General features: G+C 46.1%; 52 protein-coding genes (2 of these 52 only partly in view). 21 read left to right on the top strand and 31 right to left on the bottom strand.

Annotation, left to right across the window (positions count from 1 at the left end):
- The 8 genes from ribD to EAE30_RS08320 all read right to left on the bottom strand — a co-directional run.
- A protein-coding gene (gene ribD / locus EAE30_RS08355) for a bifunctional diaminohydroxyphosphoribosylaminopyrimidine deaminase/5-amino-6-(5-phosphoribosylamino)uracil reductase RibD (protein WP_123015513.1) crosses the window boundary here: on the bottom strand, positions 1 to 662 show its 5' portion. 451 nt of this gene lie to the left of the window's left edge; the window shows 662 of its 1,113 coding nt (coding positions 1–662); the start codon lies at positions 660 to 662; its stop codon lies beyond the left edge, outside the window.
- A gap of 10 nt (positions 663 to 672) precedes the next feature.
- Positions 673 to 1,122 (bottom strand): transcriptional regulator NrdR, encoded by a 450-nt coding sequence (nrdR, locus tag EAE30_RS08350; RefSeq protein ID WP_077311339.1) that lies wholly within the window; start codon positions 1,120 to 1,122, stop codon positions 673 to 675.
- 103 nt (positions 1,123 to 1,225) lie between these two features.
- Positions 1,226 to 2,476, bottom strand: coding sequence for a glutamate-5-semialdehyde dehydrogenase (locus EAE30_RS08345; protein WP_123017306.1), 1,251 nt, complete (start codon positions 2,474 to 2,476; stop codon positions 1,226 to 1,228).
- A 12-nt stretch (positions 2,477 to 2,488) separates the two neighbouring features.
- Positions 2,489 to 3,622, bottom strand: a complete 1,134-nt coding sequence (gene proB, locus EAE30_RS08340; protein ID WP_123015512.1) for a glutamate 5-kinase — start codon at positions 3,620 to 3,622, stop codon at positions 2,489 to 2,491.
- A 137-nt stretch (positions 3,623 to 3,759) separates the two neighbouring features.
- Complete coding sequence (crl, locus tag EAE30_RS08335) at positions 3,760 to 4,131, bottom strand: sigma factor-binding protein Crl (protein WP_123015511.1); 372 nt, start codon at positions 4,129 to 4,131, stop codon at positions 3,760 to 3,762.
- Positions 4,132 to 4,224: 93 nt separating this feature from the next.
- Entirely contained in the window at positions 4,225 to 5,472 is a 1,248-nt protein-coding gene (gene frsA / locus EAE30_RS08330) for an esterase FrsA (protein ID WP_123015510.1), read from the bottom strand.
- A gap of 201 nt (positions 5,473 to 5,673) precedes the next feature.
- Entirely contained in the window at positions 5,674 to 6,138 is a 465-nt protein-coding gene (gene gpt / locus EAE30_RS08325) for a xanthine phosphoribosyltransferase (RefSeq protein WP_123015509.1), read from the bottom strand.
- A gap of 36 nt (positions 6,139 to 6,174) precedes the next feature.
- Complete coding sequence (locus EAE30_RS08320) at positions 6,175 to 7,464, bottom strand: NCS2 family permease (protein WP_123015508.1); 1,290 nt, start codon at positions 7,462 to 7,464, stop codon at positions 6,175 to 6,177.
- Positions 7,465 to 8,318: 854 nt separating this feature from the next.
- Between EAE30_RS08320 and EAE30_RS08315 the strand changes: the two genes are divergently transcribed.
- The 4 genes from EAE30_RS08315 to EAE30_RS08300 all read left to right on the top strand — a co-directional run bounded on the left by EAE30_RS08315 (position 8,319) and on the right by EAE30_RS08300 (position 12,412).
- On the top strand, positions 8,319 to 9,791 hold the full coding sequence (locus tag EAE30_RS08315; protein ID WP_123015507.1) for an aminoacyl-histidine dipeptidase: 1,473 nt from the start codon (positions 8,319 to 8,321) through the stop codon (positions 9,789 to 9,791).
- A gap of 236 nt (positions 9,792 to 10,027) precedes the next feature.
- The gene (locus EAE30_RS08310) at positions 10,028 to 10,468 is read left to right on the top strand and encodes an ATP-dependent zinc protease family protein (RefSeq protein ID WP_123015506.1); all 441 of its coding nucleotides are present in this window, start codon (positions 10,028 to 10,030) and stop codon (positions 10,466 to 10,468) included.
- Positions 10,465 to 11,364 (top strand): 30S ribosomal protein S6--L-glutamate ligase, encoded by a 900-nt coding sequence (gene rimK / locus EAE30_RS08305; RefSeq protein ID WP_123015505.1) that lies wholly within the window; start codon positions 10,465 to 10,467, stop codon positions 11,362 to 11,364. The genes EAE30_RS08310 and rimK overlap by 4 nt, the downstream gene beginning before the upstream one ends.
- Entirely contained in the window at positions 11,354 to 12,412 is a 1,059-nt protein-coding gene (locus EAE30_RS08300) for a succinylglutamate desuccinylase/aspartoacylase family protein (protein ID WP_123015504.1), read from the top strand. The genes rimK and EAE30_RS08300 overlap by 11 nt, the downstream gene beginning before the upstream one ends.
- A gap of 59 nt (positions 12,413 to 12,471) precedes the next feature.
- Here the strand turns inward: EAE30_RS08300 and EAE30_RS08295 are convergent, their stop codons facing one another.
- The 12 genes from EAE30_RS08295 to EAE30_RS08235 form a co-directional block, all read right to left on the bottom strand.
- The gene (locus tag EAE30_RS08295; RefSeq protein ID WP_123015503.1) at positions 12,472 to 13,827 is read right to left on the bottom strand and encodes a sodium-dependent transporter; all 1,356 of its coding nucleotides are present in this window, start codon (positions 13,825 to 13,827) and stop codon (positions 12,472 to 12,474) included.
- Positions 13,828 to 13,990: 163 nt separating this feature from the next.
- Positions 13,991 to 14,734: a DUF2884 family protein gene (locus tag EAE30_RS08290; protein ID WP_123015502.1), complete on the bottom strand. Its 744-nt coding sequence runs from the start codon at positions 14,732 to 14,734 to the stop codon at positions 13,991 to 13,993.
- Between the two features lie 52 nt (positions 14,735 to 14,786).
- Positions 14,787 to 15,860 (bottom strand): DNA polymerase IV, encoded by a 1,074-nt coding sequence (dinB, locus tag EAE30_RS08285; RefSeq protein ID WP_123015501.1) that lies wholly within the window; start codon positions 15,858 to 15,860, stop codon positions 14,787 to 14,789.
- A gap of 407 nt (positions 15,861 to 16,267) precedes the next feature.
- A complete protein-coding gene (gene nqrM / locus EAE30_RS08280; protein ID WP_123015500.1) occupies positions 16,268 to 16,501 on the bottom strand; it encodes a (Na+)-NQR maturation NqrM in 234 nt (77 codons plus the stop codon).
- Positions 16,502 to 16,521: 20 nt separating this feature from the next.
- Complete coding sequence (locus tag EAE30_RS08275; RefSeq protein ID WP_123015499.1) at positions 16,522 to 17,526, bottom strand: FAD:protein FMN transferase; 1,005 nt, start codon at positions 17,524 to 17,526, stop codon at positions 16,522 to 16,524.
- Between the two features lie 138 nt (positions 17,527 to 17,664).
- Positions 17,665 to 18,891, bottom strand: coding sequence for an NADH:ubiquinone reductase (Na(+)-transporting) subunit F (gene nqrF, locus EAE30_RS08270; protein ID WP_123015498.1), 1,227 nt, complete (start codon positions 18,889 to 18,891; stop codon positions 17,665 to 17,667).
- A 33-nt stretch (positions 18,892 to 18,924) separates the two neighbouring features.
- Positions 18,925 to 19,521, bottom strand: a complete 597-nt coding sequence (gene nqrE, locus EAE30_RS08265) for an NADH:ubiquinone reductase (Na(+)-transporting) subunit E (protein ID WP_123015497.1) — start codon at positions 19,519 to 19,521, stop codon at positions 18,925 to 18,927.
- 7 nt (positions 19,522 to 19,528) lie between these two features.
- Positions 19,529 to 20,161 (bottom strand): NADH:ubiquinone reductase (Na(+)-transporting) subunit D, encoded by a 633-nt coding sequence (locus EAE30_RS08260; protein WP_123015496.1) that lies wholly within the window; start codon positions 20,159 to 20,161, stop codon positions 19,529 to 19,531.
- Complete coding sequence (locus EAE30_RS08255) at positions 20,161 to 20,949, bottom strand: Na(+)-translocating NADH-quinone reductase subunit C (protein ID WP_123015495.1); 789 nt, start codon at positions 20,947 to 20,949, stop codon at positions 20,161 to 20,163. The genes EAE30_RS08260 and EAE30_RS08255 overlap by 1 nt, the downstream gene beginning before the upstream one ends.
- A complete protein-coding gene (locus tag EAE30_RS08250) occupies positions 20,936 to 22,183 on the bottom strand; it encodes an NADH:ubiquinone reductase (Na(+)-transporting) subunit B (RefSeq protein WP_123015494.1) in 1,248 nt (415 codons plus the stop codon). Before EAE30_RS08250 ends, EAE30_RS08255 begins: the two co-directional genes overlap by 14 nt.
- 4 nt (positions 22,184 to 22,187) lie before the next feature.
- A complete protein-coding gene (locus EAE30_RS08245) occupies positions 22,188 to 23,528 on the bottom strand; it encodes a Na(+)-translocating NADH-quinone reductase subunit A (protein ID WP_123015493.1) in 1,341 nt (446 codons plus the stop codon).
- Between the two features lie 487 nt (positions 23,529 to 24,015).
- Complete coding sequence (locus EAE30_RS08235; protein ID WP_123015491.1) at positions 24,016 to 24,327, bottom strand: BolA family protein; 312 nt, start codon at positions 24,325 to 24,327, stop codon at positions 24,016 to 24,018.
- 139 nt (positions 24,328 to 24,466) lie between these two features.
- Here EAE30_RS08235 and EAE30_RS08230 point away from each other — a divergent pair, with 139 nt between their 5' ends.
- Genes EAE30_RS08230 through EAE30_RS08215 form a run of 4 tightly spaced genes read left to right on the top strand, consistent with a single transcriptional unit; the run spans position 24,467 to position 28,145 of the window.
- Positions 24,467 to 25,597, top strand: coding sequence for a methyltransferase (locus EAE30_RS08230; protein ID WP_123015490.1), 1,131 nt, complete (start codon positions 24,467 to 24,469; stop codon positions 25,595 to 25,597).
- A gap of 35 nt (positions 25,598 to 25,632) precedes the next feature.
- Positions 25,633 to 26,205: a YajG family lipoprotein gene (locus tag EAE30_RS08225; protein WP_123015489.1), complete on the top strand. Its 573-nt coding sequence runs from the start codon at positions 25,633 to 25,635 to the stop codon at positions 26,203 to 26,205.
- A complete protein-coding gene (locus tag EAE30_RS08220; RefSeq protein WP_123015488.1) occupies positions 26,198 to 26,743 on the top strand; it encodes a peptidylprolyl isomerase in 546 nt (181 codons plus the stop codon). Before EAE30_RS08225 ends, EAE30_RS08220 begins: the two co-directional genes overlap by 8 nt.
- Positions 26,744 to 26,789: 46 nt before the next feature.
- Positions 26,790 to 28,145 carry an AmpG family muropeptide MFS transporter gene (locus tag EAE30_RS08215; protein WP_123015487.1) on the top strand — a complete coding sequence of 452 codons (1,356 nt, stop codon included), beginning with the start codon at positions 26,790 to 26,792 and terminating at the stop codon, positions 28,143 to 28,145.
- A 66-nt stretch (positions 28,146 to 28,211) separates the two neighbouring features.
- On the opposite strand, the gene EAE30_RS08210 is transcribed toward EAE30_RS08215, so the two are convergent.
- Both EAE30_RS08210 and EAE30_RS08205 read right to left on the bottom strand, forming a co-directional pair.
- A complete protein-coding gene (locus EAE30_RS08210) occupies positions 28,212 to 29,663 on the bottom strand; it encodes an MDR family MFS transporter (RefSeq protein WP_241967747.1) in 1,452 nt (483 codons plus the stop codon).
- A 159-nt stretch (positions 29,664 to 29,822) separates the two neighbouring features.
- The gene (locus EAE30_RS08205; RefSeq protein WP_123015486.1) at positions 29,823 to 30,395 is read right to left on the bottom strand and encodes an LON peptidase substrate-binding domain-containing protein; all 573 of its coding nucleotides are present in this window, start codon (positions 30,393 to 30,395) and stop codon (positions 29,823 to 29,825) included.
- Positions 30,396 to 30,722: 327 nt separating this feature from the next.
- Between EAE30_RS08205 and EAE30_RS08200 the strand changes: the two genes are divergently transcribed.
- The 5 genes from EAE30_RS08200 to EAE30_RS08180 all read left to right on the top strand — a co-directional run bounded on the left by EAE30_RS08200 (position 30,723) and on the right by EAE30_RS08180 (position 35,054).
- Positions 30,723 to 31,523: a nucleoside-specific channel-forming Tsx family protein gene (locus EAE30_RS08200; protein ID WP_123015485.1), complete on the top strand. Its 801-nt coding sequence runs from the start codon at positions 30,723 to 30,725 to the stop codon at positions 31,521 to 31,523.
- A 123-nt stretch (positions 31,524 to 31,646) separates the two neighbouring features.
- Positions 31,647 to 32,552: a 2-dehydropantoate 2-reductase gene (gene panE / locus EAE30_RS08195; protein WP_123015484.1), complete on the top strand. Its 906-nt coding sequence runs from the start codon at positions 31,647 to 31,649 to the stop codon at positions 32,550 to 32,552.
- The gene (locus EAE30_RS08190) at positions 32,549 to 33,151 is read left to right on the top strand and encodes a DJ-1 family glyoxalase III (RefSeq protein ID WP_123015483.1); all 603 of its coding nucleotides are present in this window, start codon (positions 32,549 to 32,551) and stop codon (positions 33,149 to 33,151) included. Before panE ends, EAE30_RS08190 begins: the two co-directional genes overlap by 4 nt.
- Before the next feature lie 4 nt (positions 33,152 to 33,155).
- On the top strand, positions 33,156 to 34,370 hold the full coding sequence (locus tag EAE30_RS08185) for an aminotransferase class V-fold PLP-dependent enzyme (RefSeq protein WP_123017304.1): 1,215 nt from the start codon (positions 33,156 to 33,158) through the stop codon (positions 34,368 to 34,370).
- Positions 34,371 to 34,499: 129 nt separating this feature from the next.
- The gene (locus EAE30_RS08180) at positions 34,500 to 35,054 is read left to right on the top strand and encodes a hypothetical protein (protein ID WP_123015482.1); all 555 of its coding nucleotides are present in this window, start codon (positions 34,500 to 34,502) and stop codon (positions 35,052 to 35,054) included.
- A 41-nt stretch (positions 35,055 to 35,095) separates the two neighbouring features.
- On the opposite strand, the gene csdE is transcribed toward EAE30_RS08180, so the two are convergent.
- The 4 genes from csdE to EAE30_RS08160 all read right to left on the bottom strand — a co-directional run bounded on the left by csdE (position 35,096) and on the right by EAE30_RS08160 (position 38,001).
- Entirely contained in the window at positions 35,096 to 35,530 is a 435-nt protein-coding gene (gene csdE / locus EAE30_RS08175) for a cysteine desulfurase sulfur acceptor subunit CsdE (RefSeq protein ID WP_123015481.1), read from the bottom strand.
- A 50-nt stretch (positions 35,531 to 35,580) separates the two neighbouring features.
- On the bottom strand, positions 35,581 to 36,393 hold the full coding sequence (gene tcdA, locus EAE30_RS08170; RefSeq protein ID WP_123015480.1) for a tRNA cyclic N6-threonylcarbamoyladenosine(37) synthase TcdA: 813 nt from the start codon (positions 36,391 to 36,393) through the stop codon (positions 35,581 to 35,583).
- Between the two features lie 80 nt (positions 36,394 to 36,473).
- Entirely contained in the window at positions 36,474 to 37,574 is a 1,101-nt protein-coding gene (mltA, locus tag EAE30_RS08165) for a murein transglycosylase A (protein ID WP_123015479.1), read from the bottom strand.
- 73 nt (positions 37,575 to 37,647) lie between these two features.
- Positions 37,648 to 38,001 carry a DUF2850 domain-containing protein gene (locus EAE30_RS08160; RefSeq protein ID WP_123015478.1) on the bottom strand — a complete coding sequence of 118 codons (354 nt, stop codon included), beginning with the start codon at positions 37,999 to 38,001 and terminating at the stop codon, positions 37,648 to 37,650.
- Positions 38,002 to 38,228: 227 nt separating this feature from the next.
- On the opposite strand from EAE30_RS08160, the gene argA reads away from it, so the two are divergent.
- Together argA and EAE30_RS08150 are read left to right on the top strand one after the other, a co-directional pair.
- Positions 38,229 to 39,566, top strand: coding sequence for an amino-acid N-acetyltransferase (gene argA, locus EAE30_RS08155; protein WP_123015477.1), 1,338 nt, complete (start codon positions 38,229 to 38,231; stop codon positions 39,564 to 39,566).
- Between the two features lie 256 nt (positions 39,567 to 39,822).
- Positions 39,823 to 40,014: a hypothetical protein gene (locus tag EAE30_RS08150; RefSeq protein ID WP_123015476.1), complete on the top strand. Its 192-nt coding sequence runs from the start codon at positions 39,823 to 39,825 to the stop codon at positions 40,012 to 40,014.
- An 11-nt stretch (positions 40,015 to 40,025) separates the two neighbouring features.
- On the opposite strand, the gene recD is transcribed toward EAE30_RS08150, so the two are convergent.
- The 3 genes from recD to recC all read right to left on the bottom strand — a co-directional run bounded on the left by recD (position 40,026) and on the right by recC (position 49,427).
- Positions 40,026 to 42,119 (bottom strand): exodeoxyribonuclease V subunit alpha, encoded by a 2,094-nt coding sequence (gene recD / locus EAE30_RS08145; RefSeq protein ID WP_123015475.1) that lies wholly within the window; start codon positions 42,117 to 42,119, stop codon positions 40,026 to 40,028.
- The gene (recB, locus tag EAE30_RS08140; RefSeq protein WP_123015474.1) at positions 42,116 to 45,736 is read right to left on the bottom strand and encodes an exodeoxyribonuclease V subunit beta; all 3,621 of its coding nucleotides are present in this window, start codon (positions 45,734 to 45,736) and stop codon (positions 42,116 to 42,118) included. Before recB ends, recD begins: the two co-directional genes overlap by 4 nt.
- Positions 45,737 to 45,977: 241 nt before the next feature.
- Positions 45,978 to 49,427, bottom strand: coding sequence for an exodeoxyribonuclease V subunit gamma (gene recC / locus EAE30_RS08135; protein WP_123015473.1), 3,450 nt, complete (start codon positions 49,425 to 49,427; stop codon positions 45,978 to 45,980).
- Positions 49,428 to 49,620: 193 nt separating this feature from the next.
- On the opposite strand from recC, the gene EAE30_RS08130 reads away from it, so the two are divergent.
- From EAE30_RS08130 to EAE30_RS08105, 6 genes are all read left to right on the top strand, one after another.
- The gene (locus tag EAE30_RS08130) at positions 49,621 to 50,541 is read left to right on the top strand and encodes a LysR substrate-binding domain-containing protein (protein ID WP_123015472.1); all 921 of its coding nucleotides are present in this window, start codon (positions 49,621 to 49,623) and stop codon (positions 50,539 to 50,541) included.
- Positions 50,542 to 50,599: 58 nt separating this feature from the next.
- On the top strand, positions 50,600 to 50,902 hold the full coding sequence (locus EAE30_RS08125; protein WP_123015471.1) for a YebG family protein: 303 nt from the start codon (positions 50,600 to 50,602) through the stop codon (positions 50,900 to 50,902).
- A 242-nt stretch (positions 50,903 to 51,144) separates the two neighbouring features.
- The gene (gene dapD, locus EAE30_RS08120) at positions 51,145 to 52,176 is read left to right on the top strand and encodes a 2,3,4,5-tetrahydropyridine-2,6-dicarboxylate N-succinyltransferase (protein WP_123015470.1); all 1,032 of its coding nucleotides are present in this window, start codon (positions 51,145 to 51,147) and stop codon (positions 52,174 to 52,176) included.
- Positions 52,177 to 52,440: 264 nt separating this feature from the next.
- Positions 52,441 to 53,379, top strand: a complete 939-nt coding sequence (locus tag EAE30_RS08115) for a zinc transporter ZntB (RefSeq protein WP_123015469.1) — start codon at positions 52,441 to 52,443, stop codon at positions 53,377 to 53,379.
- A gap of 18 nt (positions 53,380 to 53,397) precedes the next feature.
- Complete coding sequence (locus EAE30_RS08110) at positions 53,398 to 53,946, top strand: gamma-glutamylcyclotransferase family protein (protein WP_123015468.1); 549 nt, start codon at positions 53,398 to 53,400, stop codon at positions 53,944 to 53,946.
- Positions 53,947 to 54,074: 128 nt separating this feature from the next.
- Positions 54,075 to 55,406 carry an IS4 family transposase gene (locus EAE30_RS08105; RefSeq protein WP_123014367.1) on the top strand — a complete coding sequence of 444 codons (1,332 nt, stop codon included), beginning with the start codon at positions 54,075 to 54,077 and terminating at the stop codon, positions 55,404 to 55,406.
- A gap of 38 nt (positions 55,407 to 55,444) precedes the next feature.
- Here EAE30_RS08105 and galM read toward each other — a convergent pair whose 3' ends face one another.
- Together galM and fusA are read right to left on the bottom strand one after the other, a co-directional pair.
- Positions 55,445 to 56,503 (bottom strand): galactose-1-epimerase, encoded by a 1,059-nt coding sequence (gene galM / locus EAE30_RS08100; RefSeq protein WP_123015467.1) that lies wholly within the window; start codon positions 56,501 to 56,503, stop codon positions 55,445 to 55,447.
- A gap of 254 nt (positions 56,504 to 56,757) precedes the next feature.
- Positions 56,758 to 57,671, bottom strand: the 3' portion of a protein-coding gene (fusA, locus tag EAE30_RS08095; RefSeq protein WP_123015466.1) for an elongation factor G. It continues 1,171 nt past the right edge of the window; only the last 914 of its 2,085 coding nucleotides appear in the window; its start codon lies off the right edge, out of view — the gene reads right to left on this strand; its stop codon occupies positions 56,758 to 56,760.

The following is a 57,671-nucleotide window of genomic DNA, read 5'->3' as shown; positions in this document are numbered from 1 at the left end:
TGTACATAGTCGGGCAGATCATGCCAGCGTACATTCAAAGAGGCATTATCCGCGATCACGGTTTGACTGGTGGATAAAATAGCACTGGCTTGCGCGCGATAGTGCTGAACATCCTGCCGCGCTTGTGGTGACGTAATCCATTGGCTCGCGCCATTGGCTAATGCGGTTTGCCCATCAAGACTGGCGGCGAGTTTGAGTTGCACAAATGGGCGTCCGGTCTCCATACGTTTTAGAAAAGCCGGATTGAGTGCACGTGCTTCCTCCTCGAGCAGACCGACAGTAACGTCGATACCCGCTTGCTCAAGCATCGCAATACCACGACCAGCCACTTGCGGATTGGGATCTTTCATGGCACACACCACTCGGCTGACCCCAGCCTTAATCAAACCTTCCGCACATGGCGGTGTCCGACCGTAATGAGAACAGGGTTCTAGGGTGACATAGGCGGTTGCGCCTTTGGCCTGCTCGCCCGCCATACGCATGGCGTGGACTTCAGCGTGGGGCTCGCCGGCTTTGGCGTGATACCCTTCACCAACTACGCGCGCGTCACGCGCGATCACGCACCCAACATTGGGATTAGGAGAAGTGGTATACATGCCGCGCTTTGCCAAGGCAATCGCGCGCGACATCATTTGAAAATCGTCTGAGGTAAACACTGACATAAGCTAAGAATTAATCTTCCAACTTGGCGATTTCTTCACCAAATTCACGAACATCCTCAAAGCTACGATATACCGACGCGAAACGAATATACGCGACTTTATCCAGTTCTTTGAGTTGTTCCATTACTAAATTACCGATTAATTTACTCGGTACCTCACGTTCGCCAGTCGCACGTAATTTCGATTTTATGGTACTGATCGCCAATTCAATCGCATCCGCACTCACTGGTCTTTTTTCTAAGGCCCGCTGAAAACCACCGACCATTTTTTCTTCATTAAAAGGTTCGCGATTGCCATTGGTTTTGATTACGCGCGGCATGACTAATTCTGCCGTTTCAAACGTAGTAAACCGCTCATGGCACGCCAAACATTGACGGCGACGGCGCACTTGATGACCGTCAGCCACTAATCGAGAATCGATAACTTTTGTATCAATCGCAGCACAAAAAGGACAATGCATATCACCTCCATATCACACGGTTTCAGTTTAACGGAATTTGTCAATGGAAGAAAAGAAAAAGGGGCTAAATCGCCCCTTTTTGCTACTAGTGTGCACAAAAAGCCTAGTTCCGTACGAGATAATCCGCTTTGCCGACCCATTTATAGCTGGTCAACTCTTCGAGTCCCATTGGGCCACGAGCATGCAGTTTCTGAGTAGAGACCGCCACTTCGGCTCCGAGACCAAATTGAGCACCATCGGTAAAGCGCGTCGACGCATTCACATATACGGCGGCAGACCCGGCAGAATTAATAAACGCTTCCGCATTATCTAGGCTATTGGTCATAATGGCGTCCGAATGGCTAGCGTTATGAACACGCATATGCTCAATCGCTTCCTGTACATTGGCTACGACTTTCACGCCTAACACATAATCCAACCACTCCGTATCGAAATCGCCTTCTTGAGCCGCTCGAATTTTCGGCGCATTTTGCAGTAAAGGTAACGCAGAGCGGTCTGCAACAAACGTCACTCGCTCACCGAGGGTGGCCAATAGCATTGGGCAAAACGCCTCCGCCACGGATTCATGAATTAATAATGTATCTAATGAATTACACGCTGAAGGACGCTGTGTTTTGGCATTATCAACCACGGCAAGCGAACGCGTGAGATCCGCAGTAGCATCGATAAACATATGACTGATACCGAAGCCCCCAATAATCACGGGGATGGAACTGTTTTCTTTGCACATTTTGTGCAGGCCTGCCCCACCACGTGGAATGATCATATCCACATAGTCATCCATTGTAAGCAACTGTGACACCAGTTCGCGATCCGGTTGTTCAATATATTGCACAGAAGCGGCTGGTAGCTCCGCTTTTTCTAAAGCGCTTTGAATCACCTTGACCAACTCCATATTGGAAGCAAACGTTTCTTTACCACCACGTAAAATACTGGCATTGCCCGTTTTTAAGCATAAGGCAGCGATGTCGATGGTCACATTGGGGCGCGCTTCATAAATCACACCAATCACCCCTAGAGGCACGCGGCGGCGAGCCAAAGACATACCATTACCGAGCACTTTACTGTCCACTTCACTGCCCACCGGATCGTTGAGCACAATCACCTGACGAACATCGTTCGCGATTGCCGTCAGGCGCTCAGGTGTCAGCAGCAGGCGGTCAAGCATCGCCTCACTTAAGCCGGCCGGTTGGCCTGCGATAATGTCTCGCTTATTCGCCGCCAAAATCGTGTCAGCATTGGCTTCTAACTCATCAGCAATCAGCGCCAAAGCGCGATTTTTCTGCTCGGTTGAGGTGACCGCTAATTGAAAAGCCGCATCTTTCGCCGCTTTCCCCATATTCATTAAATCCACACTCATCTCCCCTTACTCCTGAATCACGACCATGTTATCGCGGTGAATGACTTCAGAACCATGGTCATAACCTAAGGTCTCAAATATTTTGGTACTGTGCTCACCGGCGATTTTCGTCAGATCAGCACTGGAATACGCCACGATACCACGAGCAATCTCTTGATGTTGCTCATTTTGAATGCGCACCACCCCGCCCCGAGCAAAATCGCCTTCAACCTTGATGACACCTTTGGCCAGTAAGCTACTACCCTTATGCTCCACGGCATCAACAGCGCCCGCATCAATCATCACGGTGCCACAAGGCGCGGGCCCTGCGAGAATCCATGTTTTGCGCGTTTCTAACGACGCTTCAACAGGCAAAAAACGGGTTCCTTGCGGTGTATCACTCAACGATTCAACAATCACATTCGGAGCTCGACCGGCAGCGATAATGACTTCTATGCCAGAGCGGCGAGCAATGTCCGCCGCTTGGAGTTTGGTGGCCATTCCGCCCGTTCCTAACGCTGTGCCGCTATCGCCAGCAATCCGGCGCAGGGTATCATCGATGGTTTTGACTTCTTTAATTAATTCGGCCGTCGGATCTTTGCGCGGATCCGCGGTAAATAAGCCTTTCTGGTCAGTCAGAAGCAATAGCTTATCCGCATCACACAAAATCCCTACCAAAGCAGAAAGATTGTCATTATCGCCGACTTTTATTTCGTTCGTCGCCACGGCGTCATTTTCATTCACAATTGGCACAATGTCATGATCCACTAAAGCATGAATCATGTCGCGAGCATTAAGGAAGCGCTCTCGATCTTCGAGATCCGCTCGGGTCAATAGCATTTGACCAATCTTTATCCCGTAAATGGCAAATAAGCGCGCCCATGCTTCGATGAGTTGACTTTGTCCGACAGCCGCCAGTAATTGTTTACTCGACATTGCGTTGGGTAACGCAGGAAAACCAAGATGCTCGCGACCAGCCGCGATCGCGCCAGAAGAAACAACGACAACCGCATGTCCTTGCTTTTTTAATTCCGCACATTGCCTAACAAGCTCGACCATGTGGGCGCGATCGAGAGATAACGTCCCGCCGGTCAACACACTGGTACCGAGCTTGACTACTATCGTCTGTCTGTTTGTGATGTTCGTTTGCTTCGTCGTCATGATTTTATTGCTATTAGTGAGAACATTCCTGAGGAGATGTTTTAGCAATCCAAGCGAGAATAAACAAGAAAAAAGGCGCCTAAAGCGCCTTTTTATTGATGAAAAGTCAGTGAATGAATAAGAGTCGGCGAGAAGGCTCACTCAACATAGGACATCGTTTGTCCAAAGCGCTCTTCCAGCTTAGCGACTAATTTCACTTTAAAGTCTTCTTGGGTACGCACAATCTCACTCATTGCTTGTTCTGGTGGCTCTTCTTCAACCCAGTCGCCATCGACATTGAATTTACCGACATGATAAGAGGCTGTGAACCCCGCTTCGCTGAAATTAAACTCCATCCACCAGCCCCAAAATTCTCGTTTTTCAGGCGCTTTGCTATCGTCGACACAGACGGCTAAACAGTCAAACCAATAATAATTATCACGACACCATTCTTCTCGCAAATAAGGTCCAATGGTCTTAAATGCAGCAAGTAGACGATAATGAGTAGGGCGCTTAGTTACCTCAGACATAGATATCTCCGTTTCAATAGTTAATTACTATTGATAAAACAATTAGTTGCTTAGAATGCTACCCATTACTTTTAAAGAATTCATTAGAAAATGTCATCTATAAAGTTCGTCTTCCAACCATTTCATCGCCATTTCGAGGGATTGCTCATAGCCTTGAGAAATAGTTTTACTTTTTATTTGCTTAGCGCTGCCTCCTAGACTAAAGAGCGCTAAAAGTCGATTATCTGACAGGGGTGAGACAACGTCGCCTTCCAGCCCTAGCGCCAAAATAGGCACCTTAGTACGGCGACTCGACAAAAAGCCTTGTACTTTTAACGACCAAGCCATCATTTGTCCTGACATGCTATTGATATCAATGGCTTTTTTATCAATACGTGACGCAAGAATATCCAGATACATTTTCGGCATTTTCGTCAGTTTTTCTCGAGTCACAAACACATCGTGAATCGGCGCGCCCAAGGTCACACACGCTTTAATACGCTCGGGTTCAAGAAAACTCAAGCGAGCCATCGCGTTACCTCCGAATCGGAATCCGACAAGCCCAACTCGCCGATGATCAACCCAAGGCAAATCCGCCAGTTGACTGAGTACCTCTTGATGCAAGATCGAGGTATTTTCTGTGACATTCCAAGAAGCACTGTGGCCAATTCCCGGCATATCAACGGTGAGCATGGCGATATCACGCTTAGCAAGATAATCTCGAAATAGGCGCCACATATCCGTCTGTAAACTATCCAGCCCGGCACTAACAATGACAACCGGTTTTGGAGAGTCGGTGTTGGCTAAATGCAAATGTCCGATAATTTTTTTATTTTGGAAAGGAAACTCGAGACGCTTAATCGTATGGCTAGAATGGTTGGCGGCCATGTCATAGGCTGTATTGGCTAAATTTTCCGATTGCTTGGCTAAATTGTCCATTTTTAAGTGGGGGTAACCCGCAATGCTATAGCATAACGCGGCGTTAAAGTACGCTTCTGCGGCGCTATCGCCTTGTTTATCTTTGGCCGCTTGCTGGTGACGCATGGCCATACGATTCCACTCAAACGCCCAGTTTCCAGAATGATAGCCCATGACCGTATCCAGCCATTGCTCTTCACTACGCGAGTGAGGAGAGGCCGCGATACGCGCCAAGACTTCCTGTTGCTCCAAGACATTGATGCCCTGCCAAGCCCATTGCAAACACGGAATCGTTCGATACCATGCCAACCCTTCTTGCTGTCGCTTATGCTCAAGCAAGTCTCGACTGCTCGGTAAGTAACTCGTCAGTGTTGAGGTTTCTTTGGCTTGCTGGTGTTTATTAAACAACGTTTCAGACAGGTTTTTACTTTTCTCTTCCGACATTGCGGTTGTCTCTTCTCAGTCATGGTATCGCGAGGCTTGATGACTAGAGTATCGCGTTATCAGAGAGTCTGTCTATGCACATAGATCAAGATGAGAGCAACTCTGACTTAAATTCTCCCCCCTATCGATGAACGCGATATCGTAGCCAAAAAAAATGGCCCGACGCGGGCCATTTCTATTGAAACTGGAGTTTCAAAACACTTATTTTTGCTTGCGATTGATAGGTTCAACAAACGACAACGATAGATCCCATGGCTGTTCAATCCACGTATCTTGTGGAATATCAACAACGTATTCATCCACCAAATCTTTACCCGCAGGTTTCGCACAGACAGTCACAAATTTCGCTTTAGGGTACATTTCGCGAATTTTACGTGCGGTATCACCACTGTCGACTAAATCGTCCACAATCAGGAAACCTTCTCCATCATGCTCTGGGGCTTTGAGAACATTCATATCACGTTGGTGATCGTGGTCGTAGCTTGAAATACAAATCGTATCAACATAGCGTATACCCAATTCACGAGCGAGAATAGCAGCAGGCACTAAACCACCACGGCTGACACCAAGAATGCCTTTCCACTGCTCTGCAGGCATTTGCTTTTCAGATAACTGGCGGCAGTATGACTGCATGTTGTCCCAAGTGATAACGAATTTTTTGCTCATTTGTTTAAACCTAAAATTATAAATGTAATATATCGCTTACCCAGCAATAAATTTAATCGTGAAAATGACCGCCATTAGCCAAACACTGGCTGAGACATCGTGTCTTTTTCCACTCAACAATTTAATGACTGCATACGCGATGAAACCAAAAGAAATCCCTTCTGCAATCGAATAAGTCAACGGCATCATGATACAAGTGATCGCAGCCGGAGCTGATTCAGTTATATCATTCCAATCAATATGCGCAAGGCCGGATAACATCAATACCGCAACATACAATAACGCACCAGAGGTTGCATAGGCAGGAATCATTCCAGCTAATGGCGAGAAGAATAAAGCAAGTAAGAAGAAAATACCAACGACAACGGCGGTTAAACCTGTCCGACCTCCTGCTGCGACCCCTGATGTACTTTCAACATAAGACGTTGTATTCGATGTCCCCAGCAACGCCCCGATAGAGGTTGCGGTAGAATCGGCTAATAATGCACGATTTAAGCGTGGTAACTTTCCGTCTTCTTTGATCAGCCCAGCTTTGCTAGCAACGCCAACTAAGGTTCCCGCCGTATCAAAAAGATCGACAAATAGGAAAGCAAAAACAACCGAAATCATACCGACTTGGAATACGCCGCTAAAATCAAGTTGCATGAACGTCGGAGCGACCGATGGCGGCATATCCATCACGCCATGCCATTGAACATCCCCAAAGAGAATACCAAGCAGCGTAACGGCTAAAATTGAAATCATCACCGCACCTTTGACATTACGATGCACTAACGCCACTGTTAGGACAAAACCAATCGCAGCAAAGAAACATTTCTGTGACGTCATATCACCCAGACCAATAAGGGTTCCTGGGTTACCCACGATGATCCCTGCGCTTTGCAATGCAATAAATGCTAAGAAAAGGCCGATACCCGCTGCAATCCCAGTTCTCAAGGACATTGGAATGGAATTGATGATCCACTCACGGATACGAAACAAACTCAATAGAATGAACAGCACACCAGAACAGAAAACCGCGGCTAGCGCTACTTCCCAAGTATACCCCATCCCATTAACGACAGAAAACGTAAAAAAGGCGTTCAAGCCCATTCCTGGCGCCTGAGCAATAGGATAGTTCGCGTAAATACCCATAATAAAGCAACCAATCGCCGCCGCAACACACGTGGCGACAAAGACAGCGCCTTGGTCCATACCGGTTTGCGCCAGCAACGATGGGTTAACAAAAATGATATAGGCCATTGTAAGGAATGTGGTCATTCCTGCAATGATTTCGGTACGAACGGTCGTTCCATGTTCGCGTAACTTAAATAAGCGTTCCAGCATTGTCGATCCTATAAATGGTAAATTAGTAAACGGTTGCGTAATCGATTGGGCGCGATTATAAAGTTATAAAATGACAAATTCCAGATGGAATTGATGGCATATCACAGTTTATAAAGAAAAAATGAAAAAACGTTGTTTTTTTCTTCAGTAAAATCAAATCATTGAATAGTAATTAAGCGTTGTGAAATTTAATCGTTCTTATGTGTAGATGACATCTCAAACACGACCGAGTGCTTGGAACCGAAATTTAGGTAAAAAAAAACCACCTAAAAAAGGTGGCTGAGAATCTTTGATCGCCTAAACAGACTGGCGATAGCATAATTCCAATATAAGGGGTGAACATCACTGTTCGAGTTACAAAGTTAATGTTGCCCGTGTGGGGTGAACACTGACAACGATCACTCATAGAAAACGATTACGATGCATCCTGATCATCACTCAGGACTCTTCGTACACGTCCAATACAATAAAAAGTTTTATCTCATGAATGTGTGGCTCTATCGAGCTGGTTACAAATATACCACCAAGAAAATTTATTACAACAATTTAAGTGACTAAAATCACATTTTTTTAATTAAAACGAAAAAATCGACCTATATACGTAATAAAATTACATTTACAGCTCTTTTTTATGATTGAGATCGCAAATTTTTAATCATTTAGATGCATATTGATGATTTTTGTTTGTCCACATTTACCATTCATAACCCAACAGAGAAGCGCTACTCCCCAGAACTTGAGAGTGGTATGCTATGACCCATCATTATTCATTACCTCTGATCACATTCGACATCGGCCGCTCAACACCGCCAATTGCCATGATCAGATGAATACACCATTATAGGAGTTGCTCTGTGTCTGAATTCCATTCTGAAATAAGCCAGTTATCCCCTGCCCCTGTTTGGCAGTTTTTCGACAAAATCTGTTCGATTCCACATCCATCTAAGCATGAAGAGCAACTCGCTCAATACATTATTGAATGGGCGACTCAAGAAGGGCTTACCGTACGCCGAGATACTATCGGTAACGTGTTTATTAAAAAGCCAGCCACGCCAGGCATGGAGAATAAAAAGAAAGTCGTTCTGCAAGCGCATTTAGATATGGTGCCGCAAAAGAATGAAGATACCGAACACGACTTTACTCGAGATCCGATTCAGCCATACATTGATGGTGAATGGGTTACCGCCAAAGGCACCACGTTAGGTTCAGACAATGGGATTGGTATGGCGTCCTGTTTAGCGGTTCTAGCCGCGAGCGATATTAAACATGGTCCGATTGAAGTGTTGCTCACCATTGACGAAGAAGCGGGCATGACGGGCGCTTTTGGCCTACAAGAAGGCTGGCTTGAAGGCGACATTTTATTAAATACAGACTCTGAACAGGAAGGCGAAGTCTACATGGGCTGCGCGGGTGGTGTCGATGCCACGCTCACCTTCCCAATTGTTCGTGACGCACTGCCAGCGGATTTCGTGACACGTCAATTGACACTTAAAGGATTGAAAGGTGGCCATTCTGGCGCGGATATCCATACAGGCAGAGCGAATGCCAATAAACTGCTTGCGCGTTTCCTTGCCGATTATACCGCCGACCTTGATTACCGCTTGATCGAATTCCGTGGTGGTAGCCTGCGCAATGCAATCCCTCGCGAGTCGTTTGCCGTTATCGCCGTCCCAGCCAAGCAAGCAGACGCATTAGATAACGCCTATCGCGCCTTTGGCGAAGTCGTTGCCACAGAATTACAAAAAATTGAAACGACCATCACGCTCTTAAACGATGCGCATGAAACAGACCAAGCCGCTTTTTCTGTTGAATCTCAACGCGCGTTCGTTGCAGGATTAAATGCGTGTCCAAACGGTGTGGTTCGCATGAGCGATGAGATTGCAGGTGTCGTAGAAACCTCGCTTAACGTGGGGGTCATTACCACTGACCATGACCATGCCACCGTATTATGCTTGGTTCGCTCTCTGATTGATTCAGGTCGTCAACAAGTTGAAGGCACTCTGACATCGTTAGCTCACTTAGCCAATGCCGACGTCACGTTTGCTGGTGCCTATCCTGGCTGGAAACCGGACGCGGATTCAGAAATCATGCATATTTTCCGTGATATGTACGAAGGCATCTATGGACACAAGCCAAACATCATGGTCATTCATGCCGGATTGGAATGCGGCCTATTTAAGAAACCTTACCCAGAGATGGATATGATTTCATTTGGGCCGACCATTAAGTTCCCTCATTCTCCAGATGAAAAAGTTAAAATCGACACTGTCGGTTTGTTCTGGCAGCAAATGATTACACTACTTGAAAATATTCCTAACAAAGCTTAATGAGTCACAAGCCAGGCATCACGCCTGGCTTGTTGTTTATCATGTCATCACATTGCTATTTTTGCGATTATTTAACACTCACCCACAATAATTAACACGTTTTCTCACTATGATGATTAATACTGGTTATCAACACGACTGAAATTTTTCATTGGTCATACGATTCCGCGCTTTGCTAGAGTGCGCCCTCTTTGCGCTATTTGCATTCTTAGTCATTATCGAGATTACATAACGTTATGAATTCAAAAACAATCGCCGGTTGGCGTGAATATGTTGCCCTACCTCAACTGGGGATTAATCGGATAAAAGCCAAAATGGATACCGGCGCACGCACGTCGAGCCTCCATGCATTACATATCACTCCGTACACTTATAACGGGGAACAACGGGTGACTTTTTTTCTTTTCCCTGATCAACACGATGACACAATTCGTATTGAGTGTAATGCCGCGGTAGTTGAGCAACGCTCCATTCGCAATTCTGGGGGCGAAGAAGAGATACGCTATGTCATTATGACTGAGTTACAACTAGGCGAGCATGTATTTCCAACGGAAGTGACGTTAGCCGATCGAACCAATATGGGATTTCGTATGCTCATTGGACGTACCGCGATGACAAACTTGCTTGTGGATCCGAAACAATCTTTTCAACTATCTCTCAAGGAAATGAGCGTATGAAAATTGGAATACTGTCACGCAACGCCAACCTCTATTCCACCCAACGACTCATTGAAGCGAGTCAAGCACGTGGACACGAAGTCAAAGTGATTGATGCGCTGCGCTGTTATATGAACATTAACTCCAAACAGCCGCAAATTCACTGTAAAGGCGAAGAGTTGAATGATTTTGATGCCATCATTCCGCGTATCGGAGCTTCCGTCACCTTTTACGGCACGGCAGTACTGCGCCAATTTGAAACGATGAATGTCTATACGTTAAATGAATCGATTGCCATCAGTCGCTCACGCGACAAGCTACGTTCAATGCAACTGTTATCGCATCGGGGTTTAGGGATGCCAATTACAGGCTTTGCCAATAAACCCGACGATGTCAAAGATCTGTTGGCGATGGTCGGCGGCGCTCCGGTTGTGATCAAACTTCTCGAGGGTACTCAAGGGATTGGGGTCGTACTCGCGGAAACACGCAAAGCGGCGGAAAGTGTTATTGAAGCGTTCATGGGACTCAAAGCCAATATCATGGTGCAAGAGTACATCCAAGAATCCGCTGGCGCGGATATCCGTTGCTTTGTATTAGGAGACACCGTGATTGCAGCAATGAAGCGACAAGGAGCTGAAGGTGAGTTTCGCTCTAACTTACATCGCGGCGGTTCTGCTTCCTTAATTGAGATTACCGAAGAAGAGGCTCAGACAGCGATTGCCGCCGCCAAGGTAATGGGGTTAAAAGTCGCTGGAGTCGATTTGTTACGTTCAGCACGTGGCCCACTGATCATGGAAGTGAATTCTTCCCCTGGGTTAGAAGGCATCGAAAAATCAACTGGCAAAGACATTGCAGGTATGATCATCGACTTCATTGAAAAAGAAAAACAGTCTTCAGGACTCCACTATGGCGAATAAAACACAGCATACCAAGCCCGCTTTTCATATTTTAGGGCAATCCATTCCCGCGGGAACGCGAGTGATTACTGAATTAGAAGTGGCAAAATTGTATACCAATACGCCACTGTCGATTCCGATTGAGATTTTACATGGCGCCTCACCGGGGCCAGTCATGCTGGTCAATGCCGCCATTCATGGTGATGAGCTCAATGGTGTGGAAATTGTGCGGCAATTGGTCGAAAGTATCGATCCAATGAAACTCAAAGGAACACTGATTGCGGTTCCAGTGGTGAACGTATTTGGTTTTATCCATAAATCGCGTTATCTCCCAGATAGACGCGATTTAAATCGCAGCTTTCCCGGCAGTGAAAAAGGGTCGCTAGCCTCACGTATGGCCTACACCTTTTTCACTGAAATTGCCAAATCATGCCAATATATTATTGATTTACATACCGGGGCCCAACACCGGACCAACCTACCACAAATCCGTGCGGATCTCAGTGATGAGGAAACTTTGCGTATTGCTGGGGCGTTTGGCACGCCAGTGACCATTGATTCACCGCTACGCGATGGCTCTTTGCGTAGCGAAGCAGGAAAGCTGGGCGTGAGTGTTTTAACCTATGAGGCAGGAGAAGCCTTACGTTTTGATCCCATTGCGATTCAAGCGGGCTTACAAGGCATTAAACGCACAATGCAAGCGGTAGGCATGCTAAGAAAAAGCCGCAAAGCCTTTCCATCGACATTCATCTCCACCTCCACCAATTGGGTTCGTGCCGATACGGATGGCATTGTTCGCTCACTGGTGTCATTAGGCGATAAAGTCGAAAAAGATCAGATTCTTGCGTACATAAACTCACCACTAGGCGCTACGAAGTCGGACTTAAAAGCGGCCAAAGGCGGCATTGTGATCGGTCAGCAAACCTTACCGCTGGTCAACGAAGGCGATGCACTCTTCAATTTGGCGTATTTTGATCATGATGATCATGAAGTCGAACAACTGGTGGAAGAATTTATCGAAGACATTAGCGACATGGAGTTAGAAGGGCCAAAAACCGGTGAACTTTAAGGAAGTGACGAAACAACGGCAAGTCGTCGGTTGACTTGCCGTTGTGTTAATGTGAGCCGTTAGGTAAACGAAGCCCAGATGATTGCAGTGACAGTGACGGGACACACCAAACGAACATACCAAGGCCAAATACGCCCAAACAAACTGGTACGGAAGGTCGCAAATCCAGATGATAACTCTTTGAATTTCTGGTTACGATTCCAAACCCAACCACCAAACAAGCAAAACAGCAACGCGGCAAACGGCTGTAAATACTGAGTCGCGACCATGGCAACCAATCCGAACAAGCTCGCGAAATGATAAACAATCACCATACTAAATAGAGCGATGATCCCACCAAGGACCCAACTGGTTGGTGTTCGGCGAGTATTAAAGCGTTCCCCTACTAAAGCCACTGGGCACTCCAACATCGAAATGGATGAGGTCAAAGCCGCGATCGTTAATAAAAGGAAAAATACAATCGCGAACAGTTGCCCTAACAGGCCAAGACTATCAAACATCATCGGCAATACGGTAAACACCAATGTATCAGAACTCAGCAAGGCACCATCCGCAGAATAGATTTGTACACCGTGTTTCATGGCGACAAACATCGCAGGCATCACCACCAACCCAGCGACAAACGCTACCGCAGTGTCCACCAATGTGACATTCATAGCCATTTTCGGCAGGTTTTCTTTTTTACTAAGGTAAGAGCCGTAGATCAGCATAGAGCAACCACCAATGGTCAGAGAAAAGAACCCCTGTCCCATCGCCGCCAAAATCAGTTTCTTATCCCACACCTTATCAAAATCTGGGATCAAGTAATGCTGCAGTCCTTGCATCGCGCCATCTTGCATCATGATGTACACAAACAAGACGCCAAATAGAATAAACAATGCTGGCATTAAGCGTGTCGACCACTTTTCAATGCCATCTTTCACTCCGCCTTGAACAATCAAAATGGTCAGTACATAAAAGACCAAAGTGCCGAAGGCATTACGCTCAACACTGAATCCTTTCAACCAGACGGTTGCGGTTTGTAATCCTAGGATATCGGTCATGGCGCCGAGAAGATAACAAATCAACCATCCGCCGACGATACTATAAAATGCCAACACCGTACTAGGCACGCTGAGCCCTAACCAACCAACACTGGCGCCGATGCGCTTGCCTAGAGGATTGCTAGTTAGTGAACGCATACTATCCACTGGGTTTGCTTGACCGTACCGGCCTATCGACATCTCAACGACGAGCATAGGATAAGCAACGACCAAAATGAGGACCAAGTACACCACTAAAAAAGCACCGCCGCCATTACTGGCAGCCTGAGTTGGAAACCCCCAAATGTTTCCCAGCCCTACCGCCGCCCCGGCAGCTGATAGAATAAAACCTAGGCGAGAACCAAACGTCTCTCGAGATGATGCTGTTGTCATACGTACCCACTAATACCACTAAACTAGTTGGCTAGTACATTAATGTAAAAAAACGCAAAAGGCAAATAAGGCTTACTGATTTTATTGAAAATACCGTCTGTATGAATAAAAAACCCTCAGCAAGCGCTGAGGGTTGATCTGTAACGAAGCGTATTACGACTGTTTAGATCGTAAACACCTGATATTTTTTCAATTCAGGAATCTTCTCATGCAGCTCATTTTCTTGCTGCACAATGTCATCTAGGCTATCGCACACCGCCTGGCTGTCTTTCTTAATTTTCTGTTTATGCGTTTTAAGTTGTTCAGTCACTTGTTGTTTTAAATTACCCATGGTTTCACTTAGCTTAGTAAGATTCAACCCGCCATTTTGCTTCATGTTTTCAGTAATACTATTAAACGAACTGGTAAGAAACTCGCTAGTAAACACGGCTTTCATTTGTTCAAACTCATCCGCCCACTGCTTCTTCATCTCTTCATAGGTATTGGCCGGTAATACAAATTCGCCATTTTTGTAATAACGTTGTTCCATTTTTGCCGCATAAGATTGAATGCTTTGCTTGACGTCATCAAACGCATGCGGTGTATTTAAGCTCGCAGACACGTTATCAAGTACATCATCAGCAATAGCCAGACCGTCATTAATGACTTGTTTCATTTTGGGAATACTGTCATTAATGCTGGTACGGAATTTCTCTACCATCGATTGCTGCTGTGAGTTAAGCGGTAAAGACTGACCATCGATGCGCACATGATTATTTTTATCTAACTGAGCGACACTGCCATCTTGACGATGGATCTCTACTTTTTCGCCATCAAGATGGACTTCATTATTCACGTCTACATGGCATTGACTGGCCCATACGGGTAATGCACTGAGTAAAACGATGAACGCGATGAGTGATTTCATAGTTTATTCCATTCACTGGTGGGGGTAACGGCTGCTGCGAGCAACAGTGTATCTAAAAGAAACTCAACTGTTCAACGGGCAATTGTGGTTTGAGCATCACGGAAAGCCCTAATAAACGAATTTCGCGACCATTTTGACGCTTTAATACTTCCCTTAGTAACTCACGAAAATCATCCAATTCCAGCTCTTGATGCAGATGTTCAATCGTCGTTAGTTGAAAGTCGGCAAATTTTACTTTAATGCCTTGCTTAATAATGGCGCGTTTGGTACTTGCTTTGGTTAACCGCTGGTCAAGTTCTGGAAATAACTTATTTTCAATCACCGACCAGCACTGTTCATACGTCATAATATTTTGACTGAACGTGCGTTCGACCCCGACGGATTTTCTTTCTCGCTCTACCACGACTTCCCGTGGGTCAATACCATGACTTTTCTGCCAGAGCGAAGCGCCCTGACGCCCAAAACGAATCAACAAATCACGATAATCGGTTTTTTTTATATCTTCACACAGATAAAATCCAGCGCGATGTAATTTTTCTAAACTGACTTTACCCACGCCAGGAATGGTTTCTAAGGGAAGTTTATCGACGACCTTTTGGACATCTTCTGGTGGAACCACAAACTGGCCATTGGGTTTTCGCATATCAGAAGCCACTTTGGCGAGAAATTTGATGGGAGCGACGCCAGCGGACGCCGTTAATTGTAGTTCGTTCCAGATATCTCGACGAATCGCCTCAGCTATTAATGTAGCACTGCCTTGGCAAGCGGTCGAATGGGTGACATCGAGATAGGCTTCATCCAGAGACAACGGCTCTATGATGGATGTATAGCGCTGAAATATAGCGCGAATTTGTTGCGATATTGCCTTATACACATCCATACGCCCGGGCACCAAAATTACGTGCGGGCACAGTGTCAACGCTTGTGCTGTTGGCATCGCCGAACGGAGGCCATATTGACGCGCTTCGTAATTACATGTACTCAGCACACCACGTTGTCGTCGGTTTCCCCCAACCGCTAAAGGTTTGCCCCGATAATTTGGATTGTCACGCATTTCCACTGCCGCGTAAAAGCAATCCATATCGATATGAATAATTTTTCGAATTGGTTGTTCATTTACGACCATGATAGAAACCATATCATCTGTATATAAAAACAGTATACATGAGTTTGCGTTCTACATCGATACTCTGATCATTGTACACAACCTTTCTCGCATGTATTGTCGAAGCACCCCTGCGTGCCTAGATTTAAATACATCACATCGATGGGAACAATATGAATAAAACCCTACGAGTACTTGTAAGGCTGTCGACCTGTGCTCCACGACTTAACCATTCAACTGGGGCCATTGGGGACGATGTGACTGGAGTAGGCATTGGAGTGATAAGAAAAAGTGCTGAGCATATAGAGGCCTTAGCCACTTAAGTTGACCATCGCCTGTATCACGCTAAAAACAACGGGCGGAACCCAATCATCTTCGCTGAAGATGAGTCAGTTCCGCCCGTCCATCTTTATGGTTGAGCTACATCACTATAAAATACGATCATTTTCCCATTTAGCGATGTTTTCCATCCGTTTTGCCTCTTTCGCTTCACGTTTCTTACGCGCGTCACAAGGCTCAGGGCAATTACAGACTTTATCGATACCAACCGCACCGAGTCCACCACAACTACCACGAACCACTTTCTTTTGAAAAATGACACCAACAGCCATGGCAGCAATCACGCAGATAAAAACGCCAAATGTAATCAAAAAGGTATTCATAAAACTCCCCTCACATCCTATTAATTTAAATACGGTTGGAATGCGGTTGAGGTGACCGTCTTAAATCCATCATTGGTTTTCACTATCATTAATACGGGCAACTGCTGCTCTTCTGCCACAGCAAGTCCTTGTGTTTCGCCCAAGACCATTAGACCGGTTGCCAGTCCATCCGCCGTCATACAGGATGGATGGATCACGGTGACAGACACCACGTTATGGGTGATGGGTCGTCCTGTTTGTGGATCGATGATATGTGAGTACCGAACCCCATCTTGCTCGAAATAATTGCGATAATCGCCCGAGGTAGCAATCGCCATATTTTTAGGATGAACGATTTTCTCAATGGTACGTTCCTGATCAATGGGCTTCTCTATCGCGATTCGCCAAGGCACACCGTTACGATTATGACCTTTGAGGCGAACTTCTCCCCCGACTTCAATCATATAATTATCTATTTGATTTTCATCAAGATACTCGGCAATTTTGTCGACACCCCAGCCCTTCGCAATCGTCGATAAATCGACGTAAAGAGAGGGTTGATCTTTTTTTAATGCATCCCCTTCAACAGATAGATGCTCAATCCCCACTTTACTGCGTTGTGCGGCGAGTGCTTGTGACGAAGGTGTCACATTAGGACGCCCTTCTGGGCCAAATCCCCATAAATTCACTAAGGGGCCGACGGTAACATCCAGCTTCCCCAATGTCACTTTATTCAGGCGAATCGCTTCACGCACTACCGTTGCTGTTTCTGGCGAGACAGGAAAGGGCTCGGTCCCTACATAATGGTTAAATTGATTCAATTCCGAATCATGCTGATAAGTCGACATTTGCTGATTAACTTGCTGTAAAATGGCATCGACCTGAGCTTGCAGCAGGTCAGCCGACGGGGTCTTGTCATCTACAAGATACTTAATATGGTAAGAGGCCCCCATCGTTGGGCCACCAAACTGGGCTTGCTGCACTTGTTCAGTACACCCCAACAGACTCAATAGGCATGCAATAAAAAATAGCCATCGACTCGTCATGCTTCGTTCCTCACCGACAAATCTGTTATAAGAAAAAGCCACTCTTTCTTATAAAGACTTCACTGTATCATTTAAAACAACAATGGCTGACCCCTTAAGAGCCAGCCATATAACATTATAAATCAGAATATTAGCGAATTAGCCGCCAAAGTCATCCAATAGAATGTTTTCATCTTCAACACCAAGATCATGAAGCATTTTAATGACTGATGCGTTCATAATTGGTGGACCACACATGTAGTACTCACAATCTTCAGGTGCTTCGTGATCACGTAGATAATTTTCATAAGCAACGTTGTGAATAAAGCCTGTATAGCCATCCCAGTTATCTTCTGGTAATGGATCGGACAAGGCGACATGCCATGAAAAGTTATCATGCTCTTCTTGCAGCTTGTCAAAATCTTCTACATAGAACATTTCACGAACTGAACGAGCACCGTACCAGAATGTAATCTTACGCTTAGTGTTAAGACGTTTTAGTTGGTCAAAGATGTGTGAGCGCATTGGAGCCATACCAGCACCACCACCGATGAAGACCATTTCTGCGTCAGTATCTTTGGCAAAGAATTCACCAAATGGACCAGAAATAGTGACTTTATCACCTTCTTTCAATGACCAAATGTAGGATGACATTTGACCTGGTGGTACATCAGGGTTACGTGGTGGTGGCGCAGCCACACGCACGTTTAGCATGATGATACCAAACTCTTCTGGGTAGTTCGCCATTGAGTAAGCACGAATAATCGGCTCATCCACCTTAGACTCATAACGGAACAAATCAAATTGATCCCAGTCTGGGCGATACTCTTCAGGCACATCAAAGTCTGCATATTTGATGTGGTGAGCAGGCGCTTCAATCTGAATATAACCACCAGCACGGAATGGAACGGATTCACCATCAGGAATTTTCAGTTTCAACTCTTTGATGAAGGTCGCTTTGTTATCATTCGAGATAACTTCACATTCCCACTTTTTCACACCAAAGATTTCTTCTGGTAATTCCAATTCCATGTCGTTTTTGACAGCTAACTGACAAGATAAACGAACACCTTCACGAGCTTCACCTTTACTGATGTGATCAAGCTCAGTTGGTAGAATGTCACCACCACCGGATTTCACTTTTACACGGCACTGACCACATGAGCCACCGCCACCACAAGCAGAAGAAACGAATACACCAGCACCAGCTAGCGCACCCAGTAGCTTACCGCCGGGTTGAGTAACGATCGCTTTTTCAGGATCGTCGTTGATAGATATTGTAATGTCACCTGTTGGTACTAACTTAGATTTAGCGAATAAAATCACTAGAACCAAGGCCAGTACGATCAGAGTAAACATCACGACACCAAGAAGAATAACGTCCATTGACTATTCCTTAATTGTTGCGGTTTACCCGACTTACAGTTGAATACCAGAGAAAGACATAAAGCCAATCGCCATCAAACCTGCTGTGATAAAGGTAATACCCAAACCACGTAGGCCAGGAGGCACATCTGAATACTTCATTTTCTCACGGATACCTGCAAGAGCGACGATTGCTAACATCCAACCCAAACCCGAGCCGAAACCATACACAATCGATTCACCAAAGTTGTAATCACGCTGTACCATGAAAGATACACCACCAAAGATGGCACAGTTAACTGTGATCAATGGTAGGAAGATACCAAGCGCGTTGTACAATGGTGGGAAAAAACGGTCCAGAATCATCTCTAGAATCTGTACCAAGGCCGCAATAACACCGATAAAGGTAATGAAGTTAAGGAAACTTAAGTCAATCCCTTCACCCAGTGCACCAGGTTTCAATAACAGATTATAAACTAGGTTGTTTACTGGCACAGAAATGGTTAAAACCACGGTGACCGCAATACCTAGACCGATAGATGTCTTAACTTTCTTCGATACGGCAAGAAATGTACACATACCAAGGAAGAAAGACAATGCCATGTTTTCGATAAAGATCGATCTTACAAGTAGGCTAATATAATGTTCCATGACGACCTTACTCCTTCGCTTCTACTTGTTCAGGTTTCACTGTACGGATGACCCAAATCAGCAAGCCGATGATGAAAAACGCAGAAGGCGCTAGCAGCATTAAGCCATTCGCTTGATACCAACCACCATCTTTCACTAAGGGTAACACTTCCATACCGAATAGCTTACCTGAGCCGAGAAGTTCACGGAAGAAACCGACGGTCACCAATACGAAACCGTATCCTAGGCCGTTCGCCAAACCGTCAATGAATGATGGAATTGGAGAAGATTTCATTGCAAAGGCTTCCGCACGACCCATTACGATACAGTTAGTAATGATCAAACCAACGAATACTGACAGCTGTTTCGAGATGTCGTATAGGTAAGCTCGCAATACTTGGTCAACCACGATAACCAAAGAGGCAATGATCGCCATTTGTACGATGATACGTACGCTGCTTGGAATATGGTTACGAATCAGCGAGACAAAAAAGTTAGAAAATGCAGTAACAAACATTACCGCAAGTGTCATAACAAACGCCGTCTGTAGCTGGGTCGTTACCGCTAAGGCTGAACAGACACCAAGAACCTGAAGGGCGATTGGGTTGTTATCCAATACCGGTTCAAAAAGGCTCTGTTTAAGAGATTTTGCACTAGACATTAGTTCTTCAGACCTCCGTCACGAACTTTTGCTAGGAATGGCCCGTAGCCCATATCACCTAACCAAAAATTAAATTGGCGCTGAACCCCGTTACTGGTCAATGTCGCTCCCGAAATGGCATCGACACCGTGCTTAGATCCTGCTGGCGCACCACCTTTCACGATACGAATCGCTGGATTGTGGTTTTCGTCATACAGTTTCTTACCGACGAATTGTGCTCGCCATTTAGGGTTCTCTACTTCGCCACCTAATCCAGGAGTTTCACCCTGTTCATAGTAAATCAGTCCGTCAATAGTGTTACCGTCAGTTTCAACAGCCACGAATGCGTACATCATCGACCATAGGCCATTACCATGGATAGGTAGGATAAGACGAGACAACTCATTGTTTTTCTTAACCAAGTACACCAAGCCATAGTCAGCACGAGTGATAATTTTCGCTGGATCTTTATCTTTAGGTAATCGAATCGACCGTTTCGGGCTTGAAGCAGCAGCACGCTGATTGTAATCAGCGGCGGCGACACCTTTGTCCGTTTTATCGACCAGTTTACCTGTTTTAAAATCTAGCAGTTTAGTCACGATATGTTGTTTATACAGCTCACGAACGCTGCCTGTACTCATATCAATACCAGATACTTGCAAGATTTTACTTTGTTTATCTAATGCTGCGTTTAGGTCTTGTTTATCACGTAAACCTACTGCCGCTACCGATACGATAATTGAGCACACTAAGCTCAACGCGATAACAACAAACAGCGTCTTTTTAATGCTATCGTTATTGTTTGCCATAGCGCGCTAGTCTCCGCTTAATGTTACTTTCCACAACAAAATGGTCGAACAGAGGGGCAAAGAGGTTAGAGAACAAAATCGCTAACATCATGCCTTCTGGATATGCTGGGTTAACTACACGAATTAACACACACATCGCACCGATTAATGCACCATACACCCACTTACCTTTGTTAGTAAATGAAGCAGATACAGGGTCGGTCGCCATAAAGAACATACCGAATGCAAAACCACCAAGAACTAAGTGCCAGTAGAAAGGCATAGCAAACATTGGGTTGGTATCAGAACCAATCGCATTAAATAGTGATGAAATCGCAATCATACCGATAAGCACACCAGCAATAATACGCCATGATGCAATACCCATATAAACGATCACTGCCGCACCAATCAACAGCGCAAGCGTGGAGGTTTCACCAATAGAACCTGGGATATTACCAAGGAAAGCGTCCATCCAAGAAATGGTGTGACCGGTTGCGGTGTTCATCAAAGAACCACCACCATTTTGAGACCATTGGCTCAATGCTGTGGCGCCTGAGAAACCATCCGCTGCCGTCCAAACTACGTCACCCGATAATTGCGCTGGGTAAGCAAAGAATAGGAATGCACGACCAGCCAATGCTGGGTTTAGGAAGTTACGACCTGTACCACCAAAGATTTCTTTGGCAATAACCACACCAAAGGTAATACCTAATGCCGCTTGCCAAAGAGGCAATGTTGGTGGAACGATCAACGCAAACAAGATAGAGGTCACGAAGAAACCTTCGTTCACTTCATGCTTACGCACCATGCAGAATAAGACTTCCCAAAAACCACCAACGATGAAGACTGTGGCATAAATTGGTAAGAAATAAGTGGCACCAAGTAGCATTTTGCTACCCCAGCCAGCATCAGTCCCCATTGTTCCACCCAACATTTGAGTGAACCAATAGTGCCAATCGCCATTGATGATTGCGGTGAATTGATCACCTGAATACATATGATTTAATGCAGCAATCGCTTGTCCACCGACATTGTACATGCCAAAGAACATTGCCGGAAATACTGCTAACCAAACCATGATCATGATACGTTTTAAATCAATACTATCACGAACGTGCGAGCTTTTTTTTGTCACCAAGCCAGGAGTATAAAAGACTGTTGCTGCTGCTTCATACAGAGCAAACCATCGTTCATGCTTACCGCCTGGTTCGAAATTCGGCTCGATATCTTCAAGAAACTTTTTAAGGCCCATGAAATTACCCTTCTTTCTCAATCTTATCCAGGCACTCACGAAGTAACTCACCGTACTCGTATTTACCAGGACAAACAAAGGTACACAGCGCTAGATCTTCTTCATCAAGTTCTAATGCACCCATGCGTTGAGCACTGTCTGAATCACCTGCACATAGATCACGAAGCAACAACGTTGGTTCGATATCTAATGGCATCACTTTTTCGTAGTTACCAATTGGCACCATTGAACGTTCACTTCCGCATGTCGAAGTGGTCATGTTAAACAGTTGACCTTTAAACAAGTGGCTCAAGTACGCACGTGTCACAGAAAAACGGTTTTTACCAGGCATCGCCCAGCCCAAAAACTCTTTCTCACGACCTTCACGTAAAACGGAAACTTGCAAATGGTAACGGCCGAGATACGCATGTGGGCCAGATGCAATCGTCCCCGACAGCACTGAACCAGAGATAACGCGCACTTCGCCTTTCATGATCTCGTTCTCAACGATAGTATCGATGCTCGCGCCCATAACGGTACGAACTAAACGAGGTTTATTCACAACAGGACCCGCTAGCGAAATCACACGATCTGTATGAAGTTCACCGGTCAGGAACATTTTACCGAACGCGATCACGTCTTGATAGTTGATGCTCCATGCGACGTTGTTTCCATTAACTGGATACAGATGATGCATGTGTGTACCAGGAAGACCTGCAGGATGAGGCCCCGCAAATACCTGTTCTTCAACTTTAGAGTGAGATGAGCGAGGCAGTTTATCGGCTGCTTTACAAACGAAAACTTTACCATCGGTCAACGCTGCTAGGACATCAAGCCCCGCAACAAACGCTTCTGGTTGCTCATTGATAATAACACTAGGATCGGCAGCCAATGGACGCGTGTCCATTGCCGTCACAAAGATCGCATTTGTATTAGAATCGACTGCTGGAACCTTGCTGAACGGTCGAGTACGCAACGCTGTCCAAAGACCAGAATCAATCAGCTGGGTTCTCACCGCATCACGGTCAAGACCAGCAATTTGATTGGCTTCAAACTTATCGAAGGTCACCTGTTCATCACCTGCTACTTCAATCACAACCGATTGAAGTACACGCTTTTCACCACGGTTTATTTCGATAACTTTACCGCCAGCTGGTGCAGTAAATTTTACACCTGGGTTCTTCTTATCCACAAAAAGAACTTGAGCTTTTTTTACTACATCACCTTCACGAACATGCATTGTTGGACGCATGCCAACGTACTCTTCGCCAAGCAAGGCGACTTTCTTGATGGTTTTACCATCACTAATCACCTGGGATGGAACGCCTGAAATAGGGAGATCCAAACCCTTTTTTATTGTAATCATACGCACTTGCACTACTTTTTTATCGGGAAAAAGATTCTTTAAATTGCGCAAATTCGAGGCACAACACTGCGCCGATTTGCCAAAATCGTCAGATTAGACAGAAACGATGCGTTGCCCTCTAGACACGATATTTACTGTGTCCGCTTCGGTTTACCGAGGTCAACCAAAGTCGCAACATCCTTTTAACAACCTCGTCAAAGTTTGAGAGGAGATCGATCAGAGAAACTAGTTTAACATTTTTTAGGAAGCTGATGCTATTAAGAATATTACCAATCCCCCTAATTTTTATCAGGAATGCCAAGTCGGCACACTGAAACCCGTTCATCGAACTTTGCGCGCCCTTGCGAGGTATCCCTAATAGAAAATGAGCTATGTCAATTAGGTCACGCGTCTCCACACCAAACGGCCGTTGGGTTGTTTTAATACTGTAACAGTATTGGTCAAAATACGGTTTTTCGCTGCATTTTCTCGCGATTATTTCGAGAGATTAATGCCCGCCCCCCATACAAGATGGGCTATCCGGTCGAACACTTTCACGCTCTAACCACTCTTGCTGAGTATAAGTATGAATGGCCAATGCATGAATGTGATTCGCGAGTTCATCCGCCAGAACTTGATTCACTTGACGATGGCGAGCCAACAGGCGTTGTCCGGCAAATGCATCAGTGACAACGGTGACCTTAAAGTGACTTTCAGATCCTGGCGCGACATTATGCATGTGGCTTTCATTCTCTACCGCTAAATGCATTGGCGCAAATGCTTGGCTCAATTTCTGCTCAATAGTTTCATGAATTGTCATAGATTCTGCTCAATAATTATCCACAAATGGAAAGATACGGCTAGTCTACCGCGTTGCCACTGAGAAAAAAAAGGTTTTAGTTTCTTCTACTCTTTGCTTTTGCGACAATATCCCTCTTAACTGATAACCGTAATGCATTATGAACACTGAGCTCACGATACTAGACCGTCAACTCACCCTACATCGCTTTCCCGCGAATAAAAACGAGACACTGCAAGCATGGGATGCGGGAGATGAGTATCTCATACATCATCTTGAAGAGATGGCACTGGCTGATAACCAACATATTCTCGTGCTCAACGATCATTTCGGAGCCCTCAGCTGTTGGTTCTCCACTCGTCATCGCATTACCGTGATGAGTGATTCCTTCATTGCGCACCAAGGCATTTTGAATAACCTTAAACACAATCATTGCCCAGAGGTGACATGCCTCACTACCATGGATGCTATACCTGATGATGTGAATATCGTGATAATGCAGATCCCTCGCAATAATCGTCATTTGGTGTGGCAACTGTCGCAACTTCGCCAGCAAATACCGAGTCATTGTCAGGTCATTGCCGTCAATAAAGCGCGAGACATACACACCTCAACCTTGGCATTGTTTGAGCGTTACCTCGGTCAGACTCACACATCCTTGGCGTGGAAAAAACATCGTTTGGTATTTAGCCAACCGGATGCTGCCCCCGTTTGCGTCGCGAGTGAGATTGAATGGTCGGTCGATGGAGAAGCAATCCAGTTGCATAACCTTCCCAATGTCTATTCAGGTGAAAGTCTGGATCAGGGGGCTCGCTTCATGTTGCAGCATTTACCACGAGATCCAAAAATACAGAATATTATCGATTTAGGCTGTGGTAACGGTGTACTTTCTGTCAAGCTGGGTCAGTTAAATCCCGAGGCGACGTTAACATGTATTGATGAAAGCTATATGGCGGTTGCATCGGCACAAAAAAATTTACAGGTGAATTTAGGTAATGACAGGCAAACTCATTGCTTGGCCAATAACTGTCTTGACGGCTTTGATGGCGCGAACACAGACTTAGTTGTGTGCAATCCACCTTTTCACCAACAACAAGCGATCACCGATCATATTGCTTGGCAGATGTTTTGTGATGCTAAGCATGTCCTGTGCAAAACAGGAAAATTAATGGTTATTGGAAACCGTCACCTAAGGTACGATGTAAAATTAGCCAGACTTTTCGGCAAGTCACATGTTAAGACTGTCGCCGGCAATAAAAAATTTGTTATTTTAGAAGCAACGAAGAGTTAACGACTCTGCCGCTTAAATAAAGGAAGGAATTAACCATGAGAAAACTGGTTCTTGCGGCGTCTATCGCCCTACTGTCAGCATGTTCGACGCCCCAACAACAAGTCAATTTTGTCCCGAAACCGACGACGAGCCAATCGCCAGTGACACAAAACGCGTCATTTACCTTGACCAGTAAAGACGTACGCTCCGCTCAATACATTGCTTTAGTCGACAGCGGCCGCAATCAAATCGAACCGATCCATGCTCGTCAAAATGTGCGTATTGCGATTGAAAACGCCGTCAAAGACCAATTTCAGTCACAAGGCTTTAATGTCACCGTTAACAGTAAAAACTCGGTAAACGTCGAAATTGAAAATGCCCTAGTAAAAGTTAAGCATTCCATTTTAGACAATGAAATGACCGCGAAAGTCGTCATTGAAGTCACGGCGCAATCGCCAACTGGCCGCTTGGTGAAAACCTTCACTGGTACCGCCAATCGTACCGCCGCACTCAGTGCATCAGTCCAAGATGTACAAATGGTGTTTAATGATGTGGTCAATAATGTCTTGAAAGAAATGGCGAACGATACTGAACTTCGTCAATACATGAAGGAACGTTTCCATGGCTAAACCTTGGTTACTGTTACTGGCTTTGCTCAGCGCTCCAGTATTGGCCGCCCCTCAAGTGACGTTTACCACGTCACTTGGACCATTTACCGTTGAACTCAATCCACAGCAAGCGCCTATCACAGTGAACAATTTTTTACGCTATGTAAAAGATGGCAGTTATGTGGGAAGCCAATTTCACCGAGTGATTCCCGGCTTCATGGCACAAGGCGGTGGCTTTGATGCGGATCTCAAACGCCTCAATACGTATCGTCCCATTAAAAATGAAGCGGGTAACGGGTTAACCAACGATAAAGCAACGATCGCTATGGCAAGAACCCAATCACCCAATTCAGCCACACGTCAGTTTTTCATTAACTTAGCGGATAATGATTTTCTCAACTATAGCCGCAACTCCGCAGGCTATGCCGTGTTCGGTCACGTCACGTCAGGCTTTGATGTTGTCGAGTCAATGGCTAAGCAACCCACTCACAGCGTGGGGTTTATGAAAAACGTACCGACCACTCCTATCGTGATCAAAAAAGTCACCTATACGCCGTAACTGTAGAGCTCCAGCATCGCTGGAGCTCTCTGTATAAGGACATGCTATGCCGTTAACACCCTACCCAACTCTCCGACAAACACTGCAAAGCTATATGGATCGCCGTCTCTTTTGGGTATTTCTCCTCGGCTGCTCAAGCGGCTTCCCGTGGGTATTGATTGGTTCTGCGATGTCAGGATGGCTGACTGATGCAGGATTAACCTTAGCGCAAATTGGTTACTTCGGCAGTGTGTTTGCCGTCTATGCCATTAACTTTTTATGGGCACCGCTCGTTGACCGAGTGAAAGTCCCGCTATTTTGTCATGTCTTGGGTCAACGTCGTGGCTGGATTCTCTTTTGTCAAACCGTCATCCTCATCGGTACGTTATATCTCGCAGGCGTACATCCCAATCAGCAATTATTACTGACCTCAATGATTGCCCTACTCATCGCAACCGCTTCCGCTACTCAAGATATCGCAATTGATGCATTTCGTATCGACTCTTTTCCAAAGTCGGAAGAATCAAAACTGCCACAAGCCTCAGCGATGTCGGTGATTGGTTGGTGGACTGGCTACTCTCTACCCGGCTATTTAGCCTTCGCCAACGCAGATACCCAAGGCTGGAATATGGTGTTTTATGGTATGGCGGCGGTGGTTGGCGTACTGATGGTAATGACGCTCTTGGTCAAAGAGCCTCACACTCAGCGTGAGGATCTGCAAAATCAAGCCGAAGAACGTTATGAAAAAGTCGTCCATAACCGAGTGGTCTCATGGATAAGCGTGACAGTGATCGAACCCTTTGCTGACTTTTTCCGTCGCAATGGCTTCAAGGTCTCCATGACCATCCTGCTTTTTGTCTTTTTGTTTAAAATTGGTGAAGCCTTTTTAGGGCGTATGTCGATCGCGTTTTATAAAGACATTGGATTTACCAATGAACAAATAGGCTACTATTCCAAATTAATTGGCTGGGGCGCCACTATGCTGTTCACGTTTTTAGGCAGTATGGTGAACGTGCGCTTTGGCATTGTACGCGGTTTGATGGTTGGGGGAATTGCCATGTCGGCAAGTAATTTGATGTTTGCATGGATAGCGCAAGTGGGTCCCAATGAGCACCTGTTTCTGGCGGCCATTATTACCGATAACTTTACGACGGCCTTCTCAACCGTGGCCTTTGTGTCGTTCTTAACGGTCTTGACTGGGCAAGCGTTTTCCGCGACTCAGTATGCTCTATTAGCGTCATTGGGTAACTTCAGTCGAACCACGCTATCCTCAATCAGTGGGCAGTTTGCTGAGTACCTCAATAACTGGTCCTTGTTCTTTATCTTTACCGCTCTCATGGTCGTTCCTAGTCTTATCATGCTGTATTGTTTAAGACACTACTTTGATGATCTATTGTCTAAGGCGCAAGACCGCGACAACTGACACTCGCTTCAGCTCCCCCCCACTTCGTCATAAAGCCAGCCTATAACAGGCTGGCTTTTTTTAACATCAACGCTTATTAGGGGGCGTGTCATCAAACGCATAGTCATCTAAGTGAATTCGCGGCACACACAACGCATTGATGGCGCACACAACCGCAAGAAGCGCGGCCGCTTTGAATCCCCACTGAAACGCACCGACCACCACATCATGGGGTGCATTGACCAATACATTAATCGAACTACTGACACCAAACCCGGGAATCAACGAATAGATTAAAGTCCCAAACATCGCCGTACCGACTGATGCCCCGAGTGAACGTGAGAGTCCGCCCATCGCGGTGATGCGACCAAGGTGACTCTTGCCTGCAATCGTCTGAATCGTTAACTGAGTCGATGGCATGACGGTGCCTAACCCACAACCACATAAAAAGGCTAAGCCACTGACCAAATTCGCAGTGGGCACAAGTCCCCCTAATAACAACAAATTCACGGCGGTGAAACTCATACCGACCACTGGAATGTATTTGGGGACGCCATAATAACTAATAAGTTTCCCCGTGGTATACGCGCCACAAATCACCCCCGCAGACAAGGGAATCATATGCACACCAGCTTGCGCTGCGTTCAAACCTAACGCGACCTGCAAAAAAATGGGGAGGAAAAACGCCAATAAAAATAAACATCCGGCAAACATAAACGCCGACATGAGGGGGCGATGAATTTCTTTTTTGACTAATAGATGCAGCGGTAAGAAAGAATCTTGGGTGCGTTTTTGCTGCCAGACAAAAACAACAAAGGTGAATATAAAAATCCCGAGTAAGGCGATACTGGTCAACGAGTCCCACGCAAAGTAATGCCCACCGGAAGACAGCCAATAAATAATCACGGCGGTTAAAATAGGAAAAAGCATTAATCCGTATAAATCAATACGGCGTCTGGTGGCGGGTTGCACCGTGGTTTGCAAACGACTTAAGCGATAGACTCCCAGCGCGATCAGGGGCAAGTTAAACCAAAATAACCATTGCCAACTCAAATAAGTCACCACAACGCCGCCCAACACCGGACCACTAATGCTCGATAAAGCAAAAAATGCAGAAAAATAGCCCTGAAAACGCGCTCTCTGTCGAGGAGGGACCACCTCACCAATTAAGGCTTGCGATAAACTCATCAAGCCGCCACTTCCCACGCCTTGCAATATTCGCCCTATCACTAATTGCAACATGCTATTTGAGAGTGCACAAAACACGGAACCAAAAGCAAAGATGCCGAGCGCTAACACCAGCATATTGCGCCGTCCAAATTGATCGCCTAACCAGCCATAAATGGGGATCGTGGCCGCCCCAGTGAGCATGTAGCCAATGACAATCCACGAAGCCAGTTGCATTCCGCCCAAATCACGCACAATATCTGGCGTCGCCGTTGCCAGTAGCGTCTGATCAATGGCGGCCAAAAACATGGGTAAAAACACAGTAGAAAAGATACTAAGAAAGACTTTCTTATCAACGTTCACATTAGACATTGGGACACTTACAAGAATGAGGGAGCCATGGTCGCCTATAACCGAGTTACAGCCGTTTAATTATCATACTCATAATAAGCAATTCTGCACGTAAGGGATAGTCGCAAAGTGCCTCGAAGGCAAAACGGGCAAATACACGCCATGATGCTTGCTGCCAGCTTATTCGTCATTCATGGCAAAACGTAGGTAGGATAAGGCTATCTGGCAATCATCATGGCGAGACAGTTGATCAAATTGTTCGTAGGTCAGCGGCATCAACTCTAACCAACGTTGCGTCACCCAGCAGGCATCATCAAAGAAACAGTGTGGATATAATTGACCAACCTGAGGTATTTCTTGATAGATCTCTTGCAAGCGTTCAGCAAGATAGGCGTCGCCCTGAACCATCTCTTGCATCGGCCAGTTAGTCTGCCATTCGACTTGAGCAATACGCAATCCATCGCTCTCCACCTCTATCGAATCAATACGAAAACGTTGAGTGCCCACGACGGTGATCCCGAGCATGCCATCCTTTAAACGTTCGAAATCGACGATCTTTACCTGCGTGCCAAATTGAGATAACGGGGGTTCCCCCCCACCAGTATGAAGATCACTTAAGCACATTCCGAAACTGGCGTCGCTTTTCATGCATTCCGCCACCATCCGCTGATAACGAGGTTCAAAAATACGCAGCGCCATTTTTCCTTCAGGCATCACGATAGAACTCAGCGGAAATAACATAATTGATTGCATACGACGGCCTCCTGATTGCCATTGACGTTACTATACAACCTAGTTCATTTGACCAGTAATAAAAATTTGCATGGCGTAAAGCTCGCCTTCCCCCACTCGAAAAACAACGTAAATCACAAAAATAATGCAATATTATGTAAAAAAATTTTAGTTCCGTAGCAAAGTTTCTTTACGTGAAGTCAGTCACAATAATATTTGATTTTTTCTACGCTTTTCACTTTTATTTGGGAGATTAACCGTTGTTATTCTCGGCATTAGTAATCGATGACGTAAACGTTAACGCAATCGATTATATAGACCAAAATGATAATGTAGAGAATCACAGCAATGCGTAAATCACTTTTAGCTCTTAGTCTTGCAACCGCAGTGTCTACCCCTGCTTTAGCCGCTGATTACACCGATGGTAACACTCATAAAAACGATTATAAGTGGATGCAATTTAACCTCATGCATGTACTTAACGAAAAACCAGGCAACAACAACCATACTTACTTCGAAATGGAGTTTGGCGGTCGTTCAGGTATTTTCGATCTATATGGTTACCTAGATGTGTTTAATCTCACCGACGACGATGACAGTGATAAGTCAAAATACAAAGGCAACGATGCGAAAATGTTTGCCAAGTTTGCGCCGCGCATGTCTTTAGATGGTCTATTCAACACTGACCTGTCTGTTGGTCCAATCAAAGAATGGTACATTGCTGACTATACCACCATCGATGGCAACAATGACGGCGGTTACGCCACCAAAAATGGTTTCGGTGCGGATGTGATGGTGCCATGGTTTGGGAAAGTACAATTTAACCTCTACAAATCATACAACATCAAAAATAACGAGTGGAATGGTTACCAGTTCTCTACCGTCTGGTTCAAGCCTTTTGTTAATTTTGAAAATGGTTCATTCATTGCTTATCAAGGTTATTTAGATTACGAATTCGATCTAAAAGAAAAAGCGGGTGCAAGCTCTGATCATGGCTTAGCTTGGTTTAACGGCATTTACTGGCACAGCAACCGTTATGCGGTTGGTTACGGTCTAAAAGTGTTTGACGATGTTTACGGTATTAAAGACTCTTCTGGCTTCCGTTCATCTGGGGTATCACATTACTTCGATGTGACCTACAAATTTTAATGATATGACTCCGTTCATAGCGTAAAAAATGGTGCGATAATCGCACCATTTTTTTATTCTTTCTAGAGCTGTTAACACGAACAATGGTATTCTCGTTGCCTTGTAGTATAGATGAGGTCAAACATGAATATCGTCGTGGTCGGTCCTGGGGCCATTGGGTCTTTGTGGGCGTGTTATTTACATCAAGCAGGTCATAACGTCAGTGCCTGGTCTCGACATCCACAGCACAGCCGCCTTTTGAGCCTAAGCTCCCCCGTATCCCCTATCACGGTGAATGCCACACTGCGTCACAATGACATGGACGCCGTTCATCATGCCGATGTCATATTGGTCACGACCAAAGCCCATCACGTTGCAGACGCGTTAGCGCCACTGCTCGCGCATCTTCATTCTGATACCCTGTTACTCTTTATCCATAATGGCATGGGCGCACTTGAGCCTCTTATGGATACACTCGCCGATTACCCCTTATTGCAAGCCATTACAACACATGGTGCGATGAAACCGTCCCCTCAACAAGTGATCCATACTGGGTTAGGACGCACGGATCTTGGCGCACTCAACCTAAAAGGCCGAGCATGCCAGTTTATGGCAGAGGTGCTCCATCATGCTCTCCCCGAGGTCACTTGGCATCCATCTCTTGAGTTACCTTTGTGGAAAAAGCTGGCGATTAACTGCGTGATCAATCCGCTGACCGCCATTCACAATCTTCGTAATGGCGATCTGCAGGCCGCAGCCTATAGCGAGACCATTTATGGTATTATTCAAGAAGTGGTTATGGTTATGAATGCCTGTGGTGTCGACCTAGAGCAAGAAGCGTTACGACAAGATGTCTATGAGGTTATTGCACGTACGGCACACAATTACTCCTCTATGCACCAAGACCTGACTCACCAACGTGAAAGTGAAATTGATTTTATCAATGGCTATGTGCTTGCCCAAGCACGACGTCATCGCATACCCGTGCCATACAATCGCGAATTATGGCAAACTGTGAAGCAATTAGAACATCGTGGGAGTCACGCATGACGAAACGTATTTTAGTCCCCATTGCCAATGGCACAGAAGAAATTGAAGCCGTAACGATTATTGACACGCTCACCCGAGCAAACTATCACGTGTCCGTCGCCAGCGCCGATTTCGATGGTAAGTTAACCGTGACGTGCTCTCGTGGCGTAGTATTAACCGCGCAACATCGGCTCGTCGATATCGCCGACGAGGAGTTCGATGCGATCGTGTTACCCGGTGGACAGGCGGGCGCCGAAGTGTTGCAACAAAGCACACTGCTCGTCGAAATGCTGAGACAACAAAAATATGACGGTCGGCTTGTCGCTGCCATTTGCGCCGCGCCCGCCCTTGTTTTGCAATATCATGGCCTCTACCCGGGAGCGATCATGACCGGACACCCAAATTTTCAAGAACAGATTCCCGCGTCGCTACGCCGTACAAAACGGGTCACCTTTGATGTCACAAACAATGTGTTAACCAGTCAAGGACCCGGCTCTTCGCTGGAATTTGCCATTGAAATTATTATTCGTTTATCGGGTAAAACCGTGGCGAAACAGATCGCAGAACCCATGATGGTTCTTCCACAATTACATTATGACAAACTTAGCGAAGATGCCTAATTCCATGACGTTTGATATTGATACTGTGCGGGCTCAATTCCCTTTTCTCGCTCAGCAAGTGAACGGTTATCCCCTCACCTATCTCGATAGCGCTGCAACCTCACAAAAACCCAATGAGGTCATTGATACGGTGGCGAACTACTACCGGGTTGAGAATGCGAATGTACATCGCGGTAGCCATCACCTTACCGCCCAAGCGACATCTCGCTATGAGGCAGCTCGACACACGGTCGCCCAATGGATCGGTGCGCCTAGCGATGACACCATCATTTGGACTCGTGGTACCACAGAGTCGATTAACTTAGTGGCTTACAGCTATGCGCGCGCACACCTCAAGCCAGGCGATGAAATTGCGATTTGTGAAAATGAACATCATGCCAATATCGTTCCTTGGCAACTGATTGCCGAACAGACTGGGGCCATCATTCGCAAAATTCCAATAACGACACATGGTGAGTTTGATTGGGCGTATTTTCAGAACGCGCTCAGTGAACGCTGTAAACTGGTAGCCGTCGCTCACATCACCAATGTCACCGGGGCGCGCCAGCCCATCGAGGCCATTATTGCTGCCGCCCATAAATTGGGAGCCAAAGTCCTGGTGGATGGTGCTCAGGGGATTGTTCATGAGCCAGTCAACGTAAGCGACTTAGACGCAGATTTCTATGCGTTTTCCGGACACAAGTTCTTCGCGCCCAATGGGATTGGGGTGTTATATGTCAAACCGGATCTTTTAGCTGACATGCCAGTCTGGCAAGGTGGCGGCAAAATGGTCGAACGTGTGAGTTTTTCAGGCACTCAATTTGCGGCGGCTCCGGCCTGTTTCGAAGCTGGTACGCCTAACGTCGCAGGAGCGATCGGTCTCGCGACGGCCATTCAGTGGTATCAACAATTTGATCCTCAAGAGATTAAACAACATATTGCCCAGCTCCATCACACCTTATATGAAGGGCTATCCACGATTGACGATATTCAAATTATTGGCCACCAGCCAGGCTCTGGCATCCTGAGTTTTATCATCGACGGTGTCCATCATCACGATATTGCCACCTTACTGGATCAACAAGGTATTGTTGTACGGGAAGGCCATCACTGCGCCCACCCGCTCATGGAGGCGCTAAAGATTACAGGCACCGTTCGCTTATCGTTAAGTATTTATAATCACCACGCCGATATCACGCGTGCCATTGCCGCGATAAAAAAAGCCGCCGATATTCTGTAAGGTCACTGATTATCGTATACGCTAACTCGTATACACCACTGAGGTTGGTTCAAGTCCTGCGCGCTCAACAGGAACACTGATTGAGCGCGTGATGGGACAAGGAAATATTGGATGAAAAGGAGTCAGTCAATGCGTTCTCTCTTTATTCTCGGTCTGTGCCTTGTGAGCACAGCTACCTATGCAAATCAGGCATTTGATGCTATCCCGAGCAGTGCACAAAAAATGGTGAATACCGTTTTTAAACAACTGCGCATCAAGGATGCCAGTGATAAACAAAAAATGGCCCTCTATCAAGATGCCGCTGTCTTTTTAGATGATGAGTGGTCTGGGTATCTCGTTAGCCCCACCAATCTTAACCTCTTTCGCGCTAAAACTAGCCCAGTAACAATGATCGAGGTGGTCTTAAATACCCAAGAGCATGGCATCGTATTTCTCGATTACACGTATTTCCCCAGTCATCAGCAAGTGTACGTGGCAAAAAAAGAAATTCGCTACGGCGATTCAAAATCAGCCGTCGCTATCTACCAGAAAGGGAAAAAAGACACCAAACACATGGTGTTACTCAATGAAGGGGGCAATCGCGCCAATTTGAAGAGAAAAGGCGCTCTGGATTACACCACACTGAACATTGATACGCCCAACGGTGCGGTGGTGTACAACTCTTACTCTATGATTGATTTGTGAGCATGCTCACCACCCTCGGTGGTGAGACAGCGTCATACTATTTACGCATTCACAGATTGACGAATCGTATCGACAATCGCACGCAGACCATTGCCTCTTGAAGCGGATAAATGATTCAACAAGCCTAATTGCGCAAAATACGCATCGATATCCATCGCTTGAATTTGTTCGGCTTTTTTATGATTCAACGCCGCGAACACAATGGCGATCAAACCACGAACAATACGGGCGTCGGAATCCGCGTGAAACGTCCAAATGCCCTCGTCATCACAATGAGCGAGTAGCCACACCTGACTTTCACATCCAGCAACGGTCATCGTGGCGTGTTTATCGCGCTCATCCATTTTAGGTAATTGCTTGCCCCATTGCACGACTTGCCGATAGCGGTCTTCCCAGCCATGCATCGTCGCCATCACATCCCGAATATGCGTATCGGTAATGACGGTACCAAAGGGATGTTGCGGAAATTCCGACATGATGTTCTCCAAACGTTCATTGCCATCACAGCAAAGTGATGACCCATTGATTAAGCGTTGCGGTATTTCTGAATCAATTTATCCACGATGCGCGAAGCCGCGACAAAACCGAAACTTGCTGTCACCATCGTCGCCGCACCAAAGCCACTCGCACAGTCCATACGCTTCGGTCCTTCAGCCGTCGATTTTGTGCCGCATACCGAACCATCCGCTTGAGGATATTTCAGTTGTTCGGTTGAAAACACACAATCAATGCCAAATTTTCGCGCCGGATTGGTTGGAAAGTTGTGAAAACGACGTAGCCGATCTTTTAGCTTTTTAGCAAGAGGGTCTTGAATCGTTTTCGTGAGATCCGCCACTTTAATTTGTGTGGGATCCGTCTGACCGCCTGCACCACCAGTCGTCACGACTTTGATTTTATTACTGCGACAATACGCTAATAATGAGGCTTTGGCTTGTAGGCTATCAATTGCATCCAGTACATAATCATAACCACGATTTAAGTAATCGTGCTGGTTGTCAGCGTTAATAAAATCATCAATCAAGTTGACTTGGCAATCGGGGTTAATACGTTTCACTCGTTCCGCCATCACCTCGATTTTACTTTGTCCGACGGTACCACTCATCGCATGAATTTGACGGTTAATATTGGTGACACACACATCGTCCATATCAATCAGCGTTAGCTCGCCTATCCCCGTGCGAGCTAATGCTTCAACTGCCCATGAACCGACACCACCAATCCCGATGACACAGACATGGGCGGCACGTAAAATATCCACTTCATCATACCCATACAAACGACGAGTCCCACCAAAACGTTGGTCATAGTTTTCTGAGGCTGGCGCTTCAAGTTCTCGCATAACAACAATCCAAATCGGGGAAAAAGAAAGAGTGCGTTTTATACGCACTCTTGGAAAAAAAGTCTAGTCGCAACCTTGGACTATTCTAGCTTTTCAGGTGGTGTTGCCCAAGGCGCTTGGGTCGGTGACGCTTCCAGTCCCAACTTCCATACACGGCCAAAATGCTTGTAATGTCCCGCGGCGTTTCCTGCTCTTGGTCCCATGCCATGATAAAGATCTAAGTGATTGTCTTTCACTGCCCCACCAGTATCGAGCACAATCAATAAACGCAATTGATGGGTGCCCGTGTATGTACCATCAGCATTGAGTAAGGGAACTTCGGCCAAGATTGGCGTTCCCATTGGCAAAATGGAGCGATCGCCAGCAACCGATGCCATGGGTAACAATGGAATCCCGGCACTGCCTGTTACAGGGGCCGCCGAACGCGGCTCAAAGAAGACATAAGACGGATTTTGTTCCAGTAACTCCATCACCTGATCGATGGGATGCGACTTCACCCATGTTTTAATGGCTTTTAATGACATGTCTTCTCTTGCCACTTCGCCTTGATCAATCAGTACTTTACCAATACTGATATAGGCTTTGTTGTTTTTGCCCGCGTAAGCAAAGTACTCCAAGCTATCGTCATCACCGAAGTGTACAAAGCCACTCCCTTGCACCTCCATAATAAACGGATCAATCAAATTCTTAGCATAACCCAGTTCAAGACCTTGTCCACGCAACGCCCCCGCATAAATTTGCGCACGCGTTGGGCAATCTTGTGTGCAATCCGGTTTGCCATATACAGGATATTTATATTCATCATCCGGCTCATGGCGCAGTTCAATAACCGGAGAAAAATAGCCGGTAAACAATACATTACCTTTTTGATCCCCGCCGCCTAACTGTGCGGTTTGAATACCGAATTTTTTTAAATCTTGTGGATCACCACTCTCCATGACCCAATCGTTCAACTGCGTGTATAAAGACTGGTATATCTTTGCCATGCTCGGTGAATTCTGCACGACTTCACTACTTTGCTTGAGAAATGCGGAATAATCACGCGGGGAGTTGGAATGCACTTGCTCTACTTTATTAAGCTTTCTAGCAAATTGCGGATCTTGGTATTGTTGACCACGATCGGTTGGTGCACAGCCAAACAGCAATAACACACAAGCCAGAGGAAAAAGACGTTTAATCACAAATTTTATATCCAATAAGAGTCCAGTGGGTGCAGCATGGCAAAGTCACGTGCTAAGCGCAATCATAGAACGCTCAACGCAGGTCATTTTTAAACTTTTTTGACAATCTAAACGTTGGATTGTAATGCGCCGCCGATATTAAGCGCATTTCTGTATTCTCGTCATTGAGCATGCGATAACGATGTTCACGGCCACCCGCGTTAAACGATAAAATATCACCGTTAAACCGATATTGCGTTGCTACCGTGTGCCCTTGCACGACGATAGCCTTTGGCCGAATATCAATGGTAGTGGCCGCATAGGGTGCAACATTTTGTTCAACCCACATGCCATACAACGGCGCTTGCGATGTGAAGGCATAGCGTGCTTGTAAATATAAATAGATATACCCACTGCCGACCAAAATGGTCCCGCTCAAAGCAAGCACAAGGAAGGCTCGTTCGAAGGATTTTCTTTTCTGACTACTCACACGACCTCTGATCCGTTGCCCCAATGACAGACGATATAGAAACGAACTGAATTGATTATAATCGACAACCCAGCACACACAAACCTGCGCGCTCGGACTCTAGAGATTAAATAAAAAAACACCTTGCCTATCACTGAATAAAAAGTCATTATTTAGACATAAATAAACAACTTGGTGAGTAGGCCGTGAAAATACGTAGTACCGAGCTAGTCAAAGGATTCCGGCAATCCGCCCCTTATGTTAATGCCCATCGTGGGAAAACCATGGTCATAATGTTGGGAGGGGAAGGAATTGCCGACAAGAATTTTCCAAATATTATTAGCGATTTAGCCTTATTACATAGCTTGGGGGTAAAAATCGTTCTGGTATACGGCGCTCGTCCTCAAATCAATGACCTACTCAACGTTCATGGCCATAGCACCCCTTATCACAACGGTATCCGAATAACCGATGAAACGGCATTAAATCTCGTGATGCAGGCCGCGGGGCAATTACAACTTGCGATCACCGCTCGCTTATCCATGAGCATGAATAATACGCCCATGGCAGGTAACAAACTCAATATTGTCAGTGGCAACTTTGTCATCGCTCAGCCATTAGGTATTGATACTGGTGTGGATTATTGCCACAGCGGACGAATTCGCCGTATCGACATTGAAGGCATTAATCGCATTCTTGCCCAAGAATCCATTGTGCTACTCGGTCCGATTGCCAGTTCCGTCACCGGAGAGTGTTTTAACCTTTTATCAGAAGAAATAGCAACGCAAGTCGCGATACGCCTAAAAGCGGATAAGCTTGTCGGCTTTTGCTCAGAGCAAGGCATTATTAATGAGCATGGCAATGCGATTGCAGAACTCTTCCCGACAGAAGTGGAATCGCTGATTGCCCATATGGAATCAGGCAAACAATCACAACAAGAGGAAGCAACCGGTACTCTGCGGTTTTTGCGTGCGTCAGTTTCCGCTTGCCGAGCAGGCGTCCCCAGAAGCCACTTAATCAGTTACAAAGTCGATGGCGCTTTAATTCAAGAGCTGTTCTCATTTGATGGTATTGGTACGCAAGTGGTCACCGCGCAAACAGAACAAGTTCGCCAAGCCCATATTGACGATATTGGTGGCATTTTCGATTTGATATTGCCATTGGAAGAAAAAGGCATTTTGGTACGCCGCTCTCGTGAACAGTTAGAACAAGAAATGCATAACTTCAGCGTGATCGATAAAGATGGTCTGATCATTGGTTGCGCCGCCTTATATCCATATCAAGATGAAAAAATGGCAGAAATGGCCTGTGTCGCGATTCACAACGATTACAGAGATGGTCAACGTGGTTTAGGCCTACTTGAGCACATGAAACACGAAGCCAAATTACAAGGGCTCAATAAGCTGTTTGTCCTCACAACGCAGAGCTTACATTGGTTTAGAGAGCAAGGATTTATTGAAGCGGGTATTTCCGCCCTGCCAGTGAGAAAACAACACTTATATAACTATCAGCGCCGCTCGAAAATTTTGGTTTTAGAGCTTTGAATCGAGCAAAATTGTGCGGTTTTTCCTCTCATCTCAAAAACAAGAAAGTTTCATTTATGAGACTTTCTTGCAATAACATTCAAAAAAAATGAGATTAAAATCTTTTCAAGCAGGTCTTTGCTGTGTAAAATTCATCCAGCATTAGGGATATCGTATGGAAGACGAATAATGCTGAGCCTCAATGAGGAATGGGTGAGGCGATTATCTTTCCAAGGATAGGGTATAAACCACACTGAATAAGGTATGAAATATCTCGATGAAAACTGTTATTTGTAATTCGCTACAAAGCTTTTGGGACATGGCTGATAATCATTTATTGGAAGGTCTGCATGTTCATTGCGTCTTTGAAATAGACGAACAAAGTAAAGCAGACTTAATCAACAACCGTTCTCGTTATGACATCCAAAGCATCAGTTTCTCAAGTGTTAAACACACATTGAGCTTATAGGTAACACCACCTCATGGCTGAAGTTGTTCAACTAAGCCACTCGACCGTTGCGTGCGTATGTTAATACTGCGCTTTAGTACCGCATCATCACACACTAAAGTTAAATCAGATTTCGCTCGCGTAATCCCGGTGTAGACTAATTCTCGCGTCAAAATCGGGGTATATTCTGGCGGTAACAGCATAAATGTATGTTCAAACTCACTGCCCTGAGACTTATGAATGGTCATGGCATAAGCCGTTTCGTGCGGTGGTACTCGGCTGGGTAGCACCGCTTTCACTTGTCCATCCGGCAATTCAAAATACACTTTGAGTCGCTGACTGCTTTCATGCTCGTCACGTAAGCAGATCCCCACATCACCATTATACAACCCTAAGCTATGGTCATTACTGGTGACCATAATCGGTCGGCCGTGATACCACAGCTCATCTTGGACATGCAATAATTGTCGAGCCACTAAGGCGCGCTCAATGCGATAATTCAGTCCAATGACTCCAAAATCTCCCTCGCGGATTGCACACAATAATCTCACACGATTAAACGCGTCGAGTACCGAACGAGCCTTCAACGCCATCGATATCATCTGATCCTCGTCGTAAAATGGTTGATCAATCAAAGCTAGATAACCACGATATTGCGCGACGACCCCATTTAACATCGTTTGATATGCATCTCGCGTCAGGGGATAGTGAGTGATGTCGGAAAACGTCCGCTGCCAAACCTCATCCACTTGGCGACCATCGCCACTATTGACCGCCTTAGCAAGTTGTCCGATGCCCGAGCTGGCATTAAAACGGTAACTCTTTTGCAGCATACATAAGCAATCTGCAATCGCAGGGCGTGACGACGTTGCCGGTGAAGACAAGGCTTGATAGCCGGTCAAGGTGGCTAACATTTGCCCTTGCTCTTGGCTATAACCTGCTGATAAAAATTGGCAAATATCACCAAGCACGGCTCCCGCTTCGACTGAAGCGAGCTGATCTTTATCCCCAAGAAGCACTAAACGAGCATGTGATGGCAACGCCTCAACCAACTTCACCATTAATGATAAATCCACCATCGAGGCTTCATCGACAATCAGTAAGTCCAAATGCAGCGGATTCTTGTTATGGTGACGAAATTCTGCACTGTGAGGGAGCGCCCCTAATAAACGATGTATGGTGCTCGCTTGGGTGGGAATTAACGCTTTCAATTCAGGATCCACCGGTAAACGTGCCACCGCTTTGGCTATCGACTCGGTTAACCGCGCCGCCGCTTTGCCTGTTGGTGCCACTAATTTGATGGTAGGTGGATTCGCCACTGATTGGCCGAGTAACGCGGCTAACAACTTAGTCACAGTGGTAGTTTTCCCTGTCCCAGGCCCCCCCGAAACCACTGTAAATCGACGGGTTAATGCCGTGGCAGCCGCCACTTTCTGCCAATTTAAGCACGCAGACTGCGGCACCCATTGCTCTAATACCTCCAGTTGTTCGGCATGCGTTGCAGCCGTTAGGCACGACTCAACCTGTTGCCAATCAACCTGCTCGGGTAACACCACATCTAAATAATCCATGACCAACTTCTGGCGCGCTATTTGTGAATGCGCTTGCGACAAGGCGGTGAACAGACGCCAATAATCCCTTGTAAATAAACGATTTAAGTGTGTTTTTAAAATGTCCACATCCTGAGCGCCAAGCGCAATGGGACGGGCTAAATGCTGCAAGCGAGCGCTTAGCGTCACTTCATAAGCCCAGTAACGATGTAAGTACACTCTTTTACCGTCAAAAATGAGCGGAACCGCATGCTCACCCGACGTGGCGACCAATGGCGACGTTGCCAATAAGTGCGAATAATCGCCGTGTAACCAATCATTGGGGATCGCTTGAATTTGCTCCCCAAACACGCCGAGTTTACTTGCCACATCCATTCGTTGTCCTGAGCCGTCGTCAAGAGACAAACAGATATGACCGCGTCCGACCTCAGCACTTAACGCTGCCACTAATAAAATCAGCGATGGCGGGGTCTGCGGCGCTTGCTGACCAATAAAACGGGCAAATTGATAGTCGAGTTGACGAATACTTCCCTGCTCAGCAAGTGAGGATAACAAAGCATACACATCACTTTTCATAGGTCTAACTCCATTTGCCCTTGGTCGGTATGACGCTGCTCAACGGTGTGTCCATCGATCAATTGATCTAACTCGTCGATCATTGCAAACTCTGGGCGCGCATAAAAAACACCATGCTCCGGCTGACGATCCATACCTCGTAGAAACACATAGTAAATGCCGCCAAAATGCTGGTCGTACTCATAATCTTGCACTCGGCTACGTAAAAAACGATGCAATGCTAAGGCGTACAATTGATATTGCAAGTCATAACGATGCTCAGCCATCGCTTGCTCTAACGCCTGCCCCTGATAAGCACTGGGATCATTGCCTAAATGATTCGATTTCCAGTCTAAAACGTAATAGCGACCTTCATGTTCAAACACCAAATCAATAAAGCCTTTGAGCATGCCCTGTACCGGATAAAAACCCAGTACGCCAGCCCGGGCAGACAGCGCATCATAACGGTGAGCGATGCGGTTCAAACTTGGGGCATCAAGAATCTGTATCGGCAATAAAAACTCCATTTCGATGAGCATTTGTGTCGCCGTTTTCGTTCTTAAACATAACTGTTTACCATCCAGAGGCGTATTCAGTACATCGTCCACCAGCGTTTGTAATACGGGTAACCAGTTGGCCTCGTATTGCTCATTGTCTAGCAGCTGTTCCAGTATGTGTGTGTTGTCAGGTGAGTCGCCCGCTTGCGTGAACATCACTTGCTCAAACACACTGTGTAGGAAAGTACCCGGTTGCGCACCACGCGGAAACGTAAAAATCGAACGCTCATCATCGAGTAATGAGACCTCTTGTTGCTCATCGGCCGAATCGATATCAAACCCAGAGACCTCCACTTCGGCACCTGCGCCATGCTGACTGCCTTGCTTAACTAGGCCAGAATAGCTAGTAATACGCCACTGGCGGTCAATAGCCTGCTGTAATGAACGTACTGGTAACGTTTCATGAACCTCACTCACCGGGACATAGGCCTCTTCTGGCAAACTTGGCGGCAAGGTTTTAAGCGCGTTGACACCGTCAACGGCCGCCTCTAGCGAGGCATTCAAAAGCTCAATACCGCCCTGCTCGCCATTTTGCAGTAAATAGCCAATAGCACTGTCGTGCACCCCGGATGGCTCTTTGGTCGAACGTCCATTACGCAGTGGGGCCACCCCAATAAAACAGGCGTACACCGCGCGTGTTAAAGCCACATAGGCCAAGCGTAAATCTTCTGCCAATCGCTCTTTTTCAGCCTGCTGGAGTGACTCACCACGGGCTAACATATCCAGCATGGTTTGCTCTTTTTGCGCGTCGTAGTATTTGCCTTCACTCGCGGGGCGATACCCTAACGCAAACGGCAAAAACACTAAGTCGTACTCTAGCCCCTTCGATTTATGAATGGTGACAATCTGCACGAGATTACGCTCAGATTCTAAACGTTGAATTTGCTCATCGTGTTGTCCTAAACCCATTGCAACATCAGTGATGGTCTGAGATAACCAGCGTAATAAGCCATGATCGCTATCGATGTCTTGGGTCGCTTCTTGCAACAGTTCACCAATGTGCATGAAATCGGTTAATGCGCGCTCGCCATCAGGTTCGTGCAACCAGCGCTCAGCAATATGCCGCTGTGCTAATACCGCTCGTAACATGGGTAACACCCCACGCTCTTTCCACAACTGGCGATAGGTTTTAAACTCATGGCTGGCTTGTTCCCACGCATTTTCATCCCAATTGAGTTTATCTAATTGCTGGGCATTGAGAGCAAATAGCGGACTTGCCAAGGCCGCGCGTAATAAACGGTCATTATCAGGGTTCAGCACCGCTTGTAATAAACGCTGAATATCCATTGCCACGGGGCTGGCAAACACACTGTCACGATTCGACAGGTACACACTTGCAATGCCTTGTTGCGATAAGGCATCTTTAATCCGTCGTCCTTCACTGCCCGTTCGCACAAGGACCGCAATATTGCCAGCCTGAATGGTTTTTCCATTGGCGAAGTGGGCCTTTTGTTGCTGGGCCTGAGTTAAAATAGACTGAATGTGTCCCGCCGTCGCATCAGCCATCTGCGAGAGATAGTCGCCCTTACTGATGAGTTGCCCGTCCGTATCAGGTTGCCAATACGTTATCGCAGGTTGCTTCTCGCCGTCCAAGTACCACGCTTTTTGCGCAGCGTTAGGATTGGGGTGAACCGGATAAAAAGGAATGTCGTCATCATAAATAAACGGGCTATCGGCACGTTGAAATAAGCGATTGACACCTGCAACCATATCCTCGCTTGAACGCCAGTTGGTCCCCAACGTATAGTGTGCGGACACTTGCTGACGAGCCCGAATATACGTGAAAATATCTGCGCCGCGAAACGCATAAATTGCTTGTTTAGGGTCGCCGATCATCAATAACCCGCATTGGGGATCCGGTAAATAAATGCGACTGAATATGCTGTATTGCAGTGGATCGGTATCTTGGAATTCATCAATCATCGCCACGGGATATAGCGAGCGAATCCGCTCAGCCAGAACGTGCTGCTCATCAAGATCGAGTGACGCGGAGAGTTGCGTTAATAAGTCATCAAACGACAGCCATTGCTTACGCTGTTTAAGGTTCGCCAGCATGCTACGGCACGAATCAATGGCATGTGCGAGTAATGGCCCTTCCAGACTCACAGGCTCGGCCAGAAAACTCTCTATCGCCATGAACACATCATGTTGCGGGGGCGTTTTACCTTGCGGCGTTTTTTCTAGTAATACATTCTGTGCAAATTTTTCTAATTTATCCGGCCATTCGTAATTCTGTGTCGGCATCGCGGCCCAAGCAGAGACCGAGAGTAGCCACTGTGGTAGGGTTTTCTTACTGTAACTGCGCTTATTCACATCAGAGAGACTAATACAGGTGTCCAAATCCGCTTCATGCGCTCGCCATAACTGTTTAAGATCCGCAATGCGCTGCAAATTATTCTCATGGAGAGTGACTAAATCCTCAGACAATGGTGGCGTGGTCAAGGTAAAGGGCGCCCCCGACAGATAACGACCAATGCGGCGCAATAAGTCATCCGGTTGCCCCCATAAACGGCGAATTTCCGCGGCAAGATTAACGGGTAGCGGATAAAACTGACGACGCCAATAATCGGCAACGACTTGCGCTTTTAAATGGCTTTCGTCGGTCACAAACTCATTCGCAAAGCGACTGCCTGACTCAAACGCATTTTGCGTTAACATCCGCTGACAAAAACCATGGATTGTATAGATCGCCGCTTCATCCATTTGTCGTTCGGCATCAGTGAGCAATTGCGTGGCAAGCGGGTAATCGGTAAATTGCTCGAGCAAGGGGGCAATCACAGTATCGTCGCTCCGACCGCGAGCGAATGCCATCCGCGCCATATGAATGCGAGTGCGAATACGTTCCCGCAGTTCTGCGGTCGCCGCCTCCGTAAACGTCACCACCAGAATTTGGTCAACAGAAAGCGGCGCGCGATGGCGTGATGCCTCATCACCGTGCCCTAATAATAAGCGCAAATATAAGGCTGCAATCGTAAAGGTTTTACCGGTTCCAGCAGAGGCTTCAATTAAGCGAGCCCCATGGAGCGGAAACGTCATCGCATCCAATGTTTCTGGTTTTATTGCCTGAGTAACCGCCGTCATGACTCTACCTTTAAAGTTATATATTGATATTTTTGTGCTTTATTTCACAAATATTTTCACGATTGTGTACTACGCGCGTCCTTGAAATAGAAATGAGACCCTGTTCACGGTGCTCGCGAGGAGGAATCGTTACCATGCGTTCGACTTTACAGAAGACCATCTCATAACGTGAATAACTCGGTCCCTCTGACCTTGGCCGCACAGCGAACGCCCTACAAATAATGATTTACTGGCGGCCAACCTACTCTTCCTCACCCACTTGCTTTCTGCGTAAACGTGGCGCCATTAATACACTTTCACTGACACGTAATACCTCATTCGCCAACGCCTCACTCCAATGCGGCCAAATCCGCTGAATGTAAGCATTGCTCCCTTCACCGTGCGTCTTAAATCCATCATTAAACGTTTCAGCCATTTTCTTCCGCGATTTATCGTCATCAGCCACCCATTTACCCCGTGAAAAGCCGGCTTCGATGCTTGCCAATGCGGTACGTGGAAAATACGCCAACGGCGTATTAAGCCCTTGATAATATAGCCTCACTAATTCATTTAACCATTGACGCGCCTCGTCTAACGACTCTAACGGTGGCCAATGATAGTGAACGACGCCTTCTTTGCGGTCATAACCTAATACGTGTGTGGTACGGGAGTGCCCCATTAATGCGAGGCAAAGATGATCGATCCAAGCAGCCAGCATATCTTGTGCCCGCACCGACCCACTGCGATAGCGAAGCGCGCCTGACGCAAAAATATTCACCAGCCAACCGGTCAATTGCACAGGCTTTCCATCCCCCAGCGCCGTCAAAGTGAGATTGACTTCCACATCATCACAGGGCTCACCACATAAGGGACTGACCGCATCCGCCAGCTCTTGAGCTTGTACTCGATTGGTTTCTAGCTCCAATGTACCAAAGGCACCGATGGGTAAAAAACCTTGAGCACGCTGTTGTTTAGCAAAATGCATCAAGGCTTGCTCCTGTTCTTGAGCCCCCTGACATTCAAGCAGCACCTCGACCAATGCATCACGCAGTTGATAGCTACCCAAACCATCTAAGACAAACGGCTCTTCATCCTCCATCACATTCTGGGTGGCTTCAAACTGCACTTTCAAGCGGCGATTAAAGTAATACTGCACCGGTAGGCGCCAAAACTTTTGAAGCTCGACTAAATCGAGATCCAATGGGAATGTGGCGTCCAATAAATAATCATCCAGAACTTGATGAAATGACGTCGCCCCTTGCCCTTGTCTTAATGCCGCAGGTAACCATTCGCGGGCATAGCTTCCCTCAATTAAGAAGCTATCGGGACTAAATGGCACCATCGCGTGGTGATGGATTAAGTGATGGTGTAGGTGTTGCGCAGACTCATCGGCGCTAAGCGATGATTGTTCTGGCAACACATAATTTTGCTGGCAATATTCCAATAACTCGCTCACTAAAACCGACGGAATACGCTCACTATTATCTTGGATAGAACGCCCAATATAACTGATGTAGAGACACTCTTGCGCCGATAACATCGCTTCTAAAAACAGATAGCGGTCGTCATCACGTCGTGAACGGTCACCGGGTCGAGTCCGGCCATTCATTAAATCGAACCCTTCTGGTGGCACCGAACGTGGGTACACCCCATCATTCATCCCCAGCAAACACACTACCTTAAATGGAATAGATCGCATTGGCATGAGTGTACAAAAATTCACTTGTCCTGCTAAAAACCGTTGGCTGACGCGTGTTCCGGACAGTTTATCGTGTAAATATTGACTCATAATCCGTGCGGTAATGGCGCTTTCGTAACACGCATCAAGCAACTGCTCTTTTAATTGTGTCAGTGTATCGCGTATCGATTGCAGCGCAATTTCCCCTTCGAGATCAACACTGAAGAAGTCCACAAGCACCCCGTTAAGCACACTGCGCCAATCATCAATGGACTGCGTTTGTGCCAGCTCACGGCGGTAGTGTGTGATCATTTCAATAAAATGGGCCAGCTTGCCAGCCAGCTCGGCAGTCATGCCCTGCACTTCATTGTAAGGGGCAAGAAATTGGTCACCATGCTCGTATAAATCGGTCGTTGCAGGCATGGCATAACCTAATAACATGCGATCAATCCCAAACTGCCAGGTGTTTTGCACTTGAGCAGGTAAATCGAATTCTTGCGCCGTGGACGCATTCAGTCCCCAGCGAATCCCCGCTTCTTCCACCCATTGCTGAGCAACGATAAACTCCTCTTCATTCAATTGGAACTTCGCCAAAATGGCGGGTGTTTCTAATAATTCCAGTAATTCAGAGGCTAAACAACGCGATTCCGGCAATTGAATGAGCTGCAAAAAAGCGTGATAAATAGGGCTCTCTTTGTCAGCAGTTCGATCCGAGATCGAAAATGGAATGTAGCGCTCGCCGGGCGCATTGCCAAATACCGCTTGAATATAAGGACTGTAGGCGTTGATGTCCGATACCATGACGATGATATCGCGCGGCTGCAAATCGGCATGGCGATCAAACATAGCCAGTAACTGATCATGCAGGACTTCAACTTCACGCATCGGGCTGTGGCAAGCATGAAATGTCAATGAGAGATCATGGTCATCGATCACCTGTTTATGATGGCTATCGTCGATTTTACTGTCGTCATGATGCTCTTCAAGATGCAACACATCCGCTTGTATATGATGCAGTAAACAATCACGCTCAACGTCGATGAATAACTGATGTTCTTCATTATCGGTTTGCGATAACAAAAATAAATTGTCCCGCCCAAGTTTTCCCATCGACGCTAAGAGACTGTTCCCCATGGCTTGCTGAGTATGCAGTTCATCATCGTAGCGATGAATATCCTCTTTCAGTGGCGAGACCTCTGTAAGCACTTGCAAGCCATCAGAGTTAAGTTGCAACTGTTTACGCCGCTGACGTTCCACTTTTGCAAGATACTTGCGATCGCGAATGTCGCCCCAGTAATGTTGGCAAGGGTTGGTAAACATTAAGTGCACATCAATGTGTTCACCTAACGCTTTTAATGCATCCATGTAGCGAGGCGGTAGTGACGAGATACCAAAAATAAATAAGCGCGATGGTAACAGTGACACATCCACCGCATCATGACTTAGTGCGCTAATGAAATCATCATACATATTGGCACGATGATAACGAGACTGGCCAAGCTCAAGTGTATATTGATATAAATCGCGCCATAATATCGCTTGCCATTCATGTTCGCCTTGTAATTCGTCAACGCTTTCTCCAGCTTCCCAAGCTGCGATCCAATCTGGGCGATACACTAAGTAGCCATCGAAAATATCCGCGATTTTTTCCGCCAGTTGATAAGCCTTAGAACCATCCTCATCTTCTGCCAGATAAGCCTGTAATGGAGCAAAAGGCGCGCTCGGCAATAACGCGGGTAAACGCTCTAACAATTTCCATGTCATGGCCTCTTTATTGAATGCGCTACGTGCAGGCACACCAGGCAGTACCTTGGTAAACATCTCCCAAATAAACGTCGCGGGCAACGGAAAATCCATGTTCGCAGCGACGCCAATGTCTTGGGCTAATGCCATTTTCAGCCATTGCGACATCCCCGGACTCTGGACCAAAATCTGTTCGGCCTGAAACGGATTGGGCAAGGGATCGTTTTTGATCAAATGCACCAAAAGAATCTTCAGGGTCTCGACTTTATTGGAATGATAAACAGTAAACACGCGGCGCTCTTTCTTGTCATTAGCTCAGTATTGAGAGTATCACAAACCTTTTAGCAGCAAGAAGCGATTCCCTTACAGGTTACGGTTCACGTCATCAAAAACCGCATCACATAGAATCATGACCTTTCACTTGCACCGCTCTGCACTTTATTGAATGATAGTGGCTTGTTTACCTAGGCCAGCGATACCCACAATGACACGTCATGTCTCCTTAAAGCAGTTGAGAGTCTTCACCAGCATCATTCAATACAAAACCATTACCGCGGCTTCAGAACACCTCTTTCTCTCAAAAGCGGCTGTCAGTATGGCGCTGTCAGAACTGGAAAAACAGCTCGGTCATGCCCTATTCGACCGGGTCAATAATCGCCTTATTCTCAACCAAGAAGGCCGGCGGTTACTCCCTTATGCCGATGAACTGCTGTGTCGCATGAATGATCTCGACCAAGCCTTCAATGATGAACACTCACTGTTTGGTCAACTGCATATAGGGGCAAGCGACACCATTGGTAATCAAGTCGCGCCCTTCTTACTGAGTCAATTTCGCCAGCACTATCAACATCGCTCACAAACCCTATTTATTTCCAATAGCGCGTTAATTTGCCAAAAATTGATCGATTACGAGCTCGATATCGGACTCATTGAAGGCAAAACCTATCATCCTCAGCTACTCTCTCACCCTTTTAGCCAAGATGAAATGTGCATCATTTGCGCGCCCAATCACCCCCTGTTATCTCAACCTAGCGTGCGACTCGATGATTTTGAAAACAGTGAATGGATATTACGAGAGGCGGGTTCAGGCACACGGGAATTCTTCTTACGCACAGTGGCACCTCGTATTGAGCATTGGCATGAAGCGTTTGAATTAAACACAACAGAAGCCATTATCAACAGTGTCGCGGCCAACTTAGGCTTTGCTTGTTTGTCGCGCTTAGCGGCCAGCGCCGCCGTAGCCAGTGGTCGTGTGGACATCATCAAGCTTCCCCTCGACATGAAAAGACGTTTTTGGTTACTCGTTCACAAAGAAAAGTACCAAAGCCCCTTACTCAAGCGATTTATGGAATACTGTTATCACTGGGATAGTGACACCTGTCCCGAACGCAAACTGGACTTTTAACTCACTTACCTGTATAAAAAGCCAGTAATGTCGTGCAAAAAACAGTAGAGGATTAACCATGGCTGTCATCGTTAAGTACGTGGTCGAACGCAACGGAGAAGAGAAAATGACTTTTACCTCTAAAGCCGAAGCTGACGCTTATGACAAAATGTTAGATATGGCGGATGAGCTTTTTGAACTGCTTGGTAAAAGTGAATTGCTTGAGCAAGAAAATAAGCAAGAAGAACTCGCCATGTTCTTGGCTCAAAACCGAGAAGACGTGCTTGTGGCGCTTGGTGCGAAACGTAAACCAACACCAAAAAAGCCAAAAGCCGCAAAGACCGAACAAACTGACACTGGGTCCGTGGATGACGCCGCCTAACTCGTGTGCGCATCATGTTCATGAAACCGCTACTTCGTTAGCGGTTTTTTATTGTTTCCTATAATTGATATATATTTCTAAAAAGACAATGGATATCGGTCGACGGACTTCTCAACGGTTTGCTCTTCCCTATTAGAGTCAGTCTCTTTACTATGCTCGATAAGCAAACCGAATCAAAAACTCACGTGGTACTCTAATCACACCATGAGAGTAAACTATCATCACAATGAATGGAGAGTAAGATGGCTCATTTTGCACTTGGCTTTGGTACCGCAACGAAAAACCGTGATGGAAAAATCATTGAAGCATTTTTTCCTGCGCCCATTCTCACCCCGTCCGACAAGCTCATCGCTGAACTTGGTGCGATTACCGAATATGTAGAAGGCAATCAATACCTAGAGGTTAGCGCAACCGATGCGGCGAAACTCGCGTCCGTGTTTGCCGATCATGCACACCCCGACAACGCCAAATTTGCAGAAAAAGCAGCACAATCGCAACAGCCTCTGGTACTGGTAATTCTAGCGAGCGATGAAAAACCAACCAATGTTGCAGAAGCCTTTCTGAAACTACAACTGATCTCACACCGTCTCGCCAAACCACACGGCATTGTGTTGGATGGTATTTTCGGACTTCTCCATAACATTGCTTGGACCAACGAAGGTCCGATTGATCTACCAGAACTCGCCGATCGTCAAATCGACGCTCGTCTTGCCGGTCGTGCCTTAAGTGTCGATTGTGTGGATAAATTCCCTAAAATGGTCGACTACATTGTTCCTACGGGCATTCGTATTGCTGATACTTCTCGCGTGCGTCTTGGCGCGCATGTCGGGGAAGGCACCACGGTCATGCACGAAGGGTTCATTAACTTTAATGCGGGCACCAGCGGTGTGAGCATGGTTGAAGGGCGTATTTCTGCTGGAGTCATGGTCGGAAATGGCTCGGATATCGGCGGAGGGGCATCCATCATGGGGACGCTCTCTGGTGGCGGTAAAGTGGTCGTATCCATTGGTGAAAGCTCACTACTGGGAGCGAACGCCGGATTAGGTTTCCCATTGGGTGACCGTTGTACGATTGAATCTGGCCTATATGTCACAGCGGGCACCAAAGTCCAAATGCTGGATAAAGACGGCAAAGAAGTGGAAGTGGTGAAAGCCCGTGATTTAGCCGGCGTTTCCGATCTGCTCTTCCGTCGCAATTCGCAAACAGGCCAAGTGGAATGTCTAGCCAATAAATCCGCCGTTGAACTCAATAGCGCACTGCACAGCCATAACTAAGCGATGCTCATTGAACCATTGAATAGCCACCCTTGATGCTGGCTATTTTTTTATCTTATCACCGTTAACTGACCCAAGAATAAAGTCATGCGCTTTAATCGTATCGCAAGGTTGTCAATGACGTTTCAGTATGATTGATTATGAATCATACTGTTATCATCATACTGTTTATCAACATGAATAACGGAGCGCTTGATTCACGAGTTCTCGAGCTTGTGAACGCTCTCAGGATCATCATTACAACGCCGCTTATAAGGAAAAAACATGGAGTTTTTACTGGATCATTGGCAATTTGAGCCGAACGCAATTACCTCTGAGAGCTTATCCCCCGACTCTATCGAACCCGGACATTGGTATCACTGCTTACGTGATGAACCACAAGTCAAAGCATGGTTAGAAAAAAACAATGTGTCTCGATCGATCATAGACAGCTTGCTGGCGGAAGATACGCGGCCACTATTTGAAGAATACAGTGACGAGCAGTTTTTATTAATCTTACGAGGGGTCAACCTCAATCAAGATGCCAACCCCGAAGATATGTTGAGTATCCGCCTGCTGTACATCAACGGCGCCTTGATTTCGACACGCAAAATTCCGTCGAAAACGATCGAAGTGATACGCTCTCGGCTCAATAATGGTCAAGGACCTAAGGCGCTGTCCGATCTTATCATTCAAGTGATTGATGGATTAAACCGCAATATTGACAACTACCTAGATACCATTGAAGAAAAAATCACACGCTTTGATGATGAACTGGAACTCAGTGAAGAATTAATGCAAACCCATAAAGCCTTACTCAAGATGAAACGCTTTATCAAACCCCAGCAATACGCCATCGATGATTATCAGGACAGTGTCGCCCCGGTGGCCATTGAAAAACAGCTACGTCTCAAACATAGCGTCAATACCATTACGCGCATCAACGAAAACTTAGATTTTTATCTCAATGAGCTCGAAATTATTAAAGGCGAACTGCGCCAATATCATGCGGAAAAGCTTAATAAAAATACGTATTTATTTTCGATCATTGCTGCGATATTTTTACCTACCAGTTTCTTGACTGGCTTATTAGGAGTCAATGTCGGGGGCATTCCAGGGACGCAATCCCCTATCGCCTTTACGCTATTTTGTACTGCGCTCGTGCTCATTTTTGCGGTTGAACTGTGGATTCTAAAACGGTTACAATTTTTCAGTCGATCTTAATACCGATAAGGGAACCCAATGTATATTTTTGGATATGGCAGTTTAATGAACTCGGCCTCTCGCCAACTAACTGGGCAAACCGGACAAGCCATTCCTGTCATCGTGAGTGGACTCGTCCGTCATTGGGGAAAGATTGATGATAGCTATGTCATGTCACCACTTGTCGTTCAGCCGGGTGAGAGTGAAGTCAATGGTGTACTCTTAGAGGTCAGCAACGATCAACTGCCTGAATTCGATCTCCGTGAGCGTGGCTACCAACGAATGCGAATCCCCACCACGGCCATCCGCAGTCAGCATCCTTTCGACAAACAGCAAGATGTCTGGGTATATGTCACCTGCACACATCAGCCCCCTTGTACAAAAAGCCCCATCGTACAAAGTTATGTTGATACGGTATTAGCCGGGTGTCTGGAAGTGTCAGAAGAATTCGCCCGCCATTTTGTGGCACATACTAAAGGCTGGCATCATCCACAAGAAAAGGATCGTCATGCTCCTATTTACCCGAGAATGGCGGGGATAAAGGCTGAACAATTACCACTGATTGACGCATTGCTCAGTGAGTTATAATCACGCCTTTGTTGAAAAAAGACCTCGAAAGAGTAATGCCGATCAGTTAAGAAATTTTTGAGATCATTTGACCGATCTTTAAAAGGCTTCAAAATCCGATATTAGTGATTTAATATCGGATTTTTTTTATGCGTTTTGAAAGTGAATTAGCCACAGCCTTTAAGTCCTGTAATACCTTCCATACTTTTGAAAAGTATGCTGAGTTACTATCGCCAGAGCTTATTCAGCAAGGCTTTAAACAAGCTGGAGTCGCCACGTTGAGAAAGCGCCGACTACCACTCGAAACGGTTCTATGGTCCATCATCGGCATGGCACTATATCGTCAGAAGTCTGTCTGGGATATTGCAACTCAGATGGATATTATGCTGCCAGATAAAAAGCCTTTGGTTGCCCCAAGTGCTTTGGTTCAAGCAAGGCAACGTTTGGGGGCTGATGCCGTAAAAGAGGTATTTAAAGCCGTCGCTCAACACGGCTATGAAACGAATTCGTTTGAGCAATGGGGAGGGCTGAATTTATTCGCCGTTGATGGCGTTGTATGGCGAACTGCAGACACGTTAGAAAATCATCAAGTCTTTGAAACTCAAAGTAATCAACATCGTGAAAATACTTACCCTCAAATTAGAATGGTCTGTCATATGGAGTTGACAAGCCATCAGCTCATTAACAGTGCTTTTTCTGGTTATCGAACGAGTGAAATGGTGCTCGCAGAACAGCTCATTGATAGTACGCCAGATCATTCATTAACCTTGTTCGATAAAGGCTATTACTCATTGGGGTTACTTAACCGATGGTCTCAAACAGGGACAGAGCGGCATTGGCTAATCCCCGCGCGAAAGGACTTAAACTATGAAGTGCTGCATCGGTCGGGAAAAAATGACTATCGTGTTCGCCTGAAAACGACGCCTCAGTCTCGCAAAAAGTTCGATGAGTTACCGGAATTTATCGAGGCTCGTTTAGTGAGTAAAACCATTAAGGGAAAAGAGTATCGAATCCTCACCTCTATGGTCGATGAATTACGTTTCCCGAGCGACGAAATGGTTGAGTTATATCGTTACCGGTGGGAAATAGAACTGGGGTATAGAGAAATGAAGCAGTCTCTGTTAAACAGCCAATATACACTGAGAAGTAAAAGACCGGACATGATAGAGCAAGAGCTATGGGGAGTGTTGCTCTGTTACAACCTCATACGATTAGGGATGACAGCGGCCGCTAAAAAACTGGATAGTGTTTGGCCAAATCAACTCAGTTTTACCAGTTGTTCAATGGCTATCACTCAGTTTTTTGCAACTTTACCGCTGACAAGTCCGGGAAATATCCCAAAACATTATGAGTCCTTATTGGAACAAATGGGCTATTTTAAACTTCCACCAAGGCGAGAAGACCGAACTTACCCAAGGTGGGTAAAACCAAAACCTCGGAAATATCCGTATAAAAAGAAAAATGCCAATCAGCTTAACTGACTGGCATTACTCGAAAGAGGTCTTTTTTTTGGAGGGTATTAGCGTGCGTTAAATTGATAAATCGTCGTCGATTCATAGCGCTCATCCGGCTCTAACCAACAAGTGTGGTGGGGCCAATCAGGACGGTTAGGAGAATCTGGCAGATATTGTGTCTCTAACGCAATACCTTGGTAATTATGATACACCTCGCCCGTGCGGCTTGGCGTCCCCTCTAAGAAATTCCCCGTGTATAACTGGATGGCAGGTTTATCGGTAAAAACCTGCAACGTTAACGATTCATCCGCGGCCGTTAATGACGCAATACAATGATCGATTGACGTATTACCGAGGAAGTAACTGTGGTCATAGCCATTGACCATCTTGAGCTGCGGATCATCCAATAAACGAGAACCCAGTGTATGCGGCTGGCGAAAATCAAAGGCGGTTCCTTCTACAGGGGTCAACCCTTGATCTAAAGGAATACCGCTATTATCTGTTGGTAAATAGTCATGCGCCTGAATCGACAGCGTATCGTTGAGGATTTGGTGGTCCTCGTTGGCGCCCATCAAATTAAAGTACGCATGGTTGGTCATATTGACTGGCGTTGTCGCATCAGTGGTCGCGGAATACGCAATGGTCACTTGGTTGTCGTCAGTTAGCGTATAGATTACTTGGGCATCCACATTCCCAGGAAAGCCTTGGTCGCCATCCGCAGAGTGAATAGAAAAAGTCACCTGCTGCTCACTGCATTCGACAATCGTCCAACGGCAATGACTCCACCCTTGAACCCCACCGTGCAACGTATGAGGGCCTTGATTGGCCGTTAACTGATAAGTATGACCGTTGTGCTGATATTGGCCATTGGCGATACGATTGGCGTAACGACCGACCGTCGCGCCCAAGAAGCTACTTTGTTGGTTAAAGTCAGTCATGCTGGCCACACCCAGTAAAACTTCACGCACAGTGTCCTGTACTGGTACCTGACAACTCAACCACGTTGCACCAATATCCATCAACACAATCGACATGCCTTGGGTATTACTCAACGTGACCAGCGTCGCGGGTTGGCCATCGAAAGCTGGCTGCTCGGTCAAAGCGTCTAAACTAATTTGCGTCATGTAGTAAAGTCCTATGTTTTCGTGCAATCGAGGCAAGCACGACGATTACTAATATTTCGATCGAATGATGGTAACAGTTTGAATATAAAGGGGGCTGTGATCGTACGAACAAAGGGAAAACATTTTCTTTCTCAGTATTCACAGCGTGAACATGGTCGGCTTTTTGTGAGAAAAGCGAGGCTTTAATACATTCATTAGGCATAAAAAAAGCCCCTTCAAAAGGGGCTTTTTATTAACAATTATTCACAGAACAATTATTTAGCTTCGTTACGTGCTTTCACGTCAGCGATAACTTTTTCAGCAACGTTTGTTGGACATGCTGAGTAGTGATCGAATTCCATAGAGAATTGACCACGACCTGAAGTGATCGTACGTAGGTGACCAATGTAGCCGAACATTTCAGAAAGAGGAACGTCAGCTTTGATGCGAACACCAGTTGTACCCGCTTCTTGGTTTTTGATCATACCACGACGACGGTTCAAGTCACCGATAACATCACCCACGTTGTCTTCTGGAGAGAAAACGTCAACGTGCATGATTGGCTCTAGAAGCTGAGGGCCAGCTTTAGGCATAGATTGACGGAATGCACCTTTCGCTGCGATTTCGTAAGCGATTGCTGATGAATCCACTGCGTGGAAGCCACCGTCAAACAGTTCAACTTCAACGTCTAGTGTTGGGAAACCAGCAAGTACACCTTGTTCCATCATGCCAGCGAAACCTTTTTCGATAGCAGGCCAGAATTCTTTCGGTACGTTACCACCCACAACAGAAGAAGTGAATTTAAAGCCAGAGTTAGTTTCACCTGGTTTGATACGGTAATCAATTTTACCGAACTGACCAGAACCACCTGATTGTTTCTTATGCGTGTAGCTATCTTCAACTTCTTGAGTGATAGTTTCACGGTAAGCAACTTGAGGTTGGCCAACTTCTAGGTCCACGTTATAAGTACGACGTAGGATATCAACTTTGATATCTAGGTGAAGTTCACCCATACCTTTCAGGATAGTTTCACCTGAGTCTTCGTCAGTTTCAACTTGGAATGATGGATCTTCTGCAACCATTTTACCGATTGCGATACCCATTTTCTCAGTTGAACCTTTATCTTTCGGCTTAACCGCGATTTCGATTACTGGCGTTGGGAATACCATTGGTTCAAGTGTACAAGGGT

This window comes from Vibrio zhugei, assembly GCF_003716875.1.
Classification (GTDB): Bacteria; Pseudomonadota; Gammaproteobacteria; order Enterobacterales; family Vibrionaceae; genus Vibrio; species Vibrio zhugei.
This window is presented reverse-complemented; position numbering and strand designations above follow the sequence as displayed.

Excerpts from the sequence above, each read along its gene's own strand:
- nrdR (WP_077311339.1), bottom strand. The coding sequence starts at position 1,122 with ATGCATTGTCCTTTTTGTGCTGCGATTGATACAAAAGTTATCGATTCT.
- proB (WP_123015512.1), bottom strand. The coding sequence starts at position 3,622 with ATGACGACGAAGCAAACGAACATCACAAACAGACAGACGATAGTAGTC.
- crl (WP_123015511.1), bottom strand. The coding sequence starts at position 4,131 with ATGTCTGAGGTAACTAAGCGCCCTACTCATTATCGTCTACTTGCTGCA.
- frsA (WP_123015510.1), bottom strand. The coding sequence starts at position 5,472 with ATGTCGGAAGAGAAAAGTAAAAACCTGTCTGAAACGTTGTTTAATAAA.
- gpt (WP_123015509.1), bottom strand. The coding sequence starts at position 6,138 with ATGAGCAAAAAATTCGTTATCACTTGGGACAACATGCAGTCATACTGC.
- EAE30_RS08320 (WP_123015508.1), bottom strand. The coding sequence starts at position 7,464 with ATGCTGGAACGCTTATTTAAGTTACGCGAACATGGAACGACCGTTCGT.
- EAE30_RS08310 (WP_123015506.1), top strand. The coding sequence starts at position 10,028 with ATGAATTCAAAAACAATCGCCGGTTGGCGTGAATATGTTGCCCTACCT.
- rimK (WP_123015505.1), top strand. The coding sequence starts at position 10,465 with ATGAAAATTGGAATACTGTCACGCAACGCCAACCTCTATTCCACCCAA.
- EAE30_RS08300 (WP_123015504.1), top strand. The coding sequence starts at position 11,354 with ATGGCGAATAAAACACAGCATACCAAGCCCGCTTTTCATATTTTAGGG.
- EAE30_RS08295 (WP_123015503.1), bottom strand. The coding sequence starts at position 13,827 with ATGACAACAGCATCATCTCGAGAGACGTTTGGTTCTCGCCTAGGTTTT.
- EAE30_RS08290 (WP_123015502.1), bottom strand. The coding sequence starts at position 14,734 with ATGAAATCACTCATCGCGTTCATCGTTTTACTCAGTGCATTACCCGTA.
- dinB (WP_123015501.1), bottom strand. The coding sequence starts at position 15,860 with ATGGTCGTAAATGAACAACCAATTCGAAAAATTATTCATATCGATATG.
- nqrM (WP_123015500.1), bottom strand. The coding sequence starts at position 16,501 with ATGAATACCTTTTTGATTACATTTGGCGTTTTTATCTGCGTGATTGCT.
- EAE30_RS08275 (WP_123015499.1), bottom strand. The coding sequence starts at position 17,526 with ATGACGAGTCGATGGCTATTTTTTATTGCATGCCTATTGAGTCTGTTG.
- nqrF (WP_123015498.1), bottom strand. The coding sequence starts at position 18,891 with ATGGACGTTATTCTTCTTGGTGTCGTGATGTTTACTCTGATCGTACTG.
- nqrE (WP_123015497.1), bottom strand. The coding sequence starts at position 19,521 with ATGGAACATTATATTAGCCTACTTGTAAGATCGATCTTTATCGAAAAC.
- EAE30_RS08260 (WP_123015496.1), bottom strand. The coding sequence starts at position 20,161 with ATGTCTAGTGCAAAATCTCTTAAACAGAGCCTTTTTGAACCGGTATTG.
- EAE30_RS08255 (WP_123015495.1), bottom strand. The coding sequence starts at position 20,949 with ATGGCAAACAATAACGATAGCATTAAAAAGACGCTGTTTGTTGTTATC.
- EAE30_RS08250 (WP_123015494.1), bottom strand. The coding sequence starts at position 22,183 with ATGGGCCTTAAAAAGTTTCTTGAAGATATCGAGCCGAATTTCGAACCA.
- EAE30_RS08245 (WP_123015493.1), bottom strand. The coding sequence starts at position 23,528 with ATGATTACAATAAAAAAGGGTTTGGATCTCCCTATTTCAGGCGTTCCA.
- EAE30_RS08235 (WP_123015491.1), bottom strand. The coding sequence starts at position 24,327 with ATGACAATTCATGAAACTATTGAGCAGAAATTGAGCCAAGCATTTGCG.
- EAE30_RS08230 (WP_123015490.1), top strand. The coding sequence starts at position 24,467 with ATGAACACTGAGCTCACGATACTAGACCGTCAACTCACCCTACATCGC.
- EAE30_RS08225 (WP_123015489.1), top strand. The coding sequence starts at position 25,633 with ATGAGAAAACTGGTTCTTGCGGCGTCTATCGCCCTACTGTCAGCATGT.
- EAE30_RS08220 (WP_123015488.1), top strand. The coding sequence starts at position 26,198 with ATGGCTAAACCTTGGTTACTGTTACTGGCTTTGCTCAGCGCTCCAGTA.
- EAE30_RS08215 (WP_123015487.1), top strand. The coding sequence starts at position 26,790 with ATGCCGTTAACACCCTACCCAACTCTCCGACAAACACTGCAAAGCTAT.
- EAE30_RS08210 (WP_241967747.1), bottom strand. The coding sequence starts at position 29,663 with ATGTCTAATGTGAACGTTGATAAGAAAGTCTTTCTTAGTATCTTTTCT.
- EAE30_RS08205 (WP_123015486.1), bottom strand. The coding sequence starts at position 30,395 with ATGCAATCAATTATGTTATTTCCGCTGAGTTCTATCGTGATGCCTGAA.
- EAE30_RS08200 (WP_123015485.1), top strand. The coding sequence starts at position 30,723 with ATGCGTAAATCACTTTTAGCTCTTAGTCTTGCAACCGCAGTGTCTACC.
- panE (WP_123015484.1), top strand. The coding sequence starts at position 31,647 with ATGAATATCGTCGTGGTCGGTCCTGGGGCCATTGGGTCTTTGTGGGCG.
- EAE30_RS08190 (WP_123015483.1), top strand. The coding sequence starts at position 32,549 with ATGACGAAACGTATTTTAGTCCCCATTGCCAATGGCACAGAAGAAATT.
- EAE30_RS08185 (WP_123017304.1), top strand. The coding sequence starts at position 33,156 with ATGACGTTTGATATTGATACTGTGCGGGCTCAATTCCCTTTTCTCGCT.
- EAE30_RS08180 (WP_123015482.1), top strand. The coding sequence starts at position 34,500 with ATGCGTTCTCTCTTTATTCTCGGTCTGTGCCTTGTGAGCACAGCTACC.
- csdE (WP_123015481.1), bottom strand. The coding sequence starts at position 35,530 with ATGTCGGAATTTCCGCAACATCCCTTTGGTACCGTCATTACCGATACG.
- tcdA (WP_123015480.1), bottom strand. The coding sequence starts at position 36,393 with ATGCGAGAACTTGAAGCGCCAGCCTCAGAAAACTATGACCAACGTTTT.
- EAE30_RS08150 (WP_123015476.1), top strand. The coding sequence starts at position 39,823 with ATGAAAACTGTTATTTGTAATTCGCTACAAAGCTTTTGGGACATGGCT.
- recD (WP_123015475.1), bottom strand. The coding sequence starts at position 42,119 with ATGAAAAGTGATGTGTATGCTTTGTTATCCTCACTTGCTGAGCAGGGA.
- recB (WP_123015474.1), bottom strand. The coding sequence starts at position 45,736 with ATGACGGCGGTTACTCAGGCAATAAAACCAGAAACATTGGATGCGATG.
- EAE30_RS08130 (WP_123015472.1), top strand. The coding sequence starts at position 49,621 with ATGACACGTCATGTCTCCTTAAAGCAGTTGAGAGTCTTCACCAGCATC.
- EAE30_RS08125 (WP_123015471.1), top strand. The coding sequence starts at position 50,600 with ATGGCTGTCATCGTTAAGTACGTGGTCGAACGCAACGGAGAAGAGAAA.
- dapD (WP_123015470.1), top strand. The coding sequence starts at position 51,145 with ATGGCTCATTTTGCACTTGGCTTTGGTACCGCAACGAAAAACCGTGAT.
- EAE30_RS08115 (WP_123015469.1), top strand. The coding sequence starts at position 52,441 with ATGGAGTTTTTACTGGATCATTGGCAATTTGAGCCGAACGCAATTACC.
- EAE30_RS08110 (WP_123015468.1), top strand. The coding sequence starts at position 53,398 with ATGTATATTTTTGGATATGGCAGTTTAATGAACTCGGCCTCTCGCCAA.
- EAE30_RS08105 (WP_123014367.1), top strand. The coding sequence starts at position 54,075 with ATGCGTTTTGAAAGTGAATTAGCCACAGCCTTTAAGTCCTGTAATACC.
- galM (WP_123015467.1), bottom strand. The coding sequence starts at position 56,503 with ATGACGCAAATTAGTTTAGACGCTTTGACCGAGCAGCCAGCTTTCGAT.